Origin of the sequence: Kitasatospora sp. NPDC087861, from assembly GCF_044742585.1 — a bacterium.
Lineage (GTDB): Bacteria > Actinomycetota > Actinomycetes > Streptomycetales > Streptomycetaceae > Kitasatospora.
On the sequence record NZ_JBIUUS010000015.1, the window covers coordinates 57231 to 114901 of the forward strand.

The window sequence follows — 57671 nt, forward strand, 5'->3', positions numbered from 1 at the left end:
CCCGCGAGGGCACCGCGATCCTGGTGATCTCCTCCGAACTCCCCGAGGTCCTCGGCCTGGCCGACCGCATCCTCGTCATGCAGAACGGCCGCATCACCGGCCGGCTCGACCACACCGAGGCCACCGAAGAGGCCATCCTCGCCCTCGCCATGGCCGACGACCTCACCCCCGACCTTCCGCACGAGACCGCCACGGCACCTCGCACCGGAACCGACCCGGCCCCCGGAGGCACCCGATGACGACTGCCCTCTCCGTCGACCGAGAGCCCGACCAGAGCGGCGGCCGGCCGACGCCGGCCACCGACGCCCGCAACCTGCTGGCCCGGGCGGGCGGCCAGAACCTGGGCCTGATCGGCGCCATGGCCCTGGTGCTCGCCGTGTTCGGGTGGCTCAACCCCAACTACCTGAGCTGGGACAACATCCAGGTCATCGCCGAGGCCTCCACCATCTCCGGCCTGCTCGCGGTCGTCCAGACCGTCGTGATCATCTGCGGCGCCCTCGACATCTCCGTCGGCTCCCAGGCCGGCCTCGCGTCCGTCACCAGCGCCATGGTCTTCACCTCGACCGGCTCCAACTCCCTCCTCGGGATCGGCGCCGCCGTCGCCATCGGCGCCGGGATCGGCATCTTCAACGGTGTCGTCATCATCTACGGCCGGGTCAACCCGACCATCGCCACCCTCGCCGGCCTGGCGGCCTACAAGGGCGTCGCACAGCTCATCTCCAACGGCTCGGCGCAGGGCTACGTGCTCAACGACAGCCTGTTCGTCTTCCTGAGCCGGGGCAAGATCGCCGGCCTGCCGGTCATGGTCTGGCTGCTGCTGCTCGTCGCGGCCGCCGTTCACGTCCTGCTCAGGTACACCGACATCGGCCGCAACATCTACGCCCTCGGCGGCAACGACACCGCCGCCCGCCTGGCCGGCATCAACCTCAACAAGTACCTGATCGCCGTCTACGCACTCAGCGGCATGGTCGCCGCCCTCGCCGGCGTCCTGCTCACCGCCCGCACCGGCTCCGGCCAGCCCGTCTCCGGCAGCGAAGGCCTTGAACTCCAGGCCATCACCGCCGCCGCCCTCGGTGGCTGCGCCCTCAAGGGCGGCAAGGGCGGCGTCGGCGGCACCCTGCTGGCGGTCGCTCTGCTGGGAGCTCTCCAGAACGGTCTCACCGTGCAGGGCATCAACGCCTTCTGGCAGAACGTCGCCCAGGGCGCCCTGCTGGTCGCCGCCGTCGTGATCCAGCAGCGCCGCGCCCGCGAACGCGCCGTCGGCCTGCCCGCGTAGCCCCCGAAGCGCCCCCAGAAGCGGCCCGCCCTTCGTTCGAAGGGCGGGCCCACAGCACCATCGCTCACCTCCCCCCGCCCCGCGTGATCTCCCCACCTAGGAGCTCTCGATGTCCCTCGCTTCCGCACCGTCGGGCCTTCCGGACCCGACGGCGGTCGGTTCCGCGCACTCGTCCGCACCGCCCGCCCGCCCGCGCCGGCGGCGCCTCGCCACCGCAGCGCTGAGCGCCACGATGATCATCGCCGGAACACTGACGGTGACGACTGTCAGCACCCCGACCCCTGCCGAGGCGATGGTCCCGCCCGGCGCGAACGGCGCGACGACCCCGCCGATGGGCTGGAACTCCTGGTACTTCTACAACAACGACTACTCCGCACAGAGCATCGCCGACCAGACGGCCGGACTGGCGACGCCGAACGCGAACCTCGGGCTCAACGGCTCCGGCCGGCACAAGAGCCTCGCCGACCTCGGCTACCGTGACGTCAGCCTCGACGGCGGCTGGTGGACCCAGAGCGGCACCGGGCGCGACGCCAACGGCGTCATGGTCCCCAGGCCCGGCTTCCTGACCGGCGCCCAGACCAAGGCGGTCACGCTGTCCAACGGCACCACCGTCCCCGCGCGCGCGTTGAACACCATGAAGGACCTCACCGACTACGTGCACGCCCTCGGCATGCAGGCGGGCATGTACACCGACACCGGCGCCACCGGCTGCGGTGGCCAGCACGGCAGCGGCGGCAACGAGGCCAAGGACGTGACCACGTTCGCGGACTGGGGCTTCGACTGGGTGAAGGTCGACCACTGCGGCGGCATCCCGTCCGGCTACAGCACGGTCATGGCGGACTACAAGGCCTGGGGCGGCCTGACGGCCAACGCGAAGACCTCCGCCGGGGTGGCGCACCCGCTGGCGCTGGAGATCTGCGAGTGGGGCTCGGGCGCTCCGGACGGCCCGTGGGTGTGGGGTGGTTCGGCGGCCCGCACCTGGCGGAACGGGCGCGACATCACGGGCAACGCCGGCTACGGGACGACGTCCAACGGCGGCTCGACGTGGATCAACTGGGATCAGGTCTCCGAGAGTTTCGACCTGAACGACCACCCCAGCAACGAAGCCGCCGGCCAGTACAACGACCCGGACTACCTGCTGATCGGGCCCGGCTTCGGCGACAACCCGAGCACCGGGCAGCAGCAGACCCATGGCACCTCCGGCACCCTCTGGGGTCTCACCCCGGACGAGCAGCAGTCCTACTTCGGGATGTGGGCCATCCAGGGCGCGCCGCTCGTGCTGGCCACCGACACCACCAACCTGAGCGCGGCGACCGCGGCCATCGTCGGCAACGAGTCCGTGATCGCCGTCGACCAGGACAGCGCCGTCCACCAGGGGCAGAAGGTCCTGGACAACGGCAGCGTCCAGGTCTGGTCCAAGCAGCTGGCGGCCTCCGGCACCCGGGCCGTCCTGCTGGTGAACCGCAGCAGCACCTCTCAGAACTACTCGTTCACCACGCAGAACCTCGGCCTGAACGGCACCGCGTCGGTGCAGAACCTCTACACCGGCGCGAGCCTGGGCACCGTCAGCTCGACCGGCTCGCAGAACTTCACCCTGGCCCCCCACCAGTCCGTGATGCTCAAGCTCACCGGCGCCACCGAGCAGCAGCCGGAGACGGTCCTGGTGCCGACCACATCGGGTGTGAGCCAGAAGACCTGGACCGGCAGCACCTGGTCGGCCTGGCAGACCCTGGCGCTGGGCACCGCCGGCTCCACCGGCCCCGGCTCGATCCAGGGCCAGCCAGCCGTCGTCTCCAGCCCGGGCGGCACCGACGTGTTCGTCTGGGGCGCGGACAACGCGCTGTGGCAGAACACCTACAAGAACGGCGCCTGGGGCAACTGGACCAGCCTCGGCGGCACCCTCACCGCCAGCCCCACCGCGGCGAGCCTCGGACGTGACCGCATCGACGTGTTCGTCCGCGGCACCGACGGCAAGGTGTACCAGAAGACCTTCCAGCAGACGCCCGGCGCGAACGACCTTCCGGCCTACTACTACGGCGTCAACTGGACCAGCAGCTGGGCGTACGTGGACGCACCCAACTCGACCACCATCGTCGGCGCCCCCACAGCGGTGGCCTCGCTCAACCGGATCGACGTCTTCGCCCGCGGCACCGACAACGCGCTGTGGCAGAAGAGCTACGTCAACGGTGAGTGGACGGGCTGGACCAGCCACGGCGGCACGCTCTCCTCGTCACCGACAGCGGTCAGCGGCGGCCCCGGCCAGATCGAGGTGTTCGCCGGGCTGGCGCCCAACAACAGTGTCGGCCAGCTCAGCTGGACCGCCGCAGGCGGCTGGTCGTCCTCCTGGTACGACCTCGGCCGCGCCGTCACCGGTGCGCCGACCGCGACGCAGGTGGGTACCCGGGTCAACGTCTACGCCCGCGCCACCGACAACACCCTGTGGCAGTGGTACCGGATCGGCACCGGACCGTCCGGGACCTGGCAGCAACTGGACAGCACCCTGGCACTGACCGGTAGCCCCGCAGCGGCCGGCCACCTCTAGGCAGGACCGTCACCTCCTGGCATGGTCGGCTCGGTGGCCCGTCGCGCTCCTCGGAGCTCGATGGGCCACCGGCTCAGCGCTCGAACGGAGGCGGGCCAGCCTCACTGAGAGACCGCCTCCCAGTCGGTCAGTATCGCTTCGGAAACGGCAGGCTCAGGATCGAGAAACGCAACGCCTGCCGTCAGCACCAGGTGCACTTCACCGAGGAGATCCACCGCTCGACTCACGTTGCATCTAACGCAACATCGTTGCATCGGTTACGCGCCCCGGCCCTGATGCCGGGCGAGGGGACCGACCCAGAGTCGGCCCCCTCGTAAATCAGCAGGTCAGCGGCCTGTACCGGTCACGTCGAATGTCACATCCGATGCAACACCGCCCGTTAGTTGAAGTAGATCCCCGCGAAGGCGCCGTCGTAGCCGGTCGAGGTCATGGCGACCTCGAAGTCGTCCCACACCTTCTCCGGGTGGGAGAAGTACTGGTCGAAGTAGTCGACCGTCAGGTCCTGCTCCAGCCACTCGTGTTCTCTGGCCGCGGATGGCCGCACCGACGGTGGCGTCGGCCTTCACCGACTGCGAGTCGATGATCGCGGCGGTAGGCTCCTGCTTCTTCCCGGCCAGGGCACGCAGCATCTTGCGCAGCCGGCCGTAGAACTCCTTGATGAAGTCGTTGTCGCGCCAGCGGCGGAAGAACCGGTACACGGCCCGCCACTTGGGGAAGTCGGCGGGCAGGCTGGCCCAGCGCACGCCCTCGGCGACCAGGTAGCGCACCGCATCAGTCAGCCGGCGGTGGCAATAGCGCTCCGGGCGGCCTCCCTTGCCGTTCAGCCAGGCCGGGACGGGCAGCAGTGGCCGCACGATCGCCCACTTTGCGTCGGTCAGGTCGGAGCCGTAGCGGCGGGCCCGGTCCGGCTGGTCAGCGGCATTCCCGAGCCGGTGTGCGAGGCAATCGCACGACATGCCGGAGCTGGACGCGGACGGAGCAAGCACGCCACAGTGGGACACCAGGGCCTCCTGATGGTTCGTTGACTCGACATCACCGAACTGTGCAGGAGGCCCTTCTCCTATGCGCCGGCTGCGAAGCGATCACCCGAACGAGGCTGATACGCGCGGAAATTCGAGCAGCAGCCGTATCCCTCGGTTTGGAAATCGCTTCTCAGAGATAACACAGCAGGCAGACCCCTCACGCCCTCCACGGGCTCACCCGGCGGACAGCCGCTGCTGCCTCACCCACGCAGGCACAGGTTCCGTGATCACGGCGCCGCGCAGAAACTCGCACCCCCGTGAGCAGCGACGAGGACAGGAACAAGGCCACCGTGGAGACTCGGTGCCGTGGCCGCCGGCAGGTGAGCACTCATGCCGCCGGAAGCATCCGACTTCCGGGGTCAGACCGTGCCTCTGCTGGTCGGCCGGTGGACCTCTATGCGTGGTGGGCGGCGGAGATCTGGCCGACCAGGACGGCGAACGGCATGTCCAGGGCGGTGTAGAGGGCGGCGGCCTCGGGAGCGGCGTTGTCGGCCAGGGCCTCGACCATGAGGGTGGCGTAGTCGCTGACGATGACGCCCGCCTGCTGCATGCGCAGCAGTCCGGCCTCACGCTTGGCCTGGCTGAAGGTGCCGGAGGCGTCGACGACGACGTAGGCGTCGTAGCCGGCGGCCGTCGCGGAGATCGCGGGCAGTGCGGCGCACACCTCAAGCGACACCCCGGCGAAGACCAGCTTCTGCCGGCCGGTGGCTTCGACGGCCTCGCGGACCCGGTCGTCGTGCCAGGCGTTGACCGTGCTGCGGTCGATGATCCGCTGTCCGGCCGGCAGCGCCTGGACCAGCTCGGGGGCGGTCGGCCCCCACATGCTGTCGGCCGCGGTGGTGGTGACGACCAGGGGGATGCCCAGCACGGTCGCCGCGCGCGCCAGTGCCACCACGTTGTGCTTCAGCTCGCCGAGTGGGATGTCCCGGACGCCGGACAGCAGGCCCACCTGGTGGTCGACCAGGATCACGGCGGCGTTCTCCCGGGTGATCGGCTCCAGGAACTTGCTGCGCTCGCTCATCTTTCACTCCTTCGGAGGTTGAGCCACAGCCTCATCGGTCATCAATCGTGATGGTCGATCTTGAGCGGCCTGCTCCAGATGGAGGCCGCCACCTCCATCATGCGCACGATCGAGAAACGCCACGCGAACACCACCGCCTGACCGACCGCCGAGGCCCGCACCCCTGCACACGTGAGGTGGTGCGGCCGCCGGCCGCGGTCAGAGCAGCGTGGGCGCGTGGAAGGCGCCCAGGGCGCCGTGGACGAGGTCCCGGTCCAGCCAGTAGCGGCGTGGTTCGGCGAACATGACGTCGACGCTGACGGCGAGGATGCCGGGGATCCTGGCGAGTTCGTTGTCGATGAAGAGCGCCAGGGCGGAGCGGTCGGTGACCAGGCCGGTGCAGAGAACGGACAGGTCGCTGGCGACATGCACGGCGAGGCGGGTCTGGGGCAGCTGGTCGAGACGGCGCATGACGTCGGGGGTCCCGCCGGGGGCGACCCGCAGGCGGAGCATGAACGGGGTCCGGAAGCCGAGCCATTCCGACACGATCTCCAGGCGCGGCTTGACCCAGTGCTCGTCCAGGACCCGGCGCACGACGCGGTGCGCGGTGGAGGTGGGCAGTTCCGCGGCGCGGGCGATGCTCGCGGCGGAGGCCCGGCCGTCCTGTATCAGTAGCGTGACGACGGTGCGCTCCGTCTCGCTGAGGGGCTTGGCGGGCGGGTTGGCCGTCGCGGTACCCTCCGGTCTGACCCCGGTGAGCTCCCGCAGGCCGGCATGCTCGGCGTCGGTGAGGAACTGCGGGTCCCAGGCGGCGCCCCGGCGCAGGGTGCTGAGCGCGGGCAGGGCGTTGACGCGGCGGACGCCGGGGACCGAGAAGAGCCGGTCGATCGCCTCGCTGGTGGCCGCCTCGGACGGGGCGTGGACCACGGCGTAGATGGGGTAGTCGCCGGAGATCTGCGCCAGACGCTGAACGTGGGGAAGGTCACGGAGCCGGTCGAGGACTACCAGCGGGGTTTCGCCGGTGATGTCCAGGAAGACGTGGACGGGCATCGCCGTGGAGTGCAGGCCCCAGTCGGCCTGGCCGACCACGCGCACCATGCGGGCCTTGTGCAGCCGGTCGTAGCGGCGTTTGAGAGTGCCGGCGTCGGCGGACAGGATCGCGCCGATGTCGTCCCAGGTGGCCCGGGGGGCTACGTGCAGCGCCCCGATCAGGCGCCGGTCGAGCTCGTCGAGGAGAGGCCCAGTCATGTTTCCATACCCTAGACTGCCGGTTGATCCCATCGTGACATGGAAGATCTAGAAAATCTCTCACTTAGGTGCCATTGTTTGCGGAAAGTTCCCTCATCTTCCGCCGAAAGGGTAGCGATGACTGCCACCGTGACCGAGCCCCGGGAGACCGAGCCCGGGCCGAGATCCATGCGCGCCGTGTTCCGCGGCCTCGCGGCCATCGAGCGGGCCGGCAACCGGCTGCCCGACCCGTTCTGGCTGTTCTGGATCCTCGCGGCGGTCGTCGCCGTGCTCAGCGCCGTGCTGGCCGCGGAGCACGTCAGCGCGTTGCTCCCCGCGACCCACAAGGCCGTCGAGGTGCGGAGCCTGCTCAGCAAGGACGGGTTCGCGCTCGCCATCGGGCACGCCGTCGACAGCTTCGCGCAGTTCCCACCGCTGTCGACGGTCCTCATCGTGATGTTCGGCATCGTCGTCGCCGAGAAGAGCGGGCTGTTCGAGACGCTGCTGCGCCGCCTGGTCGCGCGGGTGTCGGGCCGGTACCTGACCTTCGCGCTGGCGCTGACCGCGATGGTCAGCCACGTCGCCGGCGACGCCGCGTACGTGACCCTGATCCCGCTCGGCGCGGCGCTCTACCGGGCCGCCGGCCGCAGCCCGGTCCTCGGCTGCGTCGTCGCCTATGTGTCGGTCTCCGCGGGCTTCAACGCCTCCCCCGCCCTCACCACGACCGATGTGCTGCTGTCGTCGATGTCCACGGCCGCGGCCCACGTCATCGACCCGCACGCCGTGGTGACCCCGGTGGCGAACTACTACTTCGGGCTCGCGTCGTCGATCCTCATGGCGCTCGTGATCACGATCGTCGTCGAGTCGGTCCTCGCCCGGCGCTCCGACCTGGAGCCCGACGAGCCGCCGGCCGCGCCGCCGGCCGAGGAGGCGGAGGCGGAGGCGGCTGAGACCACCGCCCGGCAGCGCCGTGCGCTGCGGCTGACCGGGCTGGCCGCACTGGCCTTCGCCGCGTTCCTGGTCGCGGCGACCATCCCGCACTCCTCGCCGCTGCGCGGGGACCACGGCGGCATCGTCAGCTCGCCGCTGTTCAGCGGCATGGCGATCGTCCTCGGCTTGTTCTTCTCCCTGGTCGGCTGGGTCTACGGCCGCCAGGCCGGGACCTTCGGTGGAGCCCGCGACGTCATCGACGCGATGACCGACGGCACCAAGGCGATGGCACCCACCCTCGTCCTCTTCTTCGCGATCTCCCAGTTCCTCGCCTACTTCAAGTGGACGAACCTCGGCGACATCCTCGCCGTCAAGGGCGCGGAGACCCTGCGCGACATGCACCTCAGCGGCTGGCTGGTGCTGCTCGGCGTCGCCGTGCTGATCTCGGTGATGAACCTGCTGGTCACCAGCGGCTCCGCGCTGTGGGCGCTGGTCGCCCCGGTCCTGGTGCCGATGCTGATGCTCGTCGGCGTCCATCCGGAGGCCACCCAGGCCATGTACCGGGTCGCCGACTCGGTCACCAAGTGCATCACGCCGATGAGCCCGTTCTTCATGATGGCCGTCGCCTACCTGCGGCAGTACCGCAGGAACGCCGGCATCGGCACCCTCGCCTCCTTCACCCTCCCGGTCGCCGCCGTCGCCTGGGTCGCCTGGGTGGCCTTCTTCATCGCCTGGTACCTGCTCGGCATCCCCTTCGGCATCGGCTGAGCCGCCACCGCAACCTCCACCACTCCACCCGTCCACGCGAGAAAGTCGATCATGAATCCCGCCACAGTCACCCTCACCGACCGTGCCCACGAGGTCTCCTCGGAGATCGTCACCGACATCATGACCCTCGTCGGCCAGGAGACCAGCAGCTATGACCTGGCCGGCCTGGCGGCAGGCCGGGACCTCCTGCACGATCTGGCCGTCCACCGCCTCGGACAGCCCGGCGAGGAGCACCGCCACCGTGGTGGCGAGCGTGGCGACACCCTCACCCTGACCTACCCCGGCACCGGCCCCGGGCACGTCGCGCTGGTCGGTCACTACGACACCGTGTGGCCCACCGGTACCCTCGCCGGCTGGGCGCCGTCCGAGTCGGACGGCCGGGAGAAGCTCAGCGGGCCGGGCATCTTCGACATGAAGACCGGCCTGGCCCAGGGCATATGGGCCCTCAAGCTCGCCCGGGAGTACGGCGTCTCGGTGCCCACGGTCACCTTCCTCTTCAACGGCGACGAGGAGGTCGGCTCCCGGTCCTCGCGCCCGGTGATCGAGGAGGTCGCGCACCACGCCGACGTGACGCTGGTGCTGGAGCCGAGCGCGCACGGCGCGGTCAAGACCGCCCGCAAGGGCAACGGGACCTTCCGCGTCACCGCCAGCGGCGTCGAGGCGCACGCCGGGCTCGCGCCCGAGGACGGGGCCAGCGCCATCACCGCGCTGTCCGAGTTCGTGGTCGCCGCCGCCGCTGTCGCCGCCCCCGACAAGGGCACGACGATCAACCCCGGGCTCATCACGGGCGGCTCCGCCGCCAACGTCGTCGCCGGGCAGGCCACCGCGAGCGTCGACATCCGGGTCAGCAGCGAGGCCGAACGGGAGCGCGTGGACACGGAACTGGAGGCCATCAAGGTCAGCGACCCACGGGTCCGGATCGACATCGACCACGCCTGGAACCGGCCCCCGATGACCCTCAACGCCGCCTCCGCCCCGCTCCTCGGCCTCGCCCGCGAAGTCGCCCGCGAGCAGGGCCGCGACGGACTGTCCGCCGCCGCCGTCGGCGGCGCCAGCGACGCCAACTTCGTCGCCGCCCTCGGCCTGCCGGTGCTGTGCGGCATGGGCGCGGTCGGCGACGGCGCCCACGCCCAGGGCGAGTTCATCTACCCCGACACCGTCCCCGCGCAGACAGCCCTGATCGCGGGCCTGCTGGGACGACTAGCCGCACCCCTGCGCGGCTGAGCGGCGAACGCCGGAGGGCGGTCGGGCGGCTGCTGCCGTCGGCGCGGTGTTCGCCGAGTGGAGTGCCCGTTCCGACTGCCCGGCGGAGCGCCGGGGTCGGGAACGTGCGCAGCGCCAGACGTGCGCGCCCGGCCGTCCGACGACGTCGCCCGACCGGTCGTCGGCGAACTCGACCGTGTCGATGACGACAGGCCTCGTCGTGCGTCGCGACCACGGAGTGACCTCCGGCGAGCCGGGGAGGGCCTGTTCCGGCAGAGTGAATGCGTAACCCTCGCGGACGGCGGTGCGGCAGTGCGCATGTGCGGATGTGCCGGCGGGCAGCCCCGACAGCGGCCAGGTCGCCGCCCGCCTCGACGGCGGACGGCGACCACGGGTCATCAGACGGGCAGGATCCAGATCTGATTGGCCTGGTTGACCTCGCTCACGCCGCAGCCGTCGACGATGATCGGGGTGGCGTCCGCGGTGTCGGACGCGTAGTCGTCCACGCACAGGTGCAGGCCGGTGTTCTGCAGGTAGCCGTTACGCTGGTAGGTCCATTGCTCGCTGGCCCGTCCGTCGCAGGGGTTCAGCACTGCCCAGTAGCCCGCATGGCGGCTGTCGTTGCTCCGGTAGGCGGTGTCGAGGCAGCCTCCGAGGGTGCGGACGGTGCCGTCGCCCGGCATCGTCCAGCGCTGGTTGGCGCCGCCGTGGCAGCTGTAGAGGGTGACGGGGTTGTTCGGGCCCGTGCCCGCGTACGCGTCGTCCAGGCACTTTCCACCGATGCCGGCGATCTGTCCGGTGGGCTGCTGGCCGACGCAGCCCGCACCGGGGGTCACGCGGAAGATCGCGGTGCCGTGCGCGGGGAGCGAGGTGCTGATCGTGCCGGTGCTGGAGGAGCTCGTCCCGGTCCACAGGTCCTTGACGTCGGCCGAGCACCCGCCGCCCTGGAAGCCGACGGCGTTGAGCGTGGTGCCGGCCGTGATCGTGCCGGCGCCGCGGTTGAGCAGGGCGACGGCCCGGTCCCCGTTGGTCAGCGGGCGGGAGAGGACGTCGACGGTGCCGTTCCGGGAGACGATGCCCGCCTGCTTGCCGAGCGGGTCCTGGTCGATGGCGATGATGTCCGTGTTGGACAGCGTCGCCAGTGACGCGGCGGAGAGGTTGGGGATGTCGGTGCTGAGGATCAGTGGCGAGGCCATCATCGACCACAACGCGAACTGGCTGCGCGACTCCTCGTCGGTGAGTGCGTCACCGGTGATGAGGAAGTCCGGGTCGTTCCAGCTGCCGGGGCCCGAGTAGCGTGCGAGCTGCGAGTTGTACCCGTACTGGGCCATCACTCCTGCCTGGTTGCCGTCGTGGCTCCAGGCGTTGTGCGAGGAGTGGTACATCTTGACGTCGTAGCCCTCGCGCCAGAGCTGGCCGCTCTGACTCGCCTGGTCGATGACCGTGTACCAGTTGGCGAGGTCGGACTGGCCGATGTAGAAGTAGGCGGGCGAGGATTCGGAGAAGACCATGTCGCGACCGCTGGCGTTGGCCTTCATGGCGGCGCCGAAGTCCTTGTACGCCTGGCCGTAGCCGGCCGCGGTGTTCGCCGAGGCGGGCATGTTGCAGCCGTCGAGCTTGATGTAGTCCACGCCCCAGGACGCGAGGAGGTTCGCGTCCTGCTGGAAGTGGTCCCAGCTGCCGGGGTAGCCGCCGCAGGTGTCGGTGCCGATGTCCTCGTAGAGGCCGAACTTGAGGCCCTTGGCGTGCAGTTGTCTGCCGAGCCAGGCCATGCCGTGCGGAAAGACCGTCGGGTCGGCGACGAGGTTGCCGGCTGCGTCGCGCGAGGCGGCCATCCAGCAGTCGTCCACGGTGACCGTGTTGTACCCCTTGGCCGCCAGCTTCTTGCCGACCAGGGCGTTGGCCTGGGCAAGGATCAGTTTCTCGCTCACCCCCGCGTCACCGGTGTTGGGGTTGCCGGCGCGGCAGCCGAACCGTGCCCAGTTGTTGAAGCCCATCGGCGGGGTCACGGCCAGCGCGTGGCCGTTCGGGCTGGTGGCGGTGGGGGATGCGACGGCGCTCGGAGCGAGCAAGGAGCCGGTCATTGCGGCGATCGCGGCGATGACCGCGGTGACGGATCGCCTGCGCCAGCGATGGGACGAAAGTGCCATGAGCCACGTACTCCTGACTGATGTCGCGGACTCGGTAGCCGGTCGCTCACCCGCTCCCGCGCACCGCTCTGTCGGCCACCGGAGGAGCTGATGGGCCGGTCAGCGCCGAGAGCGGCACGGGCAAGCCTGGTCAGAACGCGGCGAAGTGACGAGCCGGGACCCGATCCTCGTCATCTTCGGGGTGACGCCGATGAGGTGTCCGGCAGGCATGCCGCCTGCGCCAACCAGTGCAGTGCACCACGGCCTTGAGTGTCAAGAGATGCGTGAAAGGTGACCATATCAAGCATCAATGAGCATGCTCTTCGCATCTTTGGATGCCCCAGCAAGGACATCGGGCCGTCGGCATCTCGGCCCGTGCAGCGAGGCTGGACGCGGCAGGGTAAACCCCCCGCGGCGGCCCCGTGAACGCTCTTCCAGCAAGTGATCAAATATGCGCGAAATCGCTCCGGAATGAGCAGATTCACGCTACCGTCGCCGCTGTCCGGTCAGCGTGGCGGGCGACGGTGGGAGGCCGGGTGTCCGGCGCTCCGCCGTCTGGAAGTCCGCGTGCGCACGGGAGTTGACCGGATCGGCACATGCCCACCCCCCTCAGAGGAACCGACCGTGATCATGCAGAAGCTCTTTCCGAGTGTCCGAAAGCGGCGGCGAACGCCGGGCGGGCTCACGGCCGCCGTCATGGCGGCCGCCGTCTCGCTCGTATGCACCGCCGCCGGACCCGCCACCGCCGCCGCGCCCTCCGCGACGGCCTCCACGACGGACTCCGCCGCGCTGCCGCGTCCGGACCACGTGGTCATCGTGATGATGGAGAACGAGGACTACGGCGACGTCATCGGCAACACCGCCCAGGCCCCGTACATCAACTCCCTTGCGCAGACGGGTGCGTCGTTCAGCGACGCGCACGGCGAGTGGCACCCCAGCCTGCCGAACTACTACGCCCTCCTGTCCGGCTCCACCCATGGGCTGACCAACAGCACTCCCCCGCCACCCGGTTCGGTCGACGGGGACAACCTGCCCAACGAGCTGATCCAGCACGGCCTGGGCTTCGCCGACTACTCCGACGAAGCCACCCCCGCCGCCTGACTGCGCTTCGCCGACCTGCCGGGCACCGCCACCACCCCCAACCCGGTCGACAAGTGGCTGACCTACCCGTCCCCGACCGCCGGCCAGGACTGCGGCTTCCCCGCCGCAGCCGCCGGCTACGCCGCCCTGCCCGCCGTCACCTTCGCGCACGGCAACGAGCACGAGTCCATGCACGACGGCAGCATCCTGAGCGGAGACACCTGGGTCAAGAACGTCTTCGGCGGCTACGCCGAGTGGGCCAAGACCCACAACAGCCTGCTGATCGTCACGTGGGACGAGGACAACTTCACCTCCGCCAACCACATGCCCACCGTGTTCTACGGCGCGAACGTCCACCCGGGCAGCTACAGCGAGACGATCAACCACTACAGCATGCTCCGCACCATCGAGGACATGTACGGCCTGCCCTACCTGGGCAACGAAGCCGACGCGGCACCCATCCTCGACGTCTGGGGCCACACCACCCACGGCACCGGCAGCGGCCCCGGCCCGGTGACCGGCCTGAACAACTGGTGCCTGGACGACAGGAACGGCTCCACCGCCGACTTCAACCCGGTCGCCCTCGCCGCCTGCACCGGCGGTGCCGGCCAGAACTGGACGCTGCCCGGTGACGGCACGGTGCAGATCCTCGGCGCGTGCCTGGACGTCCTGCACAGCGGCACCGCCGACGGCACCGCCGTCCAGCTCTACCACTGCAACGGCGGCGGCGCCCAGCAGTGGGTCGCCCGCGCCGACGGCAGCCTGATGAACCCCCAGTCCGGCAAGTGCCTGGACGACCCCGGCTACAGCCTCGACAGCCCCCAACTGATCATCTGGGACTGCAAGGGCAGCGACAACCAGAAGTGGCGCCTCCCGGCGTAAGCCTGGGGGCAGCGGCGGAGGCGGCGGCATACCCATGTCGCCGCCCCTCGTGACGAACACCCGGCACGACCGTGGCGGTACGGGCAGCGCGGGCTCGGACGCCGTCGCCCTCGGTTCCGCCCTGGCGCTACTGAGCGCGGGCGGCCTGACATCCCGTCAAAGTCAACCCGCCGGCGGCGAAAGGACGACAGTTTCGCTCGCCACATCCGGTCGGCCCATGAGACGATCGTGGATATGCATTCGCTCCATGGTATAGGTATAAACGATACAGCCGAGAACGCCTACCTCCTCCTCGTCGAGCGCGGCCCGCTGACCCGTGCCGAACTGGCGGGCGCCCTGCGGGTGACCTCGCACGCCATGAGCAAGGCCGTCGGCGAACTGACCGGCCTCGGCCTGGTCGAACCGGACGGCACACGGCTGGTCGCCCGACCCCCGCGCGCCGCGCTGGACGTCGTGGTGGACAAGCGCACCAAGGAACTCGCCGCCCTGCACCACGGCGTCGAGGAACTGTCCCGCTTCTGGCGCGACCACCACCACGCCGACGGAGCCGACTACATCGAAGTCGCCCGGACGGAGGCGGCCCGCAGCGCACTGGTCCGGCGGCTCTACGACGAGGCCACCGAACGGGTGCGCGGCCTGACCATCGGCTTCACCGGCCGATCCGCACGACCCAACGTGCTGGCCCCCGGCTGCCGGGAGGCGCTGACCCGCGGAGTCACGTGCACGGTCGTCTACGGGTCCCGGGTACTGCGGGACGGGGCCGCCCGGCAGGCCGTCCAGACCTCCATCGACCTCGGGGAACGCGCCCGCGTCTTTCCCGAGGTCCCGCTGAACATGGGCATCTGCGACGACCGATTCGCCCTCGTATGCCCCCCGTCCAGCGACTGGGACCGTCGGCACCACGTCGTCGTGCGGCGATCGGACCTCCTGGACTCGCTGATCGGCGTGTTCGAGTCGTTCTGGCGGATCGCCGTCCCGCTGCCGGCCGCCGACGAGACGGCGGACGACGCCGGGACGGCTCCCGGTGCCGAGAGCCGGCGGCTGCTCACCTACCTCAGCGGCGGCCTGACCGACGAGTCGATCGCCCGCGAGATCGGCGTCAGCGAGCGGACGGTGGCCCGCCGCATCACCCGCCTCCAGGAACTCCTCGGCGCGCGGACCCGGTTCCAACTCGGCGTCCAGGCAAGCCGTCGCGGCTGGCTCTGAGGAGCCGAGCCGTGCGGTACCCCGCGACGGGCGATGACCGGCCTGCTACCGCGCTTCCACAGCGGCCGGCGGTACGGGGCCGCCACCGTGGGTGGTCTCGTCGTGGTGGACCCGCACGTCTGCGGCCCGGGCGCGCGGCCGTGGGGGCGGCCGGTGCGCGACCCCGCACCGGGCACCGGGCCGCGCACCCGGGACGTCCTCAGTTCGTCGCGTCCGGCTTCACGAGGTCGGGCAGCTTCGCGTCGAAGAGCCCGCCGAGCTTCAGCGAGGGCATGATGTGGCCCTGGTTGGCGGCGTCGTTGACGACGCTCGCGGCCCACGCGGACGCCGCGAGGCGCTGGTTGGGCGTGCCGTGGTGCCCGTAGCTGCGGAAGCCGCAGTCGCCGACCTGGTAGTAGGACTGCTCGGAGGCCAGCAACCGCTTGGTGTTGAGGGCCTCGCCGCGCGAGTGGGTGAGGAAGTACGTGCCGAACGCGTCCGCCATCATCTCGACGCGGCGGTTGGCCTCCGGCCCGGTCAGTGTGGTGTTGGAGATCAGGTTGTCCTCGAACTGCACGTGGTGGCCGAACTCATGGGCGAGGATGCTACGCGGAGCGGTGTCGCCCAGGCCCACGGCTGCCATGCCCTGCAGGATGCCGTCGCCCATGACGATGTGGTCGGAGATGCCCCGCGGGTGCGAGCTGCCCTTCTCGGTGTAGGCGATCGAGTTGAAGGTGAAGTACGGGTTGGTACCGCCCTTGAGGGCGGGCTCCGAGTTGATGAGCTCGATGAGCCACCGGGCCACGGGGAGCTTGCCCTCGACGCTGCCGATGGGAACCTGCATGTACAGGGCGCGGGCCAGCCGCTCCGGGGAGGAGAAGACGTCACCGCCGTGCATCGGCACGATCTGGATGTCGTCGGAGTTGATGTCCCAGAACTTCTTGAGGTCCTTCCCTTCGGACCTCAGCTCGTTGGTGTACTCGCCGTTGACGCCGAAGGTGGTGGACTTGGGATCGTCGGCGGTCAGCATCGCGTCGTACATGGCGAGGGTCCCCACCCCGATCATTGGCAGGGCATACCGGAAGACCGGGTCGGCGTCCTTGAGCGTGTCCCTCGCGTAGGCCGTCAGCGCCGTGTTGCTGCACTGGTAGTCGCCCGGGTTGATGACGCCGTCGAGGATGTTCGCCCACGGGGTGTCGTCCACGCCGAACTCGGCGTCGGTGGCGGCGGCCTGCTCCTGCCAGCCGGCCGGCATCGCGGTCAGGATCTTGTCGACGAGATCCCGCTGATGCGGGGTGAGCGAGGAGGTGTCGAGCCCGTAGGCGGAGGCCACGGCGCCGGCGGCGGCCGTCGTGTCGTCCGCCGCAGCTGCCGGCAGGGAGGCGCCGAGAGCGCAGGTGGCCGCGGTGACAGCGGTGACGGCCCAGGCGAGCGTCTTCTTCACGAGAACTCCTTCTGCGTACCGGAGCCGACACGCCTGCTCGCCCTGTGGGGCGCACGAGGCGGTCGGCCGTGCCGTCGGTAAGAGTGCGTGGAGAACCACTTCCGGAGACAGCCGTCTGCACTGTCCGAATCCGGCATGACAGGAACTCGACATACTCCACGCGTCCGCGGGAATCCTCTGGGTGACAGCCTCCTGCGTCGTGCTTTGCCACGTGCTGCGCGGGCTCTGGGCAGGAACGTCGACGGCGTCTGGCGGTGCGGCCGTTGCGCCAGGGGAGGGTGAGTCCGGCGTCGACGGCGGCGCGGTCGAGTTCGAGGCCGTTCGTGAAGGAGTGCAGGTGGGGCAGGTCGGTGGCGCGGACCGTGGTGATCCGGTCGGCAAGCGTGGCGTCGTTGCCCTCCGCCGGGGTCAGCCGCCGGGCGAACTCGCGGGTGAGGTGAGCGAGTTCGGTCATCTCCGGGCGGCTCACCGCCCGGTTCGGGCGAGGAGCTGCTCGATGGTCTGCGCGGGGCGCAGCAGGCTGAAGTGGACGTTTCCGTCGGCGTCGATCCGGGCGCCGTGGACTGCGGGCTCGGGCAGGCTGTTGTAGTGGAAGGGGGTGGAGAAGTAGTACGCGCCGGTGTCGAGTAGTGCGACGATGTCGCCGGGTGCCAGCTCGGGCAGCGGACGGGCTTCGGCGACCAGGTCGCCGGCGAAGCAGCACGGGCCCGCGATGTCCTGGGGAACGAGTTCTCCGTCCTTGGGGGCACCGGAAGGGTGGTGGGCGGTGATCCGCAGCGGCCAGGACTCGGGCATGAACACGGTCCGCGCGGCGACCTGCGCACCGGCATGGGTGATCGCGATCGGACGTCCGCCGGAGGTCTTGGTGTACTCGACGTACGCGGCCATGAACCCGTTCTTGGCGAGCAGGGAGCGCCCGAACTCGGTGACGACCTGGTACTCGCCGGTGAACAGGGCCGGCACCTGGGCCCGCAGGCAGGCCACGTAATCGTCGAAGCCGGGTGCGGTCTCGTCGCTGGCGAAGTTGACCGGCAGTCCTCCGCCGATGTCGATGCCGACCACCTGGCGCCGGCCGAGCTCGGCGTTGACCTGCTCGGCGAAGGCCACGGCTTTCGCGATGCCCTGGGCCATCAGGTCCAGGGGGCAGCCCTGCGATCCCACGTGCGCGTGCACCCAGGTGAGCCGGGGACGGTCGCGGTATGCGCGCAGCAGCCGTTCCCGGTTTCCGTCGTCCTCCAGGGCGATGCCGAACTTGGATGTCGCGGTCGCGGTGCTCATCGCGCCGATCGACCCGCTGCCGACCTGGGGGTTGATCCGCACCCCGATCCGCGAGGCGGAGGGGCGGGTCGCGAGGATCTCGTCGATGCGGGAGAGCTCCTGGAAGTTGTCCGCGTTCACCGCGGCACCGATCTCCAGGGTCTGGACGAGCTCACCGCGGGTCTTCGCCGGGGAGTCGAAGACGATCCGTTCGGGCGCGAAGCCGGCGGCCAGCGCCTGGGCCAGCTCGCCCGCGCTGGCCACCTCGCAGCCCATGCCGTTGTTCCGGAGCTCCGCCAGCACCGGCACCAGGCAGTTCGCCTTCGCCGCGAAGGTGTGCAGCACCGGTACCGAGGCCGGGAAGGCGCGGTACAGCGCCGCGACGCCGTCGGCGACGGCGTCGAGGTCGACGAACGCCGCCAGCACCGCGTGGTCGGGCTCGAGAATCCGTTCGTGCACTGCCGCACGCAGGATGCGCTCGCGCCGTTCGCCGGCCTGAGAACTCGTCACAATGCACCTTCCGGGTCGCCCTGGGGGAACGCCCGGCGAAGCTCCCGGGCGGTGCGACCAGGTTGCCCGCGGCCCGGTGGCCGCGTCTTCGTGCCGCAGCCCAGGGTTTCGCGAGCCATGCCTTGTCGCCGCCCAACTCGCCGGAAAACGATCACCCTTGTGGTGCCGGGCGACGAGACCGGCCCGCGCCCGTGGTGCGCGGCGACTACGCGCGCGGCAACGGTCTCAGCGGTCGCCGGTGGCATCACGGCCCATCAGACGCAGTTGCAACTGGGCCAGCAGCCGCGCATCCGGGTCGTCCAGCTCGATCCCGCACACGTCACGCAGTCGCCGGATCCGGTACCGGAAGCTGTTCGGGTGGACACCCAGCGCACGGGACGCCTGGGGCACGTCCCCGAAGTGGTCGAGGTAGGCGCGCAGTGTGTCGACCAGTACGCTGCCGCCCTGCTTCGCGTCGTACGCCGCGAGACGTGTCGGCCGAGCCGTGGCCCTCCAGCAGGGCACGCGCCGCCTCCTGGACCAGGTGGGCCGCTGCCGCCCGGCGGGAGCGGTGATGGATCAGGTGCGGGGCCGCCGCCCGAGCCGCCGCGCGCAGCGCATCGGGCGCGGTCGCCGGCAGCGGACGGCCCGCGGCCGCCACCCAGATGGACCCGAGGACCTCACCACCGGCGGATACCGTGATGGCCAGGCGCTCCGGGACGTCGTCCTCGGCCGGACGGTGCACCACGTCCCCCGAACCCCACAGCGCGCGGAAGAACCCGGTCTCCTGCATGACCGCGACCCTCCACTGCGGTACCCGGCGACCGAGGATCGTCAGCCGGCGCAGCTCGTCCACGGCCTCATCGGTGGACGAGTACGCGAGCAGATCCGGCACGGCGGAGGGCCGGCGCTCGACGGAGCCAGCTGAGTGCACGGGCACTCCCTGCGCTGATGACCATCACGGATCTCGCCACGGGGTCGACGGGCGTTCGACCGACGGCAGCCTACCGATCACCGGACCACCGTCCTCCGGGTGCGTGCCGGTCGGCAACGAGCCGAAGACCGGACGGGCCGGGCGGCCCGGCCGTTGCCGACATCGCGGGCCGCATGCGCTTGATCCTCGCTCCGGGCTGGTGACGGCCGGGTGGCCGGGTGTCCTGCGGCTACCACCGGCCGCGTGACGGTGCGGGGTTGAGCTTGGCGCTGAGTGCCGCGAGGAAGGTCGGGAGCTTGTCCACCATGGACTTGGGGACCGGGGTGGTCTGGACGGTGTCCCGCACCACGTCCTGGACGACGAGCTTGTAGGTGCCGTTCTCCTCGACGAGTTCGGCGGCGTAGAGCAGTGTTTCCATCGAGGTTTCCAACGGGGTTTCCATCGGGGGTCCTAGGCTTGGGTGTCGTTGAGCCAGGCGGTCCATGCCTTGACGGCGGCCTGCTCGTCGGTGTCCTCGGCGAACAGGTGGTGGCCCAGCCAGAGCGGCCAGTTCCAGGTGCTGCCGTTGAAGAACCGGTACAGCGCGTCCGGGCCGCGCAGGCCGACGAAGTCGGGGCTGAGCCAGTCCACGACGACCGCCTCCGGGCCGCCGTCCGGACCGGGGACGTGGAGTTCGATCCGGTCGCCGACGGCCGCGTCGTCGGCGAGGCCGAGGCGTCGGCGCAGGGCGGCGAAGTCGGCCGGGTCGGTGGTGGGTTCGGGGCGCTGGGCCTTGACGTAGACGGCGGGGCGGCCGCCGAAGTGCCGCAGATACTCGGCGAGGCCGTGCTGGTAGAAGTGGACGTGCTTCTCGGCCGCGTCCGCCTTGGTGTCCCAGACCTCGTCCCAGACGCCCTCGTGCACCCAGTGGATTCCCATCTGCAGGTGGCTCGTTCCGCCGTCCACCGGCTCGATCCGGTAGCTGAGCGTGTTGGAGAACTCGTCGCCCAGGGTCGCCCGGACGGCGAAGTGGCTCGGCGGCTCCCACACCACGACGGTGCTGTCGGACCGGGTGACCTTTCCGCCGACGCGCGGCTCGACCTCCATGGGGTACAGCCAGCCGAGGTTGCCGCCGCCGGTGGCGACCGCGGCCCAGACCTGTTCGGGTGTCGCGGGCAGGTCCTGTTCCTTGCGGACCTCGAACTCTCGGGTCATGGTCGGTTCTCCTTCGTCATCGTTCAGGTGTCAGTAGGTGAGCGGGAGGGCGCTCAGCCGCCGTTGCAGCGGGTTGGGCCGCCATTCGAGGGCCGCCCCGCCGGCGGCTTCGTCGGCCAGCCGCAGCTGCGGGAGCCGGCGGACCAGCGTGCTGACGGCCACCTCCACCTGGAGCTTGGCGAGCGGGCCGCCGAGGCAGAAGTGCGGGCCGTTGCCGAAGCTGAGGTGCCGGTTGCCGGGGCGGGACAGGTCGAGCCGGTCGGGGTCCTCGAAGCGCTCGGGGTCGCGGTTGGTCGCGGCGAGGAACAGGTACACCAGCTCGCCCTCGCGCAGTGTCCGCCCGCCGATCTCGACGTCCTCCGCGACGACCCGGACGATCGCCTGGGTCGGCGTGTCGTAGCGGGCCAGTTCGTCCACGGCGGTGCGGATCAGCGCCGGGTCCTCGCGCAGCCGGGCCAGCTGGCCGGGGTGGCGCAGCAGGGCGAGCACGCCGTTGCCGACCAGGTGGGTGGTGGTCTCGTCGCCCGCGGTGATCAGGACGAAGCAGGTGGACAGCAGTTCGGAGTCGGTGAGCCGGTCGTCCTGCGCCTGCGTCGCGACCAGGGCGCTGATCAGGTCGTCGCCCGGGTCGGCCCGGCGTCGGCGGACGAGTCGGGCGAGGTACTCCTCGTACTGCCCGATGGCCGCCTCGGACTTGTCGATGTCCTCGCTCATCCGGCCGAAGCGGCGGAACCAGGTCTTGACCTGCGGGCGGTCCTCGGGCGGGATGCCGAAGAGCTCGCAGACGACGGACAGCGGCAGCGGGGAGGCGACCGCCTCGATCAGGTCCATGGCCGGGCCCGCCGCGAGCGCCTCGTCGATGAGCCGGTCGACGATCCGCTGGATGCCGTCCCGCAGGGCTTCGACGCGCCGGGCGGTGAACGCGCGGTTGGCGAGCTTGCGCAACCGGGCGTGGTCCGGCGGGTCGGTGTTGGTCATCACCCGGCCGAGCCGGTCGGTGAGCCGGCTGAAGGCCTTCAGGTCGCCGCCGAGCGCGCCGTAGGCGCGGGTCATCCGGTCACGGTCGTTGGACAGCCGCAGGTCTCCCAGGGCCGCCTCGACGTCGGCGTAGCGGGTGAGGTGCCAGATGCCCTCGGCGCTGCGGTGGACCGGGCTCTCGCGCCGCATGCGGGCGTAGAACGGGTACGGGTCCCGGCGGGCCTCGGGCGTGCGCAGCGCCGCGGCGAGGTCGCCGGGCCGGGCGAGGCCCGCGCTGCCGCGGGCCTCGCCCAGGGTGTCGGTGGAGGTCACGTCGGCCGCGTTACCGCTGGGTGTCCATGGCGTCGGCCAGGCTCTTGGGCCGCATGTCGGTCCAGGACTGCTCGACGTACTCCAGGCAGGCGGCGTGGGTGTCGGGGCCGTGCGTGGCGGTCCAGCCCTCGGGGACGTCCGCGAACTGCGGCCACAGCGAGTGCTGGTTCTCCGGGTTGACGAGCACGAGGAAGGTGCCGTCCTGATCATCGAAGGGGTTGGTCATGGGAATCAGTCCTCCTGGTTGTGGATGGGGGTGTCACAGATGTCACCGGTGTCACCGGTGGCTTCGGCGAGCTTGGCGGCCAGGATCGGTCCGATCTGGGCCAGCGAACCGGCTTGGGTCATCCGGTTGTGCCGGGTGGCGATCTCGTGCGATTCGATCCGGCCGGCGATGTAGGGGCGCCAGATCCCGGGCCCGGCGTTGTCCTCGGTCCGGTCGATCGTGGAGTTGAAGAGCAGCAGGTCTCCGTCGAACTCTCCGGGAACGAAGTCGACCGCCAGCTTCGCGTTGTTGATCATGATCTGGACGATGACCTCGATCTGCCGCTCCGTCAGCCCGGCCAGCGCGCTGCCCCGCCGGTTCAGGATCTCGGCGACCTCGCCGTAGGTCAGCGCCCGGTCGCCCAGCTCGTCCGGGTCGACGTCGAGCACACCGACCAGCACGTCCCGCTCGGTGGGCACGGGCACCTCCTCGAACTGCACGTCCTTCACCGGGTAGGCGTCGAGGATCGCCAGCAGTGCGGTGCGCTCGCCGCGCGACTGGAGCTCGCAGGCGAGCGCGTGGGCGATCAGCCCGCCGGCGGACCAGCCGAGCAGCAGGTACGGGCCCTCCGGCTGGATCTTGCGGATCTGCTCGGCGTAGTCGGCCGCCATCTCCTCGAAGGACGTCGGCAGCGGTTCGGGCCGGCCGAGGCCGCGCGCCTGGATCGCGTAGACCGGGTGCTGGGGACCGACGTGGTTCAGGAGCCCGCTGTACGACCAGCTGATGCCGCCGCCGGGGTGGATGCAGAACAGCGGTGTCCCGTTCCCGGTGGTGCGCAGCGGCAGCACCACGTCCAGCGCGTCGTCCGGATCGTTCATGACCAGGCGTTCGGTGAGCCCGGCCACGGTCGGCGCTTCGAACAGCGTGCGCAGGCCCAGCTCGACGCCGAGGGTCTCGCGAACGCGGGACGCCAGGCGGGCGGCCAGCAGCGAATGCCCGCCCAGGCCGAAGAAGCTGTCGTCGATGCGGACCTGCTCCCGGCCGAGGACCTCGGCGAACAGGTCGCACAGCAGCTGCTCCTGCGGCGTCCGGGGGCCGCGCCCGGTGCCCGGCGCACCGTACTCGGGGGCGGGCAGGGCGACCCGGTCCAGCTTGCCGTTGGCGGTCAGCGGCAGCGCGTCCACGGTGACGAACGCCGACGGCACCATGTACTCGGGCAGTTCGCGGCGCAGCCGGTCGGACAGCTCGCCCGGCTCGGGCACCCCCTCGGGGGCGGCCACCAGGTAGGCGACGAGCCGCTTGTCGCCGGGCTGGTCCTCGCGGGCCACCACGGCTGCCTGGGCGACGCCCGGGCAGCTCGCGAGCACGGCCTCGATCTCACCGGGCTCGATCCTCAGACCGCGCAGCTTGACCTGGTGGTCAGCCCGTCCGGCGAACTCCAGCGTGCCTCCCCCAGCGCCCCCGGCCTGGCGGCCGGGAGGTGCCCCCACCGGCCGGGGGTGCCCCCATGCCTGCCACCACGCCAGGTCGCCGGTGCGGTACATCCGGCTCCCGGCCGGACCGTACGGGTCGGCAGTGAACCGCTCGGCGGTCAGACCCGGGCGGCCCAGGTAGCCGCGGGCCACGCCCACTCCCGCGAGGTACAGCTCGCCGACCATGCCCGTCGGCACCGGCCGCAGGTGGTCGTCGAGCACGTAGGCCCGCATGTTGGCCATCGGAGCGCCGATCGGCACGGTCGCGGCGTCCTCGGAGAGGGTGCGCACCGGGTGGCAGGTGGCCAGGGTCGTGGCCTCGGTCGGCCCGTAGCCGTTGACCACCTCGAGGCCGGGGCAGGCCGCGCGCACGCGGGCGACGGCGGCCGGGGAGACCACGTCACCGCCGGTCCAGACCTCGCGGACCCCGGCGAGCAGGCCCGGCCGCTCCTCGGCGACCAGCCGGAACAGGCCTGCCGTCAGCCACAGGCCGGTGACCCGGTGCTCGGCGACCGTCCGCTCCAGCAGGTCGAGGTCGAGCCGCTCCGGTGGGGCGACCACGACCCGGCCGCCGCTGAGCAGCGGCACCCACAGCTCGTACGTCGAGAGGTCGAAGGCGGTCGGGGAGTGCATCAGCACCCGCTCGTGTCCGCCGCCGCGCCATTCGGGGGTGAGTGCGAGGCCCACCACGTCGCGGTGGGTGACGGCCACGCCCTTCGGCCGCCCGGTGGATCCGGAGGTGTACATGATGTACGCCAGCTGCCGGGGGTCGCAGGGGACTTCGAGTTCGGACGAGTCGGGCTCGGCCTGGACCAGCTCGGTCAGCACGTCCTCGGTGAGCGCCAGCGCGGCCCCGGTCTCCCGCAGGATCAGCTCGATGCGGGACGACGGGAAGCGCGAGTCGAGCGGCACGTAGGCGCCGCCCGCCTTGACGATCGCGAGGATCGCCACGACCAGCTCCGCCGAGCGCTCCAGCATGACCGCGACCGGCGTCTCCGGCCGGACGCCCCGGCGGGTCAGCGCCCGCGCGAGGCGGTTGGTCCGCAGGTCGAGTTCCCGGTAGGTCAGCTCGGTGCCGCCGGCCACGACCGCCACGGCGTCCGGGGTGGCCCGGACCTGGCGGGCGAACAGTTCCGGCACCGCGGCCTCGGGCAGCTCGGCGGTGGCGCCCGTGAACTCGGACAGCAGCCGGTGGCGTTCCTCGCCGGACATGATGTCGATCCGGCTGATCGGCCGGTCGGGGTCGGCGGCCGCCGTGCGCAGCAGCCGCGCCCAGCGGTCGAACAGCAGCTCCACGGTGGGCGCGTCGAACAGGTCGGTGGCGTACTCCACCGCGCCGACCAGGCCGTCGAGGCTGGGGGCACCTCCCGGGCCGCTAGGCCCAGGGGGACCGTCCGGGCGGAACTGCTCGGCCAGGCTGAAGGTCAGGTCGACCCGGGATGTCCCGGTCGGCGCCTCCAGGTGGCCGGTCTCCAGCCCCGGCAGCGCGAACTCGCCCAGCGGCGCGTTCTGCAGAGCCAGCATGATCTGGAACAGCGGGTGGTGGGCCAGCGAGCGCACCGGGTTGACCACCTCGACCAGGTACTCGAACGGCACATCCTGGTGGTCGTACGCGGTGAGCGCCTTGTGCCGCACCCGGCCGAGCAGTTCGGCGAAGCCGGGGTCGCCGGTCGTGTCGGTGCGCAGCACCAGGGTGTTGACGAAGAAGCCGACGAGCTCGTCCAGCGCCTGGTCGGTGCGGCCGGCGATCGGGCTGCCGATCGGGATGTCCGTACCGGCGCCGAGCCGGGTGAGCAGCGCGGCGAGACCGGCCTGGAGCACCATGAACAGGCTGGCGCCCCGCTCGGCGGCCAGGTCCCGCAGAGCCTGGTGCAGTTCGGCGTCCAGCCGGACCACGACCCGGCCGCCCAGCTGGGAGGCCACCGGCGGCCGGGGCCGGTCGGCGGGCAGCTGTACCTGCTGCGGAAGCCCCGCCAGCTCGTCCTTCCAGTAGGCCAGTTGCCGGGCGAACAGGCTGTCCGGATCGGCGGCGTCGCCGAGCAGATCGCGTTGCCAGCGGGTGTAGTCGGCGTACTGCACCGGCAGCGGGGACCACTGCGGCTCCTCGCCCCGGCAGCGCGCCGCGTAGGCCGCCGCGAGGTCGCCGGAGAGCGGGCCCATCGACCAGCCGTCGGCGGCGATGTGGTGCACCACGACCAGCAGCACGTGCCGGTCGGGGGCGAGCGCGTACAGCTCCGCCCGGACCGGCGGCTCCGCGGCGAGGTCGAAGCCGCGCCGGGCCACGGCCGCCAGCCGTTCGGCCAGCCGGCTCTCGTCGAGCTCGACCACCGGCAGCTCCGGGTGCGCCTCCGAAGTGCTCAGCACGACCTGGTACGGCACGCCGTCCGTCTCCCGGAAGACGGTCCGCAGGCTCTCGTGCCGGGCGATCACGTCCGCCAGCGCGGTGTGCAGGGCCGACCGGTCGAGTCCGCCGGTCAGGCTCAGCGCGAGCGGCATGTTGTAGGTGGCGCTCGGCCCGTCCATCCGGTGCAGGAACCACAGGCGGCGCTGGGCGAAGGACAGCTGTACCAGCTCGGGGCGCGGGTGGGCGGTCAGCGCGGGCCGCGCCGTTCCGGAGCCGTCGAGACGGGCCGCCAGCCCGGCCACGGTCGGGGTCTCGAACAGCGTGCGGACCTCCAGCTCCGCGCCGAGCGTCGCCCGCACCCGGGAGGCCAGGCGGGTCGCCAGCAGCGAGTGCCCGCCCAGGTCGAAGAAGCTGTCCTCGACACCGACCTGGGCCAGCCCGAGCACCTCGGCGAACAGTTCGGCGAGGAGCTGCTCCTGCGGGGTGCGCGGCGCCCGCCCGGCTCCGGCGGAGCCGAGGTCGGGAGCGGGCAGCGCGCGGCGGTCGAGCTTGCCGCCGGCCGTCAGCGGAAGCGTCTCCAGCACCACGAACGCCGAGGGGATCAGGTAGTCGGGCAGTCGCCCGCGCAGCCAGTCGCGGAGGTCCCCGATGAGGGCGCCGGTGCCCCGGCTTCCGGTCGGGCGGTTGGTCAGCGAGGACAGCGTCCCGCCGGTGGCCCTGGCCGGCCGGTACGGCTCGACCGGGGAGCCGTGGTGCGCCCGCGGATCCGCGAAGACGACGTCCACGGCGTCGGCCTGGGTGGCCGACCAGGTGACTCCCACCCGGCGGTCGCGTTCCCGCCCGAGCTCGTGGAAGTCGTCCGGGTCGGGCAGGCCGCCCTCCTCCGGGGCGTGCAGCCGTTCCAGCAGCTCGGCGAGCGAGGCGTCCCCGTCCTGCACCGCACGGGCCAGGGCGGACTCCCGCGCCACCCGGCGGTTGGGCACCCCGGTGACCCGCAGCGCGCCCGCGAGCGGCCGGGCGAGCAGCTCGCGCAGCTCGGCCAGGCCGGCGACCTGCCGCCCCCACTCCAGCTCGACCGGCTCGCTCGTGGCGGCCGGGGCGACCGGCGACTTGTGCAGCGTCACGTCGTAGCGGTAACGGCTCAGTTCGTTGTGGTGGCGGCCGCGCTTGACCTCCACGGCCACCGCACCGATGTCCGCACCGATGTCCGCACCGTGCTCCCGCAGGGCGGTGAAGAAGTCCGGGTCGACCAGGAGTTCCTTCTCGACCCGGAGGGCCTGCTCCACGGCGCGGCGCACCGTCGCGAGGTCGGCGCCGGCGCCGGTCCGGTGCAGTTGGACGGCCGTGGCCAGCGGGCGCAGCAGCCGCAGGTTGCGGACGTCGCCGATGAAGAGCGCGCCGCCGGGGGCGAGCAGCCGCATCAGCTTCCCGATCACGTCCGCCAGGTAGTCGGCGGACGGGAAGTACTGCACCACCGAGTTGATCACGATGGTGTCGAAAGTCCCGGCGGGCAGTCCGTCGGTGTCGTGCGCCGGGCGGGTCTGCAGCACGACGCGCTCGGCCAGGTCCTCCTGTCGGACCACCTGGGCGGCCAGCGCCTCGATCGCGGTCGCGGAGAAGTCCGTCGCCCAGTAGGTCTCGCAGTGCGGCGCGATCTGCGAGAGCAGCAGACCGGTGCCGACGCCGACCTCCAGCACCCGGCGGGGGCGCAGGGCCAGGATGCGGGAGACGGTCGCGTCCCGCCATTCCCTCATCTGCTCGACCGGGATCGGGCTCGCGTCGTAACTGCTGTTCCAGCCCACGAAGTTCTGGCCGAAGGCGGCTTCCTCGGGGGTGATGGGCAGGGCGTCGTAGATGTCCTGCCACTCGCCCACGTGGTCGGCTTCGAGACCGCTGTCCCGGGACGCCTCCGGATGCGGGACGACGTAGCCGATGAGCCGGTCGTCCTGGGCGAGGACGGCGGCCCGGGCGACGGCGGGGTGCTCGGCCAGAGCCACCTCGACCTCGCCGGGCTCGACCCGGAAGCCGCGCACCTTCACCTGTTGGTCGGCGCGGCCGACGTACTCCAGCTGGCCGTCGGCGCGCCAGCGCACCACGTCGCCGGTGCGGTACATGCGCTCGCCGTCGTTGCCGAACGGACAGGCGACGAATCGTCCGGCCGTCAGACCGGGCCGGTCCAGGTACCCGCGCGCCAGCCCGGCGCCGGCCACGTACAGCTCCCCCGGCACGCCCGGCGGCACCGGCCGCAGCCGCTCGTCCAGCACGTACACCCGGGCGTTGGCGATCGGACGGCCGATCGGCGGCACACCCGTCGCCGGGGACAGCGGGTCGCTCATGGTCGCGCACACCGTCGTCTCCGTCGGACCGTACGCGTTGATCATCCGCCGGCCGGGCGCCCAGCGCTCCACCAGCTCCGGCGGGCAGGCCTCACCAGCCACCACCAGCGTGGAGACGGTCAGCGAGTGCTCCGGCAGGGCGGCCAGGATGGACGGCGGCACGGTCACGTGGGTGACCGCCAGGCCCGGGTCGGTCAGCGCGGCCACCGGCTCGGCTGCGGGCAGCACCAGGACCGCGCCGCGCAGCAGGGCGGTGAAGATCTCCGACACGGAGGCGTCGAAGCTGGGCGAGGCGAACTGGAGCACCCGACTGCCGGGTTCGATCGCGAACCGCTCGATCTGGGCGGCCACCAGACTGGCCACGCCGCCGTGGCCGACCACGACGCCCTTGGGGCGGCCGGTCGAGCCCGAGGTGTAGATCACGTACGCCGGGTGCCGGACGTCCAGCGCGACCACCGGATCGCTCTCCGGCCATTCGGCGACTTCGGACACCAACACCGGATCGTCGACCACCACCACCGGCCGCGCGTCCTCCAACATCAACGCGATCCGCGCCTGCGGGTACGCCGGATCCACCGGAAGGTACGCCGCCCCGGCCTTCAACGCCCCCAGGACGGCCACCACCGACTCCACCGACCGCGGCAACGCCACCGCCACCAACTGCTCCGCACCCACACCCCGGGCGATCAGGGAATGCGCGAACCGGTTCGCCCGGGCATTCAACTGCCGATACGTCAACTCCAGACCGCCGCAGACCAGCGCGACCGCATCCGGCGTCGCCGCCACCTGCACCGCGAAGGCCTGCGGCACGGGGACGGCGTCCACCTCGCGGGCTGTCGCGTTGCCCCGCTCCAGCAGCCGGTGCCGCTCGTCCGCGTCGAGGAGGTCCATCCGTCCGATCGGCTGCTCCGGATCGGCGGTGACCGTCTCCAGCAGGAGCGTCCAGCGCCGGGCGAGGGCGGCGACCGTCGACCGGTCGAACAGGTCGGTGGCGTACTCCACCACGCCGACGATCCCGGCCGGACTGCCGTCCGGACCGAACTGCTCGGCGAGGCTCACGCCGAGGTCGAACTTGGCGGTGCCGGTGGCCACCGCGAAGGTGGCCACGTCCAGGCCGGGCAGCGCGAACCGGCCCATCGGCGCGTTCTGCACGGCCAGGATGGTCTGGAACAGCGGGTGGTGCGACAGCGACCGGGACGGGTTCAACACCTCCACCAGGTGCTCGAACGGCACGTCCTGATGCGCGAACGCCTCCAGCGCCGTCTCCCGCACCCGCCCCAGCAACTCGACGAACGACGGATCACCGCTCGTGTCCGTGCGCAGCACCAGCGTGTTGACGAAGAACCCGACCAGCTCGTCCAGCGCCTCGTCCGTACGCCCCGCGATCGGACTCCCGATCGGAACGTCCGTCCCCGCACCCAACCGCGTGTACAGCGCGGCGAGCGCCGCCTGCAGCACCATGAACAGACTGGTGCCGGTACGCCGCGCCAACTCTGTCAGGGCTGCGTGCAGTTCGGGGCTCAGTTGCAAGCCGACCTGGTCCCCGCGCCAGCCCGCGACGGCCGGCCGCGGCCGGTCGGTGGGCAGCGGGAGCAGCTCCGGAAGGCCGGCCAACTGGCGCTTCCAGTAGTCGAGCTGTTCGGCGAACCGGCTTTCCGGGTCGGATGCGTCACCGAGCAGGTCGCGCTGCCACAGTGTGTAGTCGGTGTACTGCACCGGCAGGAGCGACCAACCCGGCGAGCGACCCTCGCACCGGGCGGCGTACGCCTCGGCCAGGTCGCGGGCCAGCGGCCCGGTGGACCAGCCGTCACCGGCGATGTGGTGCATCACCAGCAGCAGCACGTGCTCGTCCGGCGCGACCGCGAACAGCTCGGCCCGCAGCGGGGGTTCCGCCGCCAGGTCGAAGGGCTGCCGGGCGAACTCGGTCAGCCGCTCCGTCAGCTCGGCCGCCGGCACCTCGGTCAGCCGCGCCCGGGGCCGGGCCGCGCCGGGGTGCAGGACGAGCTGGCACGGTACGCCGTCGACCTCCGGGAAGACCGTCCGCAGGCTCTCGTGCCGGGCCACCACGTCGGCCAGCGCCTCGTCCAGTGCCGCCCGGTCGAGCGTCCCGGTCAGTCGGAGCGCCAGCGGAATGTGGTAGGTCGCGGTGGCACCGTCCATGCGGTGCAGGAACCAGAGCCGGCGCTGGGCGAAGGAGAGCGGCACAGCCTCGGGCCGCTCGTGCGCGGTCAACGCCGGGCGGGCGTGGCCCGCCTCGCTCAGCGCCACACTCAGGCCCGCCACGGTGGGCGCCTGGAAGAGCGCGCGCAGCCCCAGTTCCACACCGAGCACCGAGCGCACCCGCGCGGCCAGCCGGGTGGCGAGCAGGGAGTGCCCGCCGAGGTCGAAGAAGTCGTCGTCGACACCGACCTTCGCCAGCCCGAGCACCTCCGCGAACAGCCCGCACAGGATCTGCTCCTGCGGGGTGCGCGGCGCCCGGCCCGCCTCCGTGGTCACCGACTCGGGCGCGGGCAGCGCCGCCCGGTCCAGCTTCCCGTTCGGCGTCACCGGCAGCGCGTCCAGCACCACGAAGACGGCCGGCACCAGGTAGTCCGGCAGGCGCTCGCGCAGGTGCGCCGCCAGCTCGGCAGGGCGAACCGCCGCCTCGGGACGCACGGCCACGTAGCCGATGAGCCTCTCGTCCTGAGCGAGGACGGCGGCCCGGGCGACGGCGGGGTGCTCGGCCAGAGCCGCCTCGACCTCGCCGGGCTCGACCCGGAAGCCGCGCACCTTCACCTGTTGGTCGGCGCGGCCGACGTACTCCAGCTGGCCGTCGGTGCGCCAGCGCACCAGGTCGCCGGTGCGGTACATGCGCTCGCCGTCGTTGCCGAACGGGCAGGCGACGAAACGTCCCGCCGTCAGACCCGGCCGGTTCAGGTAGCCGCGCGCCAGACCCGGCCCCGCGACGTACAGCTCCCCCGGCACGCCCGGCGGCACCGGCCGCAGCCGCTCGTCCAGCACGTACGTCCGGAAGCCCGCGACCGATCGGCCGATCGGCGGCACACCGGCCGACGGCGACAGCGGCTCGCTCATGGTCGCGCACACCGTCGTCTCCGTCGGACCGTACGCGTTGACCATCCGCCGGCCGGGCGCCCAGCGCTCCACCAGCTCCGGCGGGCAGGCCTCACCCGCCACCACCAGGGTGGTGGCCGTGAGCTCGGCGCCGTCCAGCGCGGCCAGGGCCGAGGGCGGCAGCGTCACATGGGTGACGGTCAGGCGGCGGTCCGTCAGGGCCTCCAGCGGGGCCTCGGCCGGGGCCAGGACGAGGGCGGCACCGGTCAGCAGGGCGCTGCACAGGTCCCAGAAGGACGCGTCGAAGCTGGGCGAGGCGAACTGGAGCACCCGGCTGCCGGGCGACACGCCGAGCCGCTCGACCTGCGCCGCCACCAGGCCCGACACACCGGTATGGCTCACCGCCACGCCCTTGGGGCGGCCGGTCGAGCCCGAGGTGTAGATCACGTACGCCGGGTGCCGGACATCGAGCGCGACCACCGGATCGCTCTCCGGCCATTCGGCGACTTCGGACACCAGCACCGGATCGTCGACCACCACCACCGGCCGCGCGTCCTCCAGCATCAACGCGATCCGCGCCTGCGGGTACGCCGGATCCACCGGAAGGTACGCCGCCCCGGCCTTCAACGCCCCCAGGACGGCCACCACCGACTCCACCGACCGCGGCAACGCCACCGCCACCAACTGCTCCGCACCCACACCCCGGGCGATCAGGGAATGCGCGAACCGGTTCGCCCGGGCATTCAGCTCCCGATACGTCAACTCCGCGCCGCCGCAGACCAGCGCGACCGCATCCGGCGTCGCCGCCACCTGCACCGCGAACAGCGCCGGCAGGCTCGCCGTGGCCTCCCCTTCCACCACGGCGGGGAGCAGCTCACCGCTCTCCTCGGCGGACAGCAGGTCGATCCCGCCGATCCGCTGGTCCGGAGCGACTGCGACCGCGGCCAGCAGCCTGGTCCAGCGGGCGACCAACGTCTCGACCGTCGCGCGGTCGAACAGGTCGGTGCTGTACTCGACCGCGCCGCCGAGCCCGGCCGGCGCGCCGTCGGGCCCGTACTCCTCCGCGAGGCCGAAGGTCAGGTCGAGCCGCGAAGTCCCGGTGGGCACTGCCACCCCGGAGACCCGGAGGCCGGGGAGTTCGAAGTCGCCGCCCGGCGCGTTCTGCACGACCAGCCCGGTCTGGAACAGCGGGTGGTACGACAGCGACCGGGACGGGTTCAACACCTCCACCAGGTGCTCGAACGGCACGTCCTGGTGCGCGAACGCCTCCAGCGCCGTCTCCCGCACCCGCCCCAGCAACTCGACGAACGACGGATCACCGCTCGTGTCCGTGCGCAGCACCAGCGTGTTGACGAAGAACCCGACCAGCTCGTCCAGCGCCTCGTCCGTACGCCCCGCGATCGGACTCCCGATCGGAACGTCCGTCCCCGCACCCAACCGCGTGTACAGCGCGGCGAGCGCCGCCTGCAGCACCATGAACAGCGTCGCACCCGAGCGCCGCGCCAACTCCACCAGCGCCGCGTGCAGTTCGGCGTCGATCCGGATGTCCAGCAGGTCGCCGCCGTACGACATGGCGGCCGGACGCGGCCGGTCGACGGGCAGCTGCAGCTGGTCGGGCAGCCCGGCCAACGCCTCGGTCCAGTAGCCGACCTGGCGTGCGAACACGCTGTCGGCGTCGTGCTCGTCGCCGAGGATCTCGTGCTGCCACAGGGTGTAGTCGCTGTACGTCACCGGCAGCGCCGGCCATTCGGGTGTCCCGCCACCCTGCCGGGTGGCGTAGGCGGTGGCGAGGTCGTGAGCCAGCGGGCCCATGGACCAGCCGTCGCCGGCGATGTGGTGCACCACCAGCAGCAGCACGTGCTCGTCCGGCGCGACCGCGAACAGCTCGGCCCGCAGCGGCACCTCCGAGGTCAGGTCGAAGCCGCGCACCGCAGCCTCGCGCAGCAGGGCCGGCACCTCCGACCCGCCCGCCGCGCGCACCGTCAGCGGGACGACGGCCTCGGCCGCCTCCAGCACCCGCTGGTGCGGGACTCCGTCGGTGTCCGGGAAGACCGTGCGCAGGGTCTCGTGCCGGGCCACCACGTCCCCGAGCGCGGCGCTCAGGGCGGCCCGGTCGAGGCGGCCGGACAGCCGCAGGGCCAGCGGCATGTGGTAGGTGGCGCTCGGTGCGCCGAACTGCTGGAGGAACCAGAGCCGGCGCTGGGCGAACGACAGCGGCATCGGCTCGCGGCGCGGCCGGGGAACCAGGGCCTGCCGCGCGGTGCCCGCGCCGTGCAGCCCGGCCGCGAGCCCGGCGGGCGTCGGCGTCCGGAACAGGCTGCGCAGCTCCAGCTCGACGCCGAGGGTCGCCCGGACCCGCGACATCAGCCGGGTGGCGAGCAGGGAGTGCCCGCCGAGGTCGAAGAAGTCGTCGTCGACACCGACCCGCGGCAGGCCCAGGACCTCGGCGAACAGCTCGCAGAGGATCTGCTCCTGCGGGGTGCGCGGCGCCCGCCCGGCTCCGGCCGGGCCGAGGTCGGGAGCGGGCAGCGCCGCGCGGTCCAGCTTCCCGTTCGGCGTCAGCGGCAGTACGTCCAGGAGCACGAACGCCGACGGCACCAGGTAGTCCGGCACCCGCTCGCGCAGGTACGCCGCCAGTGTCTCCGTGGTGGCCGGCCCCTCGGCCGAGGGAACCACGTACGCGACGATCCGGGTCTCGCCCGGCTTGTCCTCACGGGCGAGCACCGCGACCTGGGCCACGCCCGGGTGCGCGGCCAGCTCCGCCTCGATCTCGCCGAGCTCGACCCGGAAACCACGCACCTTCACCTGGTGGTCCACCCGGCCCGCGAACTCCAGCTCGCCGTCGGCGCGCCAGCGGACCAGGTCCCCGGTGCGGTACATCAGCGTGCCCGCCGGACCGTACGGGTCGGCCACGAACCTGCTCGCTGTCAGCGCCGGTCGGTTCAGGTAGCCGCGGGCCAGCCCCGCCCCGGCCAGGTACAGCTCGCCCGTCACCCCGGGGGCGACCGGCCGCAGCGCCTGATCCAGCACGTACGCCCCGCAGTTGGCGATCGGCCGACCGATCGGCACCGGCAGCGGGCAGTCGGCGGGGTCGGCCGGCAGCGGGTAGGCGGTGATCACATGGGTCTCGGCAGGCCCGTAGTGGTTGTGCAGCGTCCGGCCCGGGCGACGGGTCTGGAAGCGGCGCACCGCGCCGCCGAGCCGCATCGCCTCGCCGGCCTGCGCGACCAGCCGCAGACTCGGCAGCTCCAGCCCGGCCTCCTCGGCGGCCTCGGCCAGCGCCTCGACCACCAGGTTGGGGGCGAACAGCTCGGCGACCCGGTGCCGGTCGAGCCAGTGCGCGAACAGCTCGGCGCTGCGGCGCTGCTCCTCGGTCGGCACGACCAGGGTCTTGCCGTACAGCAGCGCGGAGAGCAGCTCCTGCACCGAGACGTCGAAGCCGATCGCGGTGAACTGCGCGGTGCGCGTGCCGGGTTCGCCGCCGACGGCCCGGTGGTGCCACGCCAGCAGGTTCAGCAGACCGGCGGCGGGCATCACCACGGCCTTGGGCCGGCCGGTGGAGCCGGAGGTGTAGATGACGTAGGCCGGGTGCCGCGCGTCCACGGAGACGGCCGGATCGTACTCCGGCTGCTCCTCGGCCGGGGTGACGGCCGCGAGGTCGTCGAGGACGACGGCCGGCCGCGCGTCCTCCAGCATGTACGCGATGCGGGCGGCCGGGTAGTCCGGGTCGATCGGCAGGTACGCCGCGCCCGTCTTGAGCACCGCGAGGACGGCGACCACCAGCTCGGCCGAGCGCGGCAGCCGCAGGGCGACGACCTGCTCCGGCCCCACCCCCCGGGCGATCAGCGCGTGCGCCAGGCGGTTGGCCCGGCGGTTCAACTCGCGGTACGTCAGCACGGTGTCCTCGAACACCACTGCCGGGGCCTGCGGGGTCGCCCGGACCTGTGCCTCGAACAGGGCCGGCAGGCCGTCGGCGGGAACCGGGCGGGCGGTGTCGTTGCGCGCCACCAGCAGCTCGTGCCGCTCCTCGGCGGTGAGGACGTCGATCCGGCTCAGCGGCCGGTCCGGCTCGGCGACCACCGCCGCCAGCAGGCGCAGCCACCGGGCGACCAGCGCCTCCACCGTGGTGTGGTCGAACAGGTCGGTGCTGTACTCGACCCGCCCGACGATGCCCTCGGCCGGCCCGCCGGTGCCGCCGCGCTCCAGCAGGTGGAAGCCGAGGTCGAACATCGCCGTGGGCGTCCGGACCAGGAGGATCTCGGCGTCCAGACCGCTCAGCTCGAACTCGGTGCGGGGCACGTTCTGCAGCGCGAGCAGCACCTGGAACAGCGGCTGGCGGGCGAGCGACCGGGACGGGTTGAGGGCCTCGACGACGTGCTCGAACGGCAGGTCCTGGTGCGCGTACGCGGCCAGCGCGCCCTCCCGGACCCGGGCCAGCAGCTCGGCGAACGACGGGTCGCCCGAGGTGTCGGTCCGCAGCACCAGGGTGTTGACGAAGAAGCCGACGAGGTCGTCCAGCGCCTGGTCCGTCCGGCCAGCGATCAGGCTGCCGACCGGGATGTCGTCGCCCGCGCCGAGCTTGTCCAGCACCGCCGCCAGCGCGGCCTGCAGCACCATGTAGACGCTGGCACCGCGCTCCCGGCCCAGGCGCACCAGTGCGCCGTGCAGTTCCGCGTCCAGGTCGATCGCCAGGTGCCCACCACGGTAGGAGGCGGTCGCCGGGCGGGGCCGGTCGGCGGGCAGCCGGATCTGCTCCGGCAGGCCGGCCAGCCGCTCCGTCCAGTAGGCCGACTCCCGGGCGAACAGGCTGGTGGGATCGTCGCGGTCCCCGAGCAGCCGCCCGTGCCACCGGGTGTAGTCGGCGTACTGCACCGGCAGCGGTGCCCACCGCGGTTCCTCGTGCCGGTGGCGCGCCGCGTACGCGGTGGCCAGGTCGGCGGCCAGCGGGCCCAGCGACCAGCCGTCACCGGCGATGTGGTGCACCACCAGCAGCAGCACGTGCTCGTCGGCGGAGAGTTCGAACAGCTCGGCGCGCAACGGCGGTTCGGCCGCGAGGTCGAAGCCGCGCACGGCGGCGCGGGCCAGCAGCTCCGTCAGGCTCGTCTCGTCGGCCGGGGTGACCGGCAGTTCCGGCCGCACCGTCCCGGCGGCCAGTACCTGCTGGTACGGGACGCCGTCCACCACGCGGAAGACCGTGCGCAGGGTCTCGTGGCGGTCGACGACGTCGCCGAGGGCCGCCTCCAGGGCCACCCGGTCCAGCGGGCCGGAGAGCCGCCACGCCAGCGGCATGTGGTAGCTCGACCCGGCGCTCTCCAGCTGGTGCAGGAACCACAGCCGCCGTTGGGCGGACGACAGCGGTACCAGGTCGGGCCGCGCCGCCCGCTCCAGGGCGGGCCTGGCCCGGCCTGCGCCGCCCAGCCCGGCGGCCAGCCCGGCCACCGTCGGGGTCCGGAACAGGGCGTGCAGGGTCAGCTCCACGCCCAGGGTCGCGCGGACCCGGGCCACCAGGCGGGTGGCGAGCAGGGAGTGCCCGCCCAGGTCGAAGAAGTCGTCGTCGAGGCCGACCTCCGGCAGGCCCAGCAGTTCGGCGAACAGCCCGGCCAGCACCTGCTCCTGGGGGGTGCGCGGCGCCCGGCCGAACCGCTCCCCGATGAACTCGGGCTCGGGCAGGGCGCGCCGGTCGAGCTTGCCGTTGGCGTTCAGCGGCAGGGCATCGAGGGGGACGAACGCGGCGGGCACCATGTAGTCCGGCAGCCGCTCGCGCAGGTGGGCGCGCAGTTCCTCCGAACGGAGCTCCGCACCGACGGCGGGCACCAGGTAGGCGACCAGGCGGGTGTCCGCCGCCCGGTCCTTCCGCGCGATCACCGCGACCTGACCGACCTGCTGGTGCTCGGCCAGGGCCGTCTCGATCTCGCCGAGCTCGATCCGGAAGCCGCGCACCTTCACCTGGTCGTCGGCCCGGCCGAGGTACTCCAGCTGGCCGTCGGCACGGCGCCGCACCAGGTCGCCGGTACGGTACATCCGCGCGCCCGCCGGACCGAACGGGCAGGCCGTGAACCGGCCGGCCGTCAGACCCGGCCGGTTCAGGTACCCGCGCGCAAGACCCGGCCCCGCGACGTACAGCTCCCCCACCACCCCCGGCGGCACCAGGCCGAGGTGCTCGTCCAGCACGTACGCCCGGAAACCGGCGACGGGACGGCCGATCGGCGGCACGCCCGAGCCCGGCGACAGCGGCTCGCTCATCGTCGCGATGACCGTCGTCTCGGTCGGACCGTAGGCGTTGATCATCCGCCGGCCCGGCGCCCACCGCGTCACCAGCTCCGGCGGGCACGCCTCGCCCGCCACCGCCAGCACCGGCACGGCCACGTCGTCCGGCGAGAGCGCCGCCAGCACCGACGGCGGCACCGTCGCGTGGGTGAGCGCGAGGCTCGGGTCGGTCAGCGCGGCGACCGGCTCGGTCGCGGGTGCCGGCACCAGGGCGGCGCCGGTGAGCAGGGCGCCGCACAGGTCCCACAGGGAGACGTCGAAGCTCGGCGAGGAGAACTGGAGCACCCGGCTGTCGGCGTCGATGCCGAGCCGCTCGGCCTGCTCGGCGACCATGCCCGGCAGGCCCGCGTGGCTCACCACCACGCCCTTGGGGCGACCGGTCGAGCCCGAGGTGTAGATCACGTACGCCGCGTTCCCGGGCGCGAGGCGGACTCCCGGGTCGGTGTCCGGCAGCCCGGCCGGCGCGGGGTCCGCGTCGAGCAGCAGCCGGTCGGGGCCGCCCGCCCCGGGCAGGAGCGGGTCCAAGTCGGTGGTGGTGACCAGCAGTGCCGGCCGGGCGTCGTCGAGCAGGTACGCGATCCGGGCGGCCGGGTAGCCCGGGTCGATCGGCAGGTAGGCGGCCCCGGCCTTGTGCACCGCCAGGACGGCGACCACCAGCTCGACCGAGCGGTGGAGGGCCAGCGCCACCAGCTGCTCCGGCCCCACCCCTCGTGCGATCAGGGCGTGTGCCAGCCGGTTGGCCCGGGCGTCGAGCTCGCCGTACGTCAGCGTGAAGCCCTCGCCCACCACGGCCACCGCCTCGGGCCGCTCCTCGACCCGGGCCCGGAACAGCGCGGGCAGGTTCCCCACCGGGACCGGGCGTGCCGCGTCGTCCGGAGCGGGCAGCAACTCGCGGCGCTCCTCGGCGGACAGCAGGTCGATGCGGCCGAGCCGCCGCTGCGGGTCGGCGACGGCCGCGGTCAGCAGTCGGACCAGCCGGGCCACCATCGTCTCGACGGTGGCCGGATCGTACAGGTCGCTCGCGAACTGGACGGACACGTCGATCCCGGCCGGGGAGCCGTCCTCGGTGTGCCGTTCGGCCAGCGCGAACCCCAGGTCGAACTTCGAGGTGGTGGTGGCCGGCTCCACCTCCTCGACCCGTAGCCCGAGCGGGGCGAACTCGGCCCGGACGTTGTTCTGCAGCACCAGCATGACCTGGAACAGCGGGTGGTGGGAGAGCGACCGGGACGGGTTGAGCGCCTCGACCAGGTACTCGAACGGCAGGTCCTGGTTGGCGTAGCCGGCCAGCGCGGTGTCCCGGACCCTGGCGAGCAGCTCGGCGAAGGTCGGGTCGCCCGAGGTGTCCGTCCGGAGCACGAGGGTGTTGACGAAGTAGCCGACCAGTTCGTCCAACGCCTGGTCGTTGCGGCCGGCGGTGAGGCTGCCGACCGGGATGTCGTCGCCCGCGCCGAGCCTGCTCAACAGCCCCGCGAGCCCGGCCTGGAGCACCATGAACAGACTGCTGCCGCCGGTACGGGCGAGCTCACGCAGCCCGCGGTGCAGCTCCGCGTCCAGCTCGGCCCGCACGTGGCCGCCCCGTTGCGAGGCGACCACCGGGCGGGGTCGGTCGATGGGCAGCTGGATCTGTTCCGGCAGATCGGCCAACTGCCGTGTCCAGTAGGCCGCCTGGCGGGCGAACGGGCTGTCGCTGTCGGTGGCCTCGCCGAGCAGCTCCTGCTGCCACAGGGAGTAGTCGGCGTACTGGACGGCGAGCGGTTCCTGTCGCGGCTGCTCACCGCGGCAGCGGGCCGCGTAGGCCTCGGTGAGGTCGGCGGCCAGCGGGCCCAGCGACCAACCGTCACCCGCGATGTGGTGGAGCACCAGCAGCAGCACGTGCTCGTCCGGCGCCAGCTCGAACAGCTCCGCGTGCAGCGGGAGTTCGGCCTCCAGGTCGAACCGGTGGGCCTGCACCGCGGCCAGCGCGCCGGGCAGCTCGGCCTCCGTGGTCCGGCGCGCGGCCAGCCCCGGGCGGGCCGCCGCCACGTCCAGCACCCGCTGGTACGGCACGCCGTCCACCACCGGGAAGACCGTCCGCAGGGCCTCGTGCCGGGCCACCACGTCCGCCAGGGCCTCGTGCAGCGCCTCCGGGTCGAGCCGGCCGGACAGCCGCCAGGCCAGGGGGATGTTGTAGTTCCCGCTGTCGCCCTCCAGCTGGTGCAGGAACCACAGCCGCCGCTGCGCGAACGACAGCGGGAGCTGCTCGGGCCGCCGGACCGGCGCCAGCGCCGCCTGCGCAGGACCGGCGGCCACCAGGGCGGCGGCCAGGGCGGCCGGGGTCGGCGCCTCGAACAGCGTGCGCAGCGGCATCTCCACGCCGAGCGTGGCACGGATCCGGGCGGCCAGCCGGGTGGCCAGCAGGGAGTGCCCGCCCAGGTCGAAGAAGCCGTCCTCGACACCCACCGGCGCCGCGCCGAGGACCTCGGCGAACAGCTCGCACAGAACGTGCTCCTGCGGGGTGCGCGGCGCGCGGCCGGTGCCCGCGGGGGCGAGGTCGGGAGCGGGCAGGGCCCGGCGGTCCAGCTTGCCGTTGGCGGTCAGCGGCAGCGCGTCCAGCACCACGAAGGCCGACGGCAGCATGTGCTCCGGCAGCCGCCCGGCCAGGTGCGCGCGCAGGTCGGCCGCGCGCGGTGCGGTGCCGGTGGCGGGCACCAGGTAGGCGACCAGCCGGGTGTCGTCCACCCGGTCCTGCCGGGCCAGCACGGCGGCCTGGGCGACGCCGGGGTGCGCGGCGAGCGCCGCCTCGATCTCGCCGAGCTCGATCCGGAAGCCGCGGATCTTGACCTGCTGGTCGGCCCGGCCGACGTAGCGCAGGCTGCCGTCCGCCGCGCGGCGCACCACGTCGCCGCTGCGGTACATCCGGGAGCCGGCCGGCCCGAACGGGTCGGCCACGAACCGCCCGGCCGTCAGACCCGGCCGGTTCAGGTAGCCGCGCGCAAGACCCGGCCCCGCGACGTACAACTCGCCCGCGACGCCCGGCGGCACCGGCCGCAGGCCGTCGTCGAGCACATACGTCCGCAGGTCCGGGATCGCCGTGCCGATCTGGCCGACCGGGGTACCGGACCGGTCGAGTGCCGCGTGGGTGACGTGCACCGTGGTCTCGGTGATGCCGTACATGTTGACCAGCCGCGGCGCGTCGTCCGGGTGCCGCTCGTACCAGCTCGCGAGGCGGGCGGCCTCCAGCGCCTCGCCACCGAACACCACCGTGCGCAGGGCGAGTTCACGGCCGGTCCCGGGCGCCTCGCCGTCCGCCTGGATCAGCTGGTGGAAGGCGGACGGCGTCTGGTTGAGCACGGTCACCCGTTCGCGGGCGAGCAGCTCCAGGAACCGGCCGGGCGAGCGGCTGGTCTCGTGGTCCACGACCACCAGTCGGCCGCCGTGCAGCAGCGCGCCCCACAGCTCCCACACCGAGAAGTCGAAGGCGTAGGAGTGGAAGAGCGTCCAGACGTCCTCGGCGGAGAAGCCGAACAGTTCCCGGGTGGTGTCGAACAGCCGCACCACGTTCCGGTGCGGGACCACGACGCCCTTGGGGTTGCCGGTGGAGCCGGAGGTGTGGATGACGTAGGCCGGGTGGCCGGGATCGACCGCGACCTCCGGGTCGGTGTCCGGCTGTCCGTCCAGGTCGGCGGTGTCCAGCGGCAGCCGGTCCACGCCGTCCGCTCCCGGCAGGTCGCCGGTCCGGCTGGTCGTCACGAGCAGCGCGGGCCGGGCGTCCTGGAGCAGGTAGGCGATCCGGGCCGCGGGGTACTCCGGGTCCACCGGCACGTACGCGGCGCCGGCCTTGAGCACCGCGAGGATCGCGACCACCAGCTCGGCCGAGCGCGGCAGCGCCAGCGCGACGAGCCGCTCCGGCCCCACGCCCCGGTCGATCAGGGCGTGCGCGAGCCGGTTGGCGCGGGTGTTCAACTCGGCGTACGTCAGCGACACTTCGCCGCTCACCACCGCGGTCGCGGCCGGGTTCGCCCGTACCTGCCGCTCGAAGAGCGCGGTGATACCGGTCTCCGGCAGCTCGCCGGCCCGGCCTTCACCGACCGGCAGCAGCGCGCGGAGCTCCTCCGCGGACAGGACGTCCACCCGGCCGATCCGCCGGCCGGGGTCGGCGACCACGGCCCGCAGCAGCCGGAGCCATCGCTCGACGATCCCCGCGACAGTGGCCGCGTCGAAGAGGTCGGTGCTGTACTCCACCACGCCCGACAGCCCGTCCGCACCGGGCTGTTCGGTGACCATGAAGGTCAGGTCGCACTTGGCCGTCCCGGTGTGGACCAGGTCGGTCGCCACCCGCAGCCCCGGCAGCTCGAACGCGCCGAGCGGCGCGTTCTGCAGGGCCAGCATGGTCTGGAACAGCGGGTGGTGCGCCAGTGTCCGGGCCGGGTTCAGCGCCTCCACCAGGTGCTCGAACGGCACGTCCTGGTGCGCGTACGCGGCCAGCGCGTCGCCGCGCACCCGGCCGAGCAGTTCGGTGAACGACGGGTCGCCCGACAGGTCGGTGCGCAGCACCAGGGTGTTGACGAAGAAGCCGACCAGGTCGTCCACGGCCTCGTCGGTGCGCCCGGCGATCGGCGTGCCGATCGGGACGTCGGTGCCCGCACCGAGCTTGCCCAGCAGGGCGGCCAGTCCGGCCTGGAGCACCATGAAGAGGCTGGCCCCGCCGTCCCGGGCGAGCGCGCGCAGGCCCTGGTGCAACTCGGCGTCGATCCGCACCGGCAGGTGGGCGCCCCGATAGGACATCGCGGCCGGCCTGGGCCGGTCGAAGGGCAGTTCCACCTGCTCGGGCAGACCCGCCAACTGTTCTTGCCAGTAAGCGAGCTGGCCGTTCAGCAGGCTGTCCCGGTCCGAGCCGTCGCCGAGCAGCTCCCGCTGCCAGAGGGCGTAGTCGGCGTACTGGACCGGCAGCGGCGACCACTCCGGCTTCGCCCCGTCGGATCGGGCCGCGTAGGCGGTCGTCAGATCCTGCGAGAGCGGCCCCATCGACCAGCCGTCACCGGCGATGTGGTGCACCACGAGCAGCAGTACGTGCTCCTCCGGTCCCAGCTGGAACAGTTCCGTGTGCAGCGGCGGCTCCGCGGAGAGGTCGAAGCCGTACCGGGCCGCCTGCGCCAGCCGGTCCGGCAGGTCGCGCTCACCGGCCTCGGTCACCCGCAGCCGCGGCCGTGCCGCGTCGAGGTCCAGCACCCGCTGGCACGGCACGCCGTCGACCGTCGGGAAGGTGGTGCGCAGGCTCTCGTGCCGCTCGACCACGTCCGCCAGGGCGGCCTCCAGGGCCCGCTGGTCCAGGTTTCCGGACAGCCGCAGCGTCAGCGGGATGTTGTACGTGGCGCTCGGGCCCTCCATGCTGTGCAGGAACCACAGTCGCCGTTGCGCGAAGGACAGCGGGACCGTCTCCGGCCGCTCGCGCCGCCCCAGGGCCGGCCGCGCCCGGCCCGCGACGTCCACCGCCGCCGCCAGTTCCGCCACCGTCGGCGCGTCGAACAGGTCGCTCAGCCTCAGCTCCACGCCGAGCACCGACCGTGCCCGGGCGACGAGCCGGGTGGCCAGCAGCGAATGTCCGCCGAGGTCGAAGAAGCTGTCGTCCGGCCCGGCCTCGGCCACCCCGAGCACCTCGGCGAACAGCCCGGCGAGCAGGTGCTCGGTCGCGGTGCGCGGGGCGCGGCCCGGGGTGGCGGCGATCTGCTCGGGTGCCGGGAGGGCCCGACGGTCGAGCTTCCGGTTCGGTGTCAGCGGCAGCGCGTCCAGCGTCACGAACGCGGCCGGCACCATGTACTCCGGCAGCCGCTCGCGCAGGTGCTCGCGCAGCTCGGCCACGGTCACCCCGGCACCGGATGCCGGCACGACGTAGGCGACCAGCCGGGCGTCCTCTTCGGTACGCACCACAACGGCGGCCTGCGCGACCTGCGGGTGCTCGACGAGCACGGCCTCGATCTCGCCGAGTTCGATCCGGAATCCCCGGATCTTGACCTGGTCGTCGGTACGGCCGAGGAACTCCAGGTTCCCGTCCGTACCCCATCGCACCAGGTCACCGGTGCGGTACATGCGGGAGCCGGCCGGGCCGAACGGGTCGGCCACGAACCGCCCGGCGGTCAGAGCCGGCCGGTTCAGGTAGCCCCGTGCCAGGCCCGCGCCGGCGATGTACAGCTCGCCCGTGCCGCCCGTGGGCATCGGTCGCAACGCGCCGTCCAGCACGTACAGCCGGGCGCCCGGGACCGGCCGGCCGATCACCGGGCGCCGGCTCGACTCCAGCGGCGCGACGACCGAGTTCACGGTGCACTCGGACGGCCCGTAGAAGTTCAGGCAGGACACCCCGTCGGCCTCACGGAGCTGCTCCCACAACCGCTCCGGAACGGCCTCCCCACCGGCTGCGACCACCGCCGGACGCCACCGCGGATCGTCCAGCAGTCCCCGTGCGACGAGGACTTGGAGGTAGGACGGGGTGGCCTCGATGAAGTCGAGGCGACGGCGCCGGGCGTAGTCGACGAAGGCGTCCGGGTCGGTCCAGGTCGCGTGGTCCAGGACGTGCAGTTCGTGGCCCGCGAACAGGGCCAGCAGTTGGTTCCAGGAGGCGTCGAACGACACCGACGTGGTCAGCGCCACCCGCAGCCGTTGCCGGTCCTTCAGCAGTGGCGGGAACAGTGTCTGCTGCTGGCCGGCGAACAGGTGGAGCAGCCCGCCGTACGTCGGCACCACGCCCTTGGGCCGCCCGGTGGAACCGGAGGTGTAGATGACGTAGGCCGGGTGCTCCGGATCGACGGCCACCTGCGGATCCGCTGCCGGGCAACCCGCGACCAGCGCGGCCGTCTCCGGGTCGTCGACCACCAGCCGCTCGGCGGCACCGGGCTCCGGCAGCCGGTCCCGGGTGCGGGAGTCGGTCACCACCAGGACCGGTCGGGCGTCGTCGAGCAGGTACCCGATCCGGGCGGCGGGGTACTCCGGATCGACCGGGACGTACGCCGCCCCCGCCTTGAGCACCGCGAGGACCGCGACCACCAGCTCGGCCGAACGCGGCAGGGCCACCGCCACCGGCCGCTCCGGCCCCGCCCCGCGGGCGATCAGGGCGTGCGCCAGCCGGTTCGCCCGCGCGTCCAACTCCGCGTACGTCAGGGACGCGTCCGGCCCCACCACCGCGACAGCGTCCGGCGTCGCCCGCACCTGTGCCCGGAACACTTCCGGCAGGCTGCCGGCGGAGCCCTCGGCCGCCGAGCCGGCGCCCAGCTCCAGGAGGTCCCGCTCCTCGTCCGCGGCGACCAGGCCGAGCCGGCCGACCGGCTCCTGCGGGGCGCAGTCCGCGACGGTGTCCAGCAGCGCGAGCAGGCGCCGTTGATGGACGGCGAGTTCGTCGGTGCTCCAGGTCTGGGGCGCACCCTTGAGTTCGACCCGGAGTTCGTTGTCTCCCCGCCGACCGGTGATCCAGAGGGACAGCCCGGTGATCGGCTCCGGGAGCAGGTAGTGCAGCGTGGCGGGGTGCCCGGCGAAGCTCAGCGCGGAGTCGAAGGCCATGATGTTGACGACGAGCGGGAACGTCGCCCCGCCGGCACCGGGAGCGCCGAGGTCCCGGAACACGTCCTCGCTGCGGTAGCGCTGGTGCGCGAGGGCCGCGTCGGACTCCCGTGCCACCTCGGCGACCAGCTCGTGCCACCGCGTGTCCGGCCGCACCGACAGACGCAGGGGCACCACGTTCGCCACCGCGCCGGCGGAGGTCATCAGGGCGCGTTCGGCTCCCTCGCGCCCGGTGACGGGAAGGCCGATCAGCACGTCCCGGTCCCCGGTGAGCCGGTGGGTGTAGAGCGCTGCCGCCGCGATCAGCGCCCGCGACCAGTGGACTTCGGTCTCCTGTGCCGCCGACCGCAGCGCGTCCACGCGGAGCACCGCCGGTTCCACCACGGAACGGGGGCCGCTCCCGCTGCGCGGAGCCCGACCGGCGAGATGGGTCGGTTCCGGCCGGTCGGCGAACCGCTCCGTCCAGTACGACCGATCGGAGGCGAACTGCTCCGAGGTGCGGTAGTCGGCGTCGCTGCGGAGCAGGACGTCCAGGGAACGGAACGACGACGGCGGGACCGGTCCGCCTGCGGCCAGCGCGGTGTACACCCGCGTGATCCGCCGCCGGACGAGGGAGAGGCCGAATCCGTCCATCACCAGGTGGTGGTAGTTCTGGTACAGGATGTGGTGCGTCGGCGAGAGGCTGATCAGCGCGAAGCTGAAGAGCGGGTCACGGGTGAGGTCCAGCGGGCGCACCCGGTCCCGGGCCATCCATGCCAGGGCCGCCGCCCTGGGTTCGGGCTCCGAGCCGAGGTCGAGCCGGGCCGGTGTCCAGTCCCATCCCGCACGGACGATCTGACGCGGGTCCTGCCCGTCGTGGTCGAAGCTCACGTGCAGCGCGTCGATCTCGTCGACGGCCCGGCGCAACGCGGTCCCGACGAGCTCCGCGTCGACCGGTCCGTGGATCTCCAGGTAATCGCCGATGCGGTAGGCGTCGAGTGCCGTCCGCGCGTGCTGTTCGGCGAGCCAGATCTCGCGCTGTGCCGCGGTCAGGGGAAGGACGTCGCCGTCGCGACGGGACATGGGGGTACCTCCAGAAGTGTGGGCGGGCGTGCGCGCAGGGCACGCCGGGCCCCGCCGGCCGCGGTGACGTCACGCGGTCGGCGGGCGGGCGCTGCTGCGGTGCTCAGGCGGCGATTTCGCCGGCCTGGAGCCGCCAGAGGGATGCGTAGAGTCCGTGCTGGGCGAGGAGTTCGTCGTGGGTTCCCTGCTCGGCCACGACGCCGCCCTTGTCCATGACGTAGATCCGGTCGGCGTGGCGGACGGTGGAGAGCCGGTGGGCGATCACGACCATGGTCCGCTCGGCGGCGAACCTCCGGAGCGTGCGCTGGATGGCGGCCTCGGTCTCGTTGTCCACGGCGGAGGTGGCCTCGTCGAGGATCACGACGGGCGCGTCCTTGAGGATCGCCCGCGCCAGGGCGATCCGCTGCCGCTGGCCGCCCGAGAGCGCGGCGCCGCGTTCGCCGATCACCGTGTCGTAGCCGTCCGGCAGCGTCGCGACGAAGGCGTGCGCCTCGGCCATCGTGGCCGCCTTGACCACGGACTCGTCCGAGGCCCCGAAGCTGCCGTAGCGGATGTTGTCGGCGATGCTGCCGTCGAAGAGGAACGGGTCCTGGGCGACGAACCCGACCGCGTCCCGCAGGTCCCGGCGCGGCAGGTCGCGCACGTCGCGCCCGTCGAGCAGCACGGCACCGGACTCCGTGTCCTGGAAGCGCATCAGCAGCTTGGCGACGGTCGTCTTGCCGGAGCCGGTGGCGCCGACGAGCGCGGTGACCTGGCCCGCGGGAATGGTCAGTGAGAGGTCCTCCAGCACCGGCGGGCGGCCGGGGTAGGCGAAGGTCACGTCGTCGAGGACGATCTCGCCCCGCACCTTCTCGGTGTCGAGCGGTCCGCCGGTGCCTTCGGTCTCGACGGGCAGGGCCCGCAGGTGGTGGACCCGGTCGTAGGCGGCCAGCGTGCGCTGGTACTGGTCGACGATGCCGCCGAGCCGGTTCATCCGCAGCAGCACCATCTGGGGCAGCCCGATCAGCGGGCTGAACACCTCGAACGGCAGGCTGCCGTTGAGCACCGACCGGCCGCCGATCAGCAGGGTGCCGGCCATCGAGCCGGTCGTGCAGACCCTGACGGTCTCGGCGTGGCGGATCGTGCTCCGGTCGGTCTGCTCGTTGCTCTCCTGGGCCGCCGCGCTCAGCCGGTCGATGCGCTCGGCCTCGTAGTCCTCGGTGCAGAAGCTCTTGACGGTGGCGCCGGCCTCCAGCGTGTTCACCAGCTGGCTGTGCAGCCTGGCCCGGTGCTCACCGGAGACGGCGTAGTCGGCCGTGACCTTGTCCTGGTACCGGAGCGACAGCCAGGCGATGACCGGGATGGGCAGGAAGGCGATCCAGGCGATCTGCGGTGCCAGCAGGAGGAACAGCGGCACCAGGATGGCCAGGCTGGTGCCCAGCTGCAGCACGTCGTTGGCCGAGGTGGCGAAGAAGGTGCCCAGCTGGCGGACGTCGTCGGTGAGCACCCCGGCGATCCGGGTGGTCCGCTCGCCTTCCAGGTGCCGCAGTTCGAGGTGCTGCACGTGCTCGTACGTGCGGCCCCGCCAGTCGTGCTCGATGTCCTGGCCGAGCTGACGCCACTGGAGGTTCGAGGAGTAGGAGAGGCCCGCGACGGCGGCACAGGCGATGGTCACCAGCCCTGCCAGGCCCCAGAGTTGGGCGGACGCGGTGGTCAGGCCGAAACGGACCAGCGGCGCGGCCTCGCCCTTGATGAGCACCAGTGCGGTCCAGCCGAGGAAGGTGCCGAGCGCCATCTCCGAGATCTGGCAGGCGACCGAGAGCGCGGAGGCGCGGTAGAGGCGGCGACGGTGCGGTCCGACGATCTCCAGCAGGGGGTGTCGCCCGGGGGCCCCGGACAGGTCCCTGGTCGCGTCGGCCGTTCGGCGCCAGGCCTTTCGGACGACGGCCGCGGTCGCCGCCGCGACGCCGCCCAGCGCGACCAGCTGCCTGCTCAGCGCCGATCCGCGGATCAGCGCGACGCCGGCCGCCACGCACCCTCCGACGGCGAGCACGGGACGCACGACGACGCCGCGATCCACCCGCGCGGCCGGTTCGGCGCCGGGCCGGTTCGGCGCCCGGCGTCCCGCGCCGGCCGGGCCCTCCGCAACCAGGGTGACGGCTCTGCGGACGATCCGGCCGACGTCCGTGGCACTCACCCGCGCGTCGTGCCGGACGAGGACCCCGCCGGTGACCGGGCTGGCCTGCGCCTCGCGGATCCCGGGGACGCGCCGCAGGGCCGCGGCGAGGACTTCGGCCATCCGGGGCCGCCCGAGGACCAGCTTGACGTCCCAGCGCTGCCGGCCCGGAATGACCGAGCGCGGGCGCACGTCCACATCCACGGAGCGGTATCCGGCTGCGGCACCCAGCAGAGAGGGCATGTGTACGATCACCTGTTTGCGGAGGTCGCGAGAAAACCGTCACGGGCACGACGGAATTGCCGCGACAGGGGCGGGAATTCTTGAGGGGATATTGCTGCTACCGACAGGCCCGCAGCCGACCGCCGCGCGGGAGCCTTGTTCCGAGATTGATCGGAACATGCGCTCACACGGCGGCCGGGGTCGCCGGGCGGGCCGTCAGTGCGCCTTGCCGACGCCGGCGGTCGCGCGGATCTTCGGGCTCCTTGCCTCGTGTTCGGACCGGTCGGCGGCCTCGCTCTTCTCGCCGTGCGGGACGGCGACCTCGGCGGCGCGCCGGCCGTCACCCGAGGGGGCCTCGCCGTCACCGGCGGAGACCTGCGCCGCCACGACCTCGGCGGCCACCTCGGCCGCGAGGTCGTGGATGTTCTCTCCGGCCTCGTGGGCCGCCTTCTTGACCTCCAGGGCGAGGCCGACGGAGGTCTTGACGACGCCTCGCACCAGCGGCTTGAGGAGACGCTTGGCCAGTGGCGCGACGATGAGGCCGACCAGGAAGGGCGGTACTAGGGGCGGCATGATGCTCCATCCTCTCTACGCGGACGTATGACAGGGACCCCGGGCAACTGCGGACGCACCGGAGCACCGCACGACTGGGCGGACGGAAGCACCCGACTCCGGAATTCGACGTTCCCCGCCGGATTTCCCGCCGGGATGAATTCCGCACTCGAGGGACCAACCGCCCGCTCTCGCTTCACCGTAGTCGAGCCGGGTCCGTTGAAGCCAAACATTCCCACCCGGTTTCACTCATGCGAGTGCTCTCGATCTTTCTCTGTAGCTCGAATTGACGAACGCATGCCCACATGACAATCCACTCATATGACTTTCCATTCATTGGGGCGTGCCGAGTTCACGCGTCACCCGCCGCCGGAGGGCGGGAAACGGCAGCCCGCCACCGCCCAGGACCGCCTCGTGGAAGGCCCGCACCTCGAACCCGGCGCCCAGGCCGGCCTCAGCCCGCGCCCGCAGCCGGGCGAACTCCAGGTACCCCGCGCGGTAGGACAGCGCCTGCCCGGGCAGGTCCGTCGAGTACCGCAGCAGGTCCGAGGCGATCTGGGCGTCCGCCTCGGTGGAGTTGGCGCGCATGAAGTCCCGCGCCTGCCCCAGGTTCATGGTGCCGAGGTTGAGCCCGGTGTCGACGACGAGGCGCTGCGCGGTGAACCGCTCCTGCGTGAGGCGCCCGTACGCGTCCCACGGGTCGTCGTAGAGGCCCATCTCCCAGCCGAGACCGGCCGCGTACTCGGCCCAGCCCTCGTTGAACGCGCCGAACTCGGCCACCTCACGGCGCAGCTGAGGCAGCGATCGGTCCTCCGCCTGGCGGGCCAGGTGGAAGTGGTGGCCCGGCGCCAGCTCGTGGTAGATCAGCGAGGCCGCGCCCAGCAGCGACCGCCGTTCCAGGCCCGCGCCGTTGTAGCGGTAGCGTCCGATCGGGTCGGCCGCCGTGGGCTGCTGGTAGTACCCGAAGGTCATCCCCGCCTCCAGCGCCCGGTCCAGCCGGGCCAACCCGTACGGGGCGGCCGGCAGCGCGGCGAACCACCGCGGCAGCGACGGGGCCAGCCGGTCGAGGTACCGGCGGTAGCGGGCCTCGACCTCCTCGGGCGACCGGGCGTACAGCCGGGGCTCGCTCCGCAGCCGCTCGTGGAACTCCTCCTCGGGGCCCGGGAATCCGAGGGCGGTGCGGACCTCCCCCATCCGCTCGGCCAGTTCACGGCACTGCTCGCGACCGAGTTCGTGCAGCCGCTCGGGCGGCGTGTCGCCCCCACTGTGAGTCCGGACGAACTCCCGGTACGCCTCCTCCCCGCCCGCGTACTGCGCCCAGCCGACGGACCGCGGCGCGTCGCGCAGGTAGGCCGGGTCGTCGAGGACGGCGAGCAGGCCGTCGAAGGCCGGTGCCAGCTCGACCTCCACCAGCCGATGCACCCCGTCGCGGAGCCGTCCGCGGTCGGCGCGGCCCAGTCCGCCGAGTCGGTCGTCGTCCACCTCCACCCGGCGCGCCACGGACGCCCGCAGGCCGACGACGGTGGCGCGTGCCCCGGCCAGGGCAGGGGCCGGCACCCGGAAACCGCGTACAGCCTGCTCCGCCGCCTTGTCGGCGATCGAGCCGACCACCCGGGCCAGCTCGTGCAGCAGCGACAAGTACCGCTCGACGTCCGGCCGTTCGGCGAAGCGGAACGGGCACAGGACCGCGTCGACGTACTGCGACAGCGGGAACAGCCGGTACGGCGTGGCCGCGGGCGTCAGCCAGTAGCAACGGTGGGACCGCAGCTCCTGCTCGGCCAACCCCGCGAGGAACGCGGCGGTGTCGGCGTCGGCTCCGGACGACCCCACACCCTCGAGTGCCCGGACCCGCCCGAGCACACCCTCCGCGAACCGCGCCCGCTCCTCGGCCTCGGCGAGCGAAGCCCCGGGGAGCATCTCCACCGGGAGGCCCTGGCGCACCCTCAGCAGTGGATCGCGCTCCAGCAGGAACTCCCAGTAATCGTCGGCCAGTCGACCGAACTCCTCGCCCGACTCGCTCGTCCTCGTGCTCATGCGGCCAGTGTGGCGATGACCGGCCGCCCAGTCGCCCGGTCCGCGGAACCGCGGCCGTACTATCCCTCGAACGGGTGAGACGAACCCGATCGCCCGGGGCCGCGCGAACGGCTCCCGGACGCAGCCACAGGCGGCTTTCGCTCTTCGAACAGAATTGCCACACGCGTCAGTTGACTCGTCAGCGGGACAACTCGGTGGCACCATGGCGCCCATGCCCCGTCGCACCCTGCCGGCCGCCCGTGCGCTCGCCGCCACCGTCACGGCCGTCGCGGTGGCCGGCTGCGGGGGCACCGCCCGGTCCTCGACGAGCACTCCGCTCGTCGAGCACGGGACCGTCCGGATCGCCGCGGCCAGTGAGACGCCGAGCTTCGACCCGTACTCGACCTTCGGCGCCGCCCAGGCCCGCTACGCCTACGACTCGCTGGTCAACCTCGCCCCCGACGGCACCGTGGTCTCCGGTCTGGCCTCCTCCTGGCAGGCCACCACCACCACGGCCACCTTCACTCTCCGCCCCGGCATCACCTGCTCCGACGGCACCCCCCTCACCGCCTCGGCGGTGGCCCGGGCGCTGACGTACGCGGGCGACCCGGCCAACCAGCTCGCCGGCGCCCAGACCGTCCTGCCCGACGTCCCCTTCACCGTGACCGCCGACGACCCGACCGGCACCGTGTCGGCCGGCACCGCCGCCCCCTTCCCCTTCCTCACCCGCACCCTCGGCCTGCTGCCGATCGTCTGCCCCGCCGGACTCGACCGACCCCAGTCACTCGACCGCGCCACCCACGGCACCGGCCCGTACGTCCTGAGCCGCTACTCCCCCGGCGGGCCGTACGAGTTCACCGTCCGCGAGGGCTACACCTGGGGCCCGGACGGCGCGACCACCGCGGCGCCCGGCCTGCCGGCCCGCCTCGTCATCTCGGTGGTGCCCCAGGCCTCCACCACCGCGAACCTGCTGCTCACCGGGGGCGTCGACATCGCGGACGTGAACGGGCCGGACCGCGCCCGGCTCACCGGCCACGGCCTGTCCACCACCGACGTGGCGACCGTCGTCGGAATGACCTTCTTCAACCAGCGCCCCGGCCGGCCGCTGGCCGACCCGGCCCTGCGCCGGGCCCTGGTGTCCGCGCTCGACCGCCAGGGCCTCGCCAACGTCGCCGTCGGCGGCACCGGCCGGCCCGCCACCGACTTCGGCGCCGAGGGCGCCGTCTGCCACGCCGACCTCGCGGCCGCGAACCTGCCGACGCAGGACGCCGCCGAGGCCCTGCGCGCGGCCGGCTGGAACCGTGGCCCGGACGGCCGGTTGACCAAGGACGGCAAGCCGCTCCGGCTGCGCCTGATCACCAGCCCGGACCTCGGACCGACCCTGCCGCCCGCCGCCGAGCTGATGGCCCGGACCTGGACGGCACTCGGCGCGGACGTCAAGCTGGTCACCGAGAGCCTGCCCGCGCTCGTCAACGCCATGTACCAGACCGGCGACTTCGACGTCGTGGTCGGCACCTCACCGGGCTTCGCCCTGCCGGTCGGCTTCGTCCCGTTCTTCTCCGGCCCCACCCCCGCCCAGGGCCTCAACTTCGCGGGCGTCGCCAACCCCGAGTACGACGCCCTGGTCGCCGAGGCCCTCCGGGAGCCGGACACCGAAGGCTGCGGCACCTGGAACCGGGCCGCCGCCGCCCTCTTCCGCTCGGTCGACGCCCTGCCGATCGCGGACGGCCGGAGCACCGTGTACGGCCGGAGCACCACCTTCGCCACCACCTTCGGCGGTCAGCTCGTCCCCACCAGCATCCGCCTCCACCAGTGACCGGGGGCCCACCGTGTCCTTGCCCCATCTGCTGCGGAATCCCTGGACGGCGTTCCTCGGCCGCCGCACGGCCCGGCTGCTCCTCTCCCTCGGGGTCGTGCTCACCGCGTCGTTCGCGATGATCCGTCTCGTCCCCGGCGACCCGGTCCGCGCCGCGCTCGGCGTCGACGCCGCTCCCGCCCTGGTGGCCGAGCGCCGACACCAACTCGGGCTCGACGCGCCGTTCCTGTCCCAGTACCGGGACTACCTGAGCGGCCTCGCGCACGGCGATCTCGGCACCTCGCTGGTCACCGGGACCCCGGTCGCCGAGCTGGTCCGCACCCGGCTGCCGGCCACCCTGGAGATCGCCGGCCTGGCCTTCCTCGTCACCCTCGCCGTCGCCCTGCCCTGCGGGCTGCTCGCCGCCGTCCGCACCCGCGACGGCCGCCACCCGCGCAGTGAGCTGGCGTTCACGGCACTGACCGCCGGGCTGGCCGGAGTGCCGGACTTCGTCCTGGCCGCCGGGCTCACCGCGTTCCTGGCCGTCGGCCTCCAGCTGTTCCCGGTGGCCGGCTCGGCAGGCGTCGAGTCCTTCGTCCTGCCGGTCCTCGCGCTCTCCCTCGCGCCCACGGCCGTCCTGGTGCGCATCGTCCGGGTGGAGGCGCTGAGGGTGCTGTCCGAGGACTACCTGCGCACCGCCCGGAGCAAACGGCTGTCCCCCGCCCGCCGCTACCTGCTGCACGCGGCGCCGAACATGGCGACCGCCGCGCTGACCGTCGCCGGGAGCCTGCTGCCCGCCTTGATCGCCGGCACGGTGCTGGTCGAGAAGGTGTTCGCCTGGCCCGGCATCGGCTCGGCGCTGGCACAATCGGTGGTCACCCAGGACTACCCGGTGGTCCAGGCGATGGTGCTGATCCTGGGCACGACCGTACTGCTCGCCGGCCTCCTGGTCGACGTACTGCTGGCTCTGCTGGACCCGCGCTCGGCGATCAGGGAGAGCTGAGGATCCGATGTCCCTTCCCATCAGGTACCCGCGCTCGCCGATGGCCTGGGCCGCGGCGGCCATGCTGGCGTCCCTGGTCGTGCTCGCACTGGCCGGCCCGCTCCTCTGGGACGCGGCGGCCGACCGGCCCGACCCCACCGCGGTGCTGCAAGGTCCGTCCGCAGCACACCCGTTCGGCACCGACAGCCTCGGACGGGACGTGCTCGACCGCGTCCTGACGGCCACCCGGCCCTCCCTGCTGCTCGCGCTGGCTGCGGTCCTGCTCGGTGCGACCGGGGGCATCCTCCTCGGCGCGTCCACCGCCGTCGTCGGCCGCCGCACCCGCCGGCTGCTCGCCGGGCTGATCAATCTCCTGCTCGCCTTCCCCGCGCTCCTGGTCGCGATGTTCCTCGCGGTCGTGTTCGGCGCGGGCGCCGGCGGGGCGATGCTCGCCCTCGCCGTCTCCAGCGTGCCCGGTTTCGCCCGGCTCGCCCAGACGCTCGCCGCCGCCGTCGCGGGCACCGACCACCTGGCCTCGGCCCGGGTCCTCGGTCTGCGCCGGCACCGGCTGCTGTGGCGGCACGTCCTGCCCAACATCGCCGAACCGCTGCTGCTGAGCACCACCACGGCCGCGGGCACGGCCCTCGTCGCGCTCGCCGGGCTGAGCTTCCTCGGCCTGGGCGTCCAACCGCCCGGCTACGACTGGGGGCAGCTGCTCAACCAGGGACTCGACCGCATCTACGCCGAGCCCCTGCCCGCCCTCGCACCCGGCCTGGCCGTCCTCTACGCGGCGGTGGCGTTCCAACTCCTCGGTGAGGTGCTGGCCGGCGGCGTCGCCCGGCGCAGCCCGGCACCCCGTACGCCCGCTGCGCCGGCCTCCACGAGCGGGCCCGCCGCGGCGGGTCTCGTACTCCAGGTCGAGGACCTCACCGTCGAACTCCCCACCCCGGACGGTGTGATCCGACCAGTGCGCGGCGTGAGCCTGTCCCTGCGGCCCGGTGAGATCGTCGGACTCGTCGGCGAGTCCGGCTCCGGCAAGTCGCTCACCGCGCTCGCCGTCGCCGACCTGCTCCCGGACCGGGCCCGGATCTCCCGGCGGACCCACCGTCTGCTCGGCGCCGACCTCGCCGCCATGACGCCGAAGGAGCGCGAACGCCACCTCGCGACCGGCCTGGCGATGATCTTCCAGAACCCGGCCTCGGCGCTCAACCCGTCGCTGCGCATCGCCACCCAGCTCACCGAGACCGTCCGCACCCATCGCGGCGCGAGCCGCGCCCAGGCGTTGGCGGAGGCCTCCGACGCCCTGCGCCGGGTCGCCCTCCCTCCGGCCGTGCTGCGGGCACGCCCCCACCAGCTCTCCGGCGGCCAGCGCCAGCGGGTGATGATCGCCGCCGGGCTGATGGTGCGGCCCCGCTTGATCATCGCCGACGAGCCGACCACCGCACTCGACGTCACCGTGCAGCGGCAGATCACCCGGCTGCTGTCCGAGATCCGGCGGGACACCTCCGCCGCCGTCCTGTTCATCAGCCACGACGTCGCGCTGGTGGGCGAGTTCTGCGACCGCGTCCTGGTGATGTACGCGGGGACCATCGTCGAGAGCCTGCCCGCCGACCGACTCCCGACCGGCGCCCGGCACCCCTACACCCGGGCCCTGGTCGCGTCGGTACCGGACCTCACCGCGGACCGCGACCGGCCGCTGCCGACAGTGGAGGGCGCCCCGCCCGAGCCGCTCGCTCCCGCCCCGGGCTGCCCGTTCGAGCCCCGCTGCCCGCGCCGCCGGGACCACTGCGCCGAGGAGGCCCCACCGCTGGAGGACCTCGACGCGGTCCACCGGGTGGCCTGCTGGTACCCGGTGGCGGCGGAGGTGTTCGCGTCATGACCGCCCTTCGGCTCACCGACCTCACCGTCCGCCACCACGGCCCGCGCGGCCCCGTCGCCGCCGTGGACGGGGTCTCGCTGGAGATCCCGCCCGGCACCACGCTCGGGCTCGTGGGCGAGTCCGGCTCCGGGAAGTCGAGCCTGGCCCGCGCGATCGTCGGCCTCACCCCCGTGCACGGGGGTCGGGTCCTGCTCGACGGCCGGGAAGTCCGGGCCCGCACCGTCGGCGACCGGCGCCGGCTCGGCCGCCTGGTCCAGATCGTCCTCCAGGACCCGGACACCGCGCTCGACCCCCGGATGACCGTCCGCCAGACCCTCGTCGAGGCCGCCACCGTCTTTCACCGGCTCGACCGGCCCGCCCGTGCCGAGCGCGTCGCCGATCTGCTCGAACTCGTCGGCCTGAACCCCCGGTTCGCGGACCGCCTGCCTCGACAGCTGTCCGGCGGCCAGCGCCAGCGGGTCGCCGTCGCCCGCGCCCTGGCCGTCGAGCCCGGACTGCTGATCGCCGACGAGATCACCTCGGCGCTCGACGTCTCGGTGCAGGCCTCCGTCCTCAACACGATCCGCGACCTCCAGCAACGGCTCGGCCTGTCCATGCTCTTCATCGGCCACAACCTGCCCGCGGTCTGCTACGTCTCCGACGCGGTGGCCGTCATGCGGCACGGTCGGATCGTCGAGACCGCCCCCACCGAGGCCCTGCTGCGCGACCCACGGCACCCCTACACCCGGACGCTGCTCGCCTCCGTGCCCAGCCTGCGCACCTCCCTGCCCGGTGAGAGGCCGTCATGACCACCGGCCGACCGGACGCGGTTGTCGTCGGGGCCGGGGTGATCGGCGCCGCCGTCGCCCTCGAACTCGCCCGCACCGGGCGGCAGGTGGTCGTCGTGGACAAGGCGGGCGCCGTCGGCCACGGCTCCACCAGCGCCTCCAGTGCGATCATCCGGTTCAACTACTCCACCTTCGACGGCGTGGCCACGGCCTGGGAGGCCCAGCACCTCTGGACGTCCTGGCCCGACCACCTGCGGCTCACCGGCCGCCGCCCGCTCGCGGCCTTCCACCGCACCGGCGCCGTGCTGCTCGACTCCCCCGCCGTCACACCGTCCGGGGTCACCGCCCTGTTCGACCGCGCGGGCGTCCGGTACGAACGGTGGGACGCCCCTACGCTGCGCCGGCGCCTCCCCGGGATCGACCCCGGGCGGTACTGGCCGCCGAAGCCGGTGGACGACGACGCCTTCTTCGACGCACCGACCGGCGAGCTCGGCGCCCTCGTCACCCCGGACGCCGGGTTCGTCGACGACCCGCAGCTCGCCGCCCAGAACCTCGCCGACGCGGCGGGTGAGCTGGGCGCGAGCTTCCTGTTCCACCACACCGTGGTGGCCGTCGACCGGCACGCGGACCGGGTGGCGGGCATCCGGCTGGCCGACGGAACGCGAATCGCCACGCCGGTCGTGGTCAACGCCGCCGGCCCGTGGTCGGGAGGCCTCAACCGGCTGTCCGGCGTCGGCAGCGACTTCACCATCGGCGTGCGCCCGTTGCGCGAGGAAGTCCACCAGGTCGTCGCACCGAGCGGCCACACCACCGGTCCCGGACTCGGCCCCGTCGTCGCCGACCTCGACCTCGGCACCTACCTGCGAGCGGCCTCCGGCGGCCACCTCCTGGTCGGCGGTACCGATCCACCCTGCGACCTGCCGGAGTGGATCGACGACCCGGACGAAGCCGACCCCCGCCCCACCGCCCACCGCTTCCGCACCCAGGTCACCCGGGCAGCCCGCCGCTTCCCGGAGATCGGCGTCCCGAACCGGCCCCTCGGGGTCGCGGGCGTGTACGACGCCGCCGACGACTGGACCCCGATCTACGACCGCACCGCCCTCGACGGCTACTACGTCGCCATGGGCACGAGCGGCAACCAGTTCAAGAACGCCCCGCTGGTGGGCCGCTACCTCGCCACCCTGATCGAC

General features: G+C 72.7%; 27 protein-coding genes and 3 pseudogenes (2 of these 30 cut by a window edge). 13 read left to right on the forward strand and 17 right to left on the reverse strand.

The window, feature by feature from the left end:
- The 3 genes from ACIOJE_RS21680 to ACIOJE_RS21690 form a co-directional block, all read left to right on the forward strand.
- Positions 1-239, forward strand: the final stretch of a protein-coding gene (locus ACIOJE_RS21680; RefSeq protein WP_400777966.1) for a sugar ABC transporter ATP-binding protein. 1357 nt of this gene lie to the left of the window's left edge; only the last 239 of its 1596 coding nucleotides appear in the window; its start codon lies beyond the left edge, outside the window; the stop codon is at positions 237-239.
- Positions 236-1276 carry an ABC transporter permease gene (locus ACIOJE_RS21685; RefSeq protein ID WP_400777968.1) on the forward strand — a complete coding sequence of 347 codons (1041 nt, stop codon included), beginning with the start codon at positions 236-238 and terminating at the stop codon, positions 1274-1276. The genes ACIOJE_RS21680 and ACIOJE_RS21685 overlap by 4 nt, the downstream gene beginning before the upstream one ends.
- Positions 1277-1385: 109 nt before the next feature.
- Positions 1386-3818, forward strand: coding sequence for a hypothetical protein (locus ACIOJE_RS21690; protein ID WP_400777970.1), 2433 nt, complete (start codon positions 1386-1388; stop codon positions 3816-3818).
- A 379-nt stretch (positions 3819-4197) separates the two neighbouring features.
- Here ACIOJE_RS21690 and ACIOJE_RS21695 read toward each other — a convergent pair whose 3' ends face one another.
- The 4 genes and pseudogenes from ACIOJE_RS21695 to ACIOJE_RS21710 form a co-directional block, all read right to left on the reverse strand.
- A complete protein-coding gene (locus tag ACIOJE_RS21695; protein ID WP_400778163.1) occupies positions 4198-4362 on the reverse strand; it encodes a hypothetical protein in 165 nt (54 codons plus the stop codon).
- A 118-nt stretch (positions 4363-4480) separates the two neighbouring features.
- Positions 4481-4774: pseudogene (locus tag ACIOJE_RS21700) on the reverse strand (transposase); the annotation flags it as partial.
- 460 nt (positions 4775-5234) lie between these two features.
- Complete coding sequence (locus ACIOJE_RS21705; RefSeq protein ID WP_400777971.1) at positions 5235-5861, reverse strand: isochorismatase family protein; 627 nt, start codon at positions 5859-5861, stop codon at positions 5235-5237.
- 198 nt (positions 5862-6059) lie between these two features.
- Positions 6060-7088 (reverse strand): Lrp/AsnC ligand binding domain-containing protein, encoded by a 1029-nt coding sequence (locus ACIOJE_RS21710; RefSeq protein WP_400777973.1) that lies wholly within the window; start codon positions 7086-7088, stop codon positions 6060-6062.
- A gap of 117 nt (positions 7089-7205) precedes the next feature.
- Here ACIOJE_RS21710 and ACIOJE_RS21715 point away from each other — a divergent pair, with 117 nt between their 5' ends.
- Together ACIOJE_RS21715 and ACIOJE_RS21720 are read left to right on the forward strand one after the other, a co-directional pair.
- Positions 7206-8765 (forward strand): AbgT family transporter, encoded by a 1560-nt coding sequence (locus ACIOJE_RS21715; RefSeq protein ID WP_400777974.1) that lies wholly within the window; start codon positions 7206-7208, stop codon positions 8763-8765.
- Positions 8766-8816: 51 nt separating this feature from the next.
- A complete protein-coding gene (locus ACIOJE_RS21720) occupies positions 8817-9989 on the forward strand; it encodes a M20 family metallopeptidase (protein WP_400777975.1) in 1173 nt (390 codons plus the stop codon).
- A gap of 377 nt (positions 9990-10366) precedes the next feature.
- Here ACIOJE_RS21720 and ACIOJE_RS21725 read toward each other — a convergent pair whose 3' ends face one another.
- A complete protein-coding gene (locus tag ACIOJE_RS21725) occupies positions 10367-12118 on the reverse strand; it encodes a ricin-type beta-trefoil lectin domain protein (protein WP_400777977.1) in 1752 nt (583 codons plus the stop codon).
- Positions 12119-12919: 801 nt separating this feature from the next.
- On the opposite strand from ACIOJE_RS21725, the pseudogene ACIOJE_RS21730 reads away from it, so the two are divergent.
- The 3 genes and pseudogenes from ACIOJE_RS21730 to ACIOJE_RS21740 form a co-directional block, all read left to right on the forward strand.
- Positions 12920-13594, forward strand: a pseudogene (locus ACIOJE_RS21730) (alkaline phosphatase family protein); the annotation flags it as partial.
- Positions 13592-14059, forward strand: coding sequence for a ricin-type beta-trefoil lectin domain protein (locus tag ACIOJE_RS21735; RefSeq protein ID WP_400778156.1), 468 nt, complete (start codon positions 13592-13594; stop codon positions 14057-14059). The pseudogene ACIOJE_RS21730 and the gene ACIOJE_RS21735, both read left to right, overlap by 3 nt.
- Before the next feature lie 234 nt (positions 14060-14293).
- Positions 14294-15265, forward strand: coding sequence for a LuxR family transcriptional regulator (locus ACIOJE_RS21740; RefSeq protein WP_400777978.1), 972 nt, complete (start codon positions 14294-14296; stop codon positions 15263-15265).
- Positions 15266-15464: 199 nt separating this feature from the next.
- Here ACIOJE_RS21740 and ACIOJE_RS21745 read toward each other — a convergent pair whose 3' ends face one another.
- The 12 genes and pseudogenes from ACIOJE_RS21745 to ACIOJE_RS21800 form a co-directional block, all read right to left on the reverse strand.
- Entirely contained in the window at positions 15465-16688 is a 1224-nt protein-coding gene (locus ACIOJE_RS21745; RefSeq protein WP_400777980.1) for a hypothetical protein, read from the reverse strand.
- A 253-nt stretch (positions 16689-16941) separates the two neighbouring features.
- Positions 16942-17148 (reverse strand): annotated as a pseudogene (locus ACIOJE_RS21750) (ISL3 family transposase); the annotation flags it as partial.
- A 5-nt stretch (positions 17149-17153) separates the two neighbouring features.
- Entirely contained in the window at positions 17154-18455 is a 1302-nt protein-coding gene (locus ACIOJE_RS21755) for a diaminopimelate decarboxylase (RefSeq protein WP_400777981.1), read from the reverse strand.
- A 225-nt stretch (positions 18456-18680) separates the two neighbouring features.
- Positions 18681-18959 carry a helix-turn-helix domain-containing protein gene (locus ACIOJE_RS21760; protein WP_400777983.1) on the reverse strand — a complete coding sequence of 93 codons (279 nt, stop codon included), beginning with the start codon at positions 18957-18959 and terminating at the stop codon, positions 18681-18683.
- A 638-nt stretch (positions 18960-19597) separates the two neighbouring features.
- Positions 19598-19786, reverse strand: coding sequence for a hypothetical protein (locus ACIOJE_RS21765; RefSeq protein ID WP_400777985.1), 189 nt, complete (start codon positions 19784-19786; stop codon positions 19598-19600).
- A 32-nt stretch (positions 19787-19818) separates the two neighbouring features.
- Positions 19819-20562: an SRPBCC domain-containing protein gene (locus ACIOJE_RS21770; RefSeq protein ID WP_400777987.1), complete on the reverse strand. Its 744-nt coding sequence runs from the start codon at positions 20560-20562 to the stop codon at positions 19819-19821.
- A gap of 30 nt (positions 20563-20592) precedes the next feature.
- Positions 20593-21852: a cytochrome P450 gene (locus ACIOJE_RS21775; protein ID WP_280678983.1), complete on the reverse strand. Its 1260-nt coding sequence runs from the start codon at positions 21850-21852 to the stop codon at positions 20593-20595.
- A gap of 10 nt (positions 21853-21862) precedes the next feature.
- Positions 21863-22078: an MbtH family protein gene (locus ACIOJE_RS21780; RefSeq protein ID WP_280678985.1), complete on the reverse strand. Its 216-nt coding sequence runs from the start codon at positions 22076-22078 to the stop codon at positions 21863-21865.
- A gap of 5 nt (positions 22079-22083) precedes the next feature.
- The gene (locus ACIOJE_RS21785) at positions 22084-46116 is read right to left on the reverse strand and encodes a non-ribosomal peptide synthase/polyketide synthase (protein WP_400777989.1); all 24033 of its coding nucleotides are present in this window, start codon (positions 46114-46116) and stop codon (positions 22084-22086) included.
- 103 nt (positions 46117-46219) lie between these two features.
- On the reverse strand, positions 46220-48514 hold the full coding sequence (locus ACIOJE_RS21790) for an ABC transporter ATP-binding protein/permease (RefSeq protein WP_280678989.1): 2295 nt from the start codon (positions 48512-48514) through the stop codon (positions 46220-46222).
- A gap of 195 nt (positions 48515-48709) precedes the next feature.
- The gene (locus ACIOJE_RS21795) at positions 48710-49066 is read right to left on the reverse strand and encodes a DUF5132 domain-containing protein (protein WP_280678991.1); all 357 of its coding nucleotides are present in this window, start codon (positions 49064-49066) and stop codon (positions 48710-48712) included.
- 312 nt (positions 49067-49378) lie between these two features.
- Positions 49379-51079, reverse strand: a complete 1701-nt coding sequence (locus ACIOJE_RS21800; RefSeq protein ID WP_400777991.1) for a DUF885 domain-containing protein — start codon at positions 51077-51079, stop codon at positions 49379-49381.
- 211 nt (positions 51080-51290) lie between these two features.
- Between ACIOJE_RS21800 and ACIOJE_RS21805 the strand changes: the two genes are divergently transcribed.
- The 5 genes in view from ACIOJE_RS21805 to ACIOJE_RS21825 are tightly spaced (at most 13 nt apart) and all read left to right on the forward strand, a layout consistent with a single transcriptional unit that may run on beyond the window.
- Positions 51291-52874, forward strand: coding sequence for an ABC transporter substrate-binding protein (locus ACIOJE_RS21805; protein WP_400777992.1), 1584 nt, complete (start codon positions 51291-51293; stop codon positions 52872-52874).
- Between the two features lie 13 nt (positions 52875-52887).
- The gene (locus ACIOJE_RS21810; RefSeq protein ID WP_400777993.1) at positions 52888-53856 is read left to right on the forward strand and encodes an ABC transporter permease; all 969 of its coding nucleotides are present in this window, start codon (positions 52888-52890) and stop codon (positions 53854-53856) included.
- 7 nt (positions 53857-53863) lie between these two features.
- On the forward strand, positions 53864-55714 hold the full coding sequence (locus tag ACIOJE_RS21815) for a dipeptide/oligopeptide/nickel ABC transporter permease/ATP-binding protein (RefSeq protein WP_400777994.1): 1851 nt from the start codon (positions 53864-53866) through the stop codon (positions 55712-55714).
- Positions 55711-56502 (forward strand): ABC transporter ATP-binding protein, encoded by a 792-nt coding sequence (locus ACIOJE_RS21820; RefSeq protein ID WP_400777996.1) that lies wholly within the window; start codon positions 55711-55713, stop codon positions 56500-56502. Before ACIOJE_RS21815 ends, ACIOJE_RS21820 begins: the two co-directional genes overlap by 4 nt.
- Positions 56499-57671, forward strand: partial view of an NAD(P)/FAD-dependent oxidoreductase gene (locus tag ACIOJE_RS21825; RefSeq protein WP_400777997.1) — the 5' portion only. Its footprint extends 138 nt past the window's final position; 1173 of the gene's 1311 nt are visible here — the first part of the coding sequence; it begins with the start codon at positions 56499-56501; its stop codon lies off the right edge, out of view. The genes ACIOJE_RS21820 and ACIOJE_RS21825 overlap by 4 nt, the downstream gene beginning before the upstream one ends.

Bases quoted from the DNA above. Each gene is read 5' to 3' on its own strand.
- ACIOJE_RS21820 (WP_400777996.1), top strand. From the start codon at position 55,711: ATGACCGCCCTTCGGCTCACCGACCTCACCGTCCGCCACCACGGCCCG.
- ACIOJE_RS21770 (WP_400777987.1), bottom strand. From the start codon at position 20,562: ATGACCCGAGAGTTCGAGGTCCGCAAGGAACAGGACCTGCCCGCGACA.
- ACIOJE_RS21780 (WP_280678985.1), bottom strand. From the start codon at position 22,078: ATGACCAACCCCTTCGATGATCAGGACGGCACCTTCCTCGTGCTCGTC.
- ACIOJE_RS21765 (WP_400777985.1), bottom strand. From the start codon at position 19,786: ATGGAAACACTGCTCTACGCCGCCGAACTCGTCGAGGAGAACGGCACC.
- ACIOJE_RS21815 (WP_400777994.1), top strand. From the start codon at position 53,864: ATGTCCCTTCCCATCAGGTACCCGCGCTCGCCGATGGCCTGGGCCGCG.
- ACIOJE_RS21795 (WP_280678991.1), bottom strand. From the start codon at position 49,066: ATGCCGCCCCTAGTACCGCCCTTCCTGGTCGGCCTCATCGTCGCGCCA.
- ACIOJE_RS21720 (WP_400777975.1), top strand. From the start codon at position 8,817: ATGAATCCCGCCACAGTCACCCTCACCGACCGTGCCCACGAGGTCTCC.
- ACIOJE_RS21705 (WP_400777971.1), bottom strand. From the start codon at position 5,861: ATGAGCGAGCGCAGCAAGTTCCTGGAGCCGATCACCCGGGAGAACGCC.
- ACIOJE_RS21690 (WP_400777970.1), top strand. From the start codon at position 1,386: ATGTCCCTCGCTTCCGCACCGTCGGGCCTTCCGGACCCGACGGCGGTC.
- ACIOJE_RS21805 (WP_400777992.1), top strand. From the start codon at position 51,291: ATGCCCCGTCGCACCCTGCCGGCCGCCCGTGCGCTCGCCGCCACCGTC.
- ACIOJE_RS21740 (WP_400777978.1), top strand. From the start codon at position 14,294: ATGCATTCGCTCCATGGTATAGGTATAAACGATACAGCCGAGAACGCC.
- ACIOJE_RS21785 (WP_400777989.1), bottom strand. From the start codon at position 46,116: ATGTCCCGTCGCGACGGCGACGTCCTTCCCCTGACCGCGGCACAGCGC.
- ACIOJE_RS21685 (WP_400777968.1), top strand. From the start codon at position 236: ATGACGACTGCCCTCTCCGTCGACCGAGAGCCCGACCAGAGCGGCGGC.
- ACIOJE_RS21710 (WP_400777973.1), bottom strand. From the start codon at position 7,088: ATGACTGGGCCTCTCCTCGACGAGCTCGACCGGCGCCTGATCGGGGCG.
- ACIOJE_RS21735 (WP_400778156.1), top strand. From the start codon at position 13,592: ATGTACGGCCTGCCCTACCTGGGCAACGAAGCCGACGCGGCACCCATC.
- ACIOJE_RS21800 (WP_400777991.1), bottom strand. From the start codon at position 51,079: ATGAGCACGAGGACGAGCGAGTCGGGCGAGGAGTTCGGTCGACTGGCC.
- ACIOJE_RS21715 (WP_400777974.1), top strand. From the start codon at position 7,206: ATGACTGCCACCGTGACCGAGCCCCGGGAGACCGAGCCCGGGCCGAGA.
- ACIOJE_RS21725 (WP_400777977.1), bottom strand. From the start codon at position 12,118: ATGGCACTTTCGTCCCATCGCTGGCGCAGGCGATCCGTCACCGCGGTC.
- ACIOJE_RS21790 (WP_280678989.1), bottom strand. From the start codon at position 48,514: ATGCCCTCTCTGCTGGGTGCCGCAGCCGGATACCGCTCCGTGGATGTG.